A 42016-nucleotide genomic window follows, 5' to 3' on the forward strand; every position below is an offset into this window, starting at 1 on the left:
ACTGGATGCCCGCCTCGTCGGCCCACAGTCCCATCATGCCGCCCAGCGCGTCGATTTCCTTGACCATGTGCCCCTTGGCAAGCCCGCCGATGGCCGGGTTGCAGGACAGATGGCCGATGCGGTCGGCGTTGCTGGTCAGCAGCAGGGTGGGGTGGCCCAGGCGCGCGCTGGCCATGGCCGCCTCGCACCCGGCATGCCCGGCGCCGACCACGATGCAGTCGAAGATGGCGGGAAACGGGGCCTTGCGCGGCATGAGGGGTGCGGACATGTGCGGTACCGTGGTGTGGGGTGCGAAGGGTTGGCGCAGCCGGATACCCGGCTATTTCCCGCCCTCGAACAGCATGGTGGCGATGACCTTGGCGTCGCCGATGTTGCACGACACGCGCGTGGCCTCGTTGGGCACGTGGGCGTTGGGCACAAGCTTGGACCATACGGCGGCGGAAAGCCCCATGCGCCGCACGATGGCAGCCACGGTGCCCCCGCCGATGCCCGCGGGCCGCGCGGTGACGCCGTACACGTCCCTGATGGCCGCGCGCAGCCGGGTGACCACTTCCGCGTCGGGACTGGTGGGCGGTGCGGCCTGCTCGCGCAGGACCTGTGAAATGGCGATGGTCACGCCGTGCTCCCGTTCCACCTCGTCGGCCAGTTCGCGCAGCGCGGCCACCACGTCGTCCAGATCGTAGCGGGGCAGCACGCGGCAGTCCACGTAGAACACGTCCGATCCGGGCACGGTGTTCACGTTGGGCACGTTGGCTTCTTTCTTGGTGGGCACGAAGGTGGAGGTGGCCGGGTTGAACAGCGGATCCGCGTCGGGAAAGCGCTGGTTCAGGTGGCGGACGCGCAGGATGAGCGCGGCGGCACCCGAAAGGGAGTTCACCCCTTCGTCGGGGGTGGAGGCGTGGCACTGCTTGCCGGTGACGGCGATGCGCAGCCAGAGCATGCTCTTTTCCGCCACCTCGATCATGGTGCCGTCGCTGTCGCCGAAGTCGGGCACCACGATGAAGTCGTCGGGCCGGAACAGGTCGGGCCGCACGGCGGCCACGTGGGCCATGCCGCGCGCGTTGCCGGTTTCTTCGTCGGCCACGAAGGCCAGGCCCAGCGACAGGGGCGGGGTGACGCCCTGTTCCAGCAGTTCGCGGGCCACCAGCAGGCCGGAAACGATGGCCTGCTGGTTGTCCTCCACGCCACGGCCGAACAGCACGTCGCCGTCCACGCGCAGGGTCCACGGGTCGCCGTCCCACAGGGCCGGGTCGCCGGGGGGCACCACGTCCATGTGGGCCAGCACCCATACCGTGCGCGGCGAGGCGCCGGGCACACGGGCGATGATGTTGGGGCGGTGTCCGCAGGGCACGCGCGGGTCGGGGGCGTCGATGGTCTCGATGTCCGTCACCCCGATGGCGCGCAGATGGGCGAGCAGCCAGTCGGCCTTTTCGCGCTCTCCGTCGCCGCCGCTTTCCGGACCCAGGGCCGGGCGGCTGGTCAGTTCGCGTTGCAGTTCGATGACGGCGTCGCGGCGGGCGTCAAGGGCGGAAATGATGCGGTGCGGCATGCGGCAAACCCCGTGCGCGTGGCGCGTGGCGCCCGCAACCGCACGAAGCGGCCCGGCCGCCGAGTCAGAATGGCCCGCCACGCATGTCCGAAACCGGTTGCGCGGCGGAGAAAAAAAGAAAGGGCGAGGTTGCCCGCGCCCTTTCCCGTGCTGTCGGAATAGAGGCTAACGGCCCTTGGCGGCGCGCTTGGACGCCTTGAGGGGGTTGACCTTGGCGGCCGCGGCGGCCTGGGTCTTGATATGGGTGGCAAAGTTGCACTTGCCGCCCACCCACTTGCGTTCGGGCATGGGGTAGCTGCCGCAGAACTTTTCTTCCTCGAAAAGGCGAATGCGCTCACAGCCTTCGCACTGTTCGACGATGGGCTTGAGGGTGATGCCGTTCATCACCACGCCGTCGGCCGTCTTGGTGGCACCAGCAAGGACGTTGCTCGTTGCGCTCATCTCGAAATCCTCCGTCGCGCGCGAAGCGCGTTTGTTCTTTCAGAAAGCAGGTTCCAATTATACAGTTCGCCCCGATTGTCAACAGGAAATTCGTGGGGGCGTCAGTTGGCGGCGGGTTGGGCGGCAGGCGTTGCTGCGGCCCGTGCTTCCATCTGCTCTAGGGCTTCGTTGAAGCCGCGCAGGTACGTCTCGCGGGTTTCCATGCCGATGCGCGGCCAGTCGGCTTCGGGCAGGCTCAGGGGTTTCGTCGTTTTGTCGTCGCCGAACGAGCGCATCATCGCGCCCATGCCGTGCAGGTTTATCCAGCGGTGGTCATAGTCGTGGGGGGTCTTTTCTTCCCATTCCACCACCATGGGAATGAGTTTTTTCAGCTTGGGGATGTCCTGGAAGGCGTATTGATTGATGGGCGGGCCGTAGTTCTGGTTCAGCACGGCCACGGCCTGCCGGGCGCTGACGTCGGCGCAGCGGTTGGCATCGTAACGGGCGCGCAACTGCCCCGCATAGAACCAGAAGGCGGCATCGTCCTTTTCGCCTTTGGCGAACAGGGCTGCGGAAAGGGCGTACAGCACTGTGGGCATCACCGACTGGGGTTTTGCCAGCACTTCCCGGATGGCCGCGTCGCGTGTGCTCGCCGACGTGGAGTGCAGGCGTTTCATCAGCGCCATGGCCGGGGCCGTATTGATGGTGGCGTATTCGCCTGCGGGCGCGACGGTGGTGGTGCGCCCCCCCTGCTGGCCAACGCAGGCGGCAAGCGGCAACAGCAGCGTCAGGAGCAGCATCAGGGCGAAAATGGCCGAAAGCGAGCGAGTGGGCATGTGTGTCTCCTGTGAGGCAAGCGCCCGCCCTCCCCGGCGGGCGGCAGTGGCTACCTTCCCAGCTTGTCCAGCACCCAGCGGCGCACGTCGCGCATCTGGGCCACAAGGGCGGGGTAGTCGAAGCGGGTGAACCGGCCATCCTGGTACAGCACCTCGCCCGCCACCATGGTCAGGCGCACTTCGTGCCCGGTGGCGGCATACACCAGGTGCGAGGCCGGGTTGTACATGGGTTGCAGGTTGGGGGATGAAAGGTCCAGTGCGGTCAGGTCCGCCGGGCAGCCGGGGGCCAGTTGGCCAAGGCCCGGCCAGTGCAGGGCCGCCGCGCCGCCAAGGGTGGCCATGTCCAGCACGGACTGGGCCGGAGCGCAGGTGGGGTCCATGCCGCGCAGCTTGTGCAGCATGGCGCAGCTGGTCATTTCCGTGAACATGTTCAGGCTGTTGTTGCTGGCGGCACCGTCGGTTCCGATGCCCACGGCAATGCCGCGCGCCAGCATCTGCGGCACCGGGGCCGCGCCGGAGGCCAGCTTCATGTTGCTTTCCGGATTGTGGGCCACAGCCACGCCGCTGGCCGCCAGCAGGTCGATTTCCTTATCCGTCACGTCAACGGCGTGGGCCACGGTGGCGCGCGGGGTCAGCAGGCCAAGGCCGTGGCAGTATGGCACGGGGCGCTGGCCGAACATCTGCTGGCACTGGGCCGTTTCCGTCGTGGTTTCCGCCAGGTGGATATGCAGTGGCAGGTCCAGTTCCTCGGCCAGGGCCTGGCAGCGTTGCAGCAGTTCCGGCGAGGTGGTGTACACTGCGTGCGGGGTGACGCACTGGCGGATGCGCGGATGGGCTTTCCAGCGTTCGTGCAGCTGGCGCACCAGGGCCAGGCCCGCGTCGGCGTCCGGGTAGGCGGGCGAGGGAAAGCCGAAGATGCCCTCGCCGCCCAGGCAGCGCAGACCCGCCGTGTCCACGGCGCGGTAGGTGGCGTCCTGGATCAGGTACATGTCGTTGAAGGCGGTGGTGCCGGTGCGCAGCATTTCGGCGCAACCCAGCAGTGCCCCCGCCTCCACGATGTCGGGGGTAAGGTGCCTTTCGACGGGAAAGATGTGCTGCGTCAGCCAGTCCATCAGCGGCAGGTCGTCGGCCACGCCGCGCAGAAAGGTCATGGCCGCGTGGGTGTGCGCGTTGACAAGGCCGGGCATGACCAGCGCGTTGCCAAGGTCCAGCACCCGCGTCGGGGTGTGCGCGGCGGCCACGGCCTCGCGCGGGCCGACGGCCAGCACGGTCCCGTCGGCAACAGCCAGCGCGCCGTCCTCGACGACGGTGCGCATGGCGTCTTGTGTAACGATGCAGGCGGCCTGTATGAGGATGTCGCAGGGGCGGGGCATGGTGGCTCCTTGTGGTGTGCCGAGGGCGAGCGTGCGGGTGGGGCGGATATTGCGGTGCCTGCGGTCCCGGCAAGTGGCTTTTCCATTAATATAGGGCATGGCGTGTCGCAAGCGTGCGGCGCCCGTGTGGCAAGGTGCAGGGAGCATGAGGGAGCAGGAAATGCGCGTGGGATGTCTGCTGGTGCACGGATTTACCGGTGCGCCCTTTGAAATGGAACCGCTGGCCGGGCCGCTGCGCGAAATGGGCTGCATGGTGCGCAACATCCGTCTGCCGGGGCACGATACCTCGTTCGAGGATTTCCGGCGCACCGTGTTCGCCGACTGGGTGGCCCATGCGGAAGACGAATACCGCGCGCTGGAGCGCGAGGTGGACGCGGTGGTGCCCGTGGGCCTGTCCATGGGCGGAACCATCGCCCTGCACCTGGCCCAGGTGTTCCGACCCCTGGGCGTGGTGGCCCTGGCTGCGCCCATGTACGTGTACCGCATCATTCCGTGGCGCATGAAGGATTGGCGGCTGCCGCTGGTGGGGTTGCTGCGCCATGTGCGCCCGGTGTGGCCCGCCACACCGCGCAGCGAGGCCGCGCGCGCCGTGGCCCCGTGGCGCGGCTACGAGGACGCCACGGCCCTGCCGCAGTTGCACAGCCTTATCGTGGGTGCCGCAGGTGTGCGCCGGGGGCTGGGCCGGGTGACGGCGCCGCTGCTGGTCATGCAGGCGCGGGGCGATACCACGGTGCACTATTCCAACGCCCTGCACATCGCCGCCCACGTGGCCTCGCCCGACGTGACCCTGAAACTGTTCGACATCGCGGACAGGCGCGCCGGGCACCATGTCATCACCACCCATATGGAGTGCCGCGACCGGGTGAGCGGGGCGGTGCGCGACTTCGTGCGCGGGCTATTTTGATGATACAAAAATGTTATTTTATGCGTTTTTGGTCGTTTTTCCCAAAAGGCAGAATTTCACAAGCTAATATTCTGCAACAATTACACTGTTTCAGCTGTGCAGCTGGTCAATCCTGACTGGGTTAGATGATGGGATTGACGATTTTGCACGGAATCGTTAAATCTTGACCATGCCGGACGAACCGGGGGGAATGCGCAGCCGCATCCCCGGCCTTCTGTCGCATGATCCGCCATGGTGTGGTTTTCCCTGCTTTCGCCGGGCACACCGGACAGGTACGCGGAAACATGCTATGCAGGGGGCGAGCCGGTCCGCCGCTCACGGCAGTTTTTCCACAGGTTCGCCAAGCAGAGGTTACCAGCGTGCATGTGAAGCCCATCAGCCAGCATTTCAACGACTTCGTCATCGAGCGCGAGCGCGCCCGGTGCATCAACTGTGAAGTCTGCGTGCGCCAGTGTTCGTACGAGGCCCACTTCTGGGACGAGGCGCGCCAGTTCGTGGTGCACGACAGTGCCCGCTGCGTGGGCTGTCACCGTTGCGCGGCCATGTGCCCCACCAGTTGCCTGACCATCCGCAAGAAACCGTCGGATTTCCGCGACAACTCGCTGTGGACGTCCACGTACATCAAGCACATCTTCAAGCAGGCCGACACCGGTGGGGTGCTGCTGTCCGGCATGGGCAACCCGCAGCCCAAGCCCATCTACTGGGACAACATGCTGCTGGACGCCAGCCAGGTGACCAACCCCTCCATCGACCCGCTGCGCGAGCCCATGGAACTGCGCACCTTTCTGGGTGCCAAGCCCGACGCCGTGGACTTCATCCACACCCCGGAAGGCCCGCGCCTGAAGCAGCCCCTGCCGCCGCAGCTGCAACTGGAATACCCCATCATGTTCGCGGCCATGTCGTTCGGGGCCATTAACTTCAACCTGCACGTGGCCATGGCCCGCGCCGCCACGCAGCTCGGCATCTGCTACAACACCGGCGAAGGGGGCCTGCACCCGGACCTGTACCAGTACGGGGCCAACACCATCGTGCAGGTGGCTTCCGGCCGGTTCGGCGTGCACAAGGACTACCTGAATGCCGGGGCCGCCGTGGAAATCAAGGTGGGGCAGGGCGCCAAGCCGGGCATAGGCGGGCACCTGCCGGGCGAGAAGATCGACGAGGAAGTCTCGCGCACCCGCATGGTGCCGCAGGGGTCCGACGCCATCTCGCCCGCGCCGCACCACGACATCTACTCCATAGAAGACCTGCTCCAGCTCATCTACGCCATCAAGGAATCCACCCGCTACCGCGCGCCCGTGGCCGTGAAGATCGCCGCCGTGCACAACGCCCCGGCCATTGCCTCCGGCATCGTGCGCGCCGGGGCGGACATCGTGGTCATCGACGGGTTCCGGGGCGGCACGGGCGCTGCCCCCACCATGATCCGCGACAACGTGGGCATTCCCATCGAACTGGCCTTGGCCTCGGTGGACAACCGCCTGCGCGACGAAGGCATCCGCAACCATGCCTCGCTGGTGGTGGCCGGGGGCCTGCGGTGCAGTGCCGACGTGGTAAAGGCCATCGCCCTGGGGGCCGACGCCGTGTACATCGGCACCGCCGCGCTGGTGGCCGTGGGCTGCACCCTGTGTGGTCGCTGCTACACCGGCAAGTGCCCGTGGGGCATCGCCACCAATGCGGCGCAGCTCAAGAAGCGCCAGAATCCGGACGTGGCCGCGCAGCGCATGGTCAACCTGGTTCGGGCCTGGGGCCACGAGATTCAGGAAATGCTGGGCGGCATGGGGCTGAACTCCATCGAAAGCCTGCGCGGCAACCGCGACAAGCTGCGCGGCGTGGGGCTGAACGAGGTGGAGTTGAACGTTCTTGGCATCAAGCACGCCGGTCTTTGATTTTTGGCCAGCGGTCCGGTCTTTCGCCCTCCGGCTGCGTCGGACATCGCCGTGGTCCCCGGTCACGTACGAGAAGAGTACGCTCCCGTCGCCACGGCTCGTCCTCCTTGCCGGAGAACGAAATCCCTGTCCCTGGGTGGCGGTTGCTCCGGGCGGGTAAAGACAAAGATCTGACGCTGCCCCACGCTGCGCCCCGCCGGGGTTGTGCCGGGTGTGGCGTAGTGAAGAGTTAAAGAAAAGCTTCAAGTTGGCGTAACCCGGCAGCAAGATGGAATATGCACGCACCGGCCGCAGCGGCGGAATCACCGCCCGCAGGGCCGGACACCACGGAGAGAAGCCATGCAGGCTCCACGCGATTTCTGGCATTTCGAGAAGGATATTTCCGGCTGCGGCGTGTTCGGCGTCATCGACCGGGCGCGGCGGCTCATACCGGGGTCGGAGCCCATCGCGGCCATGTGCACCATGCACGACCGGGGCAACGGCCTTGGCGGCGGCTTTGCGGCCTACGGCATCTATCCGGACCGGGCGGACTGGTATGCCTTCCACCTGATGTGCGACGATCGCGACGCGCTGGAACGGGCCGAGGGCGTCATCAAGCAGTTCCACGACATCCGCCATTCCGAGCCCATCCCCACCCGCAAGGTGGCCAGCGTGAAGAATCCGCCCGTGGTCTGGCGCTACTTCGTCACGCCCAAGGCCAACCGGCCCGCCTGGGCCACCGGGGACGAGGCCGACTACATGGTGGGCACGGTGATGCACATCAACACCAAGGTGCCCGGCGTGTTCGTGTTTTCCAGCGGCAAGGACATGGGGGCCTTCAAGGGCGTGGGCTTTCCGGAGGACATCGCCGATTTCTTCCGGCTGGACGAATACCATGCCCACATGTGGACCGGGCACAACCGCTTTCCCACCAACACGCCCGGCTGGTGGGGTGGGGCGCACCCGTTCACCCTGCTGGACTGGGCCATCGTGCACAACGGCGAAATCTCGTCCTACGGCATCAACAAGCGCTATCTGTGCCAGCACGGCTACGAGTGCACCCTGATGACCGACACCGAGGTGGTGGCCTATCTGATCGATCTTTTGATCCGCAAGCACGGCCTGACCAAGCGCGAGGCCAGTTGGGTGTTCGCGCCGCCGTTCTGGGACGAGGTGGACCGCATGCCCGAGGCCGAGCGCGAGGCCTTCAAGGCCCTGCGCATGGTCTACGGCTCGGCCCTGCTCAACGGCCCCTTCGCCATCCTGGTGACGGATTCCAACGGCATGATGGGCCTCAACGACCGGGTCAAGCTGCGCCCGCTGGTGGTGGCCGAACAGGGCGACCGGGTGTTCATGTCCAGCGAGGAAAGCTCAATCCGCGAGGTGTGCCGCGACCTTGACCGGGTCTGGGCGCCCAAGGCGGGCCAGCCCGTGATCATCGACTACCTGCCGCAGGGGGGTGCCGCATGAGCGCCGACGTGATGTGCGACGAAAAGGGCTTCTGCGTGCAGCGCGAGGGCGAGCGGTGCGTCATCGACGCCACCGGGGTGTACTACCGCCAGCTCAATGAACGCATCCGCGCCGCGCTGGAGCATGGCGTTACCGACATAGAGGTGGTGCAGGTGCGCGGGCAGCGCTACATCGCCACCGCCGTGGAGGGCGACGTGCGCTTCACCGTGCGCGGCGTGCCGGGGCAGGACCTGGGCGCGTTCATGCGCGGGCCGGTCATCCACGTGTACGGCAACGCGCAGGACGGCGTGGGCAACACCATGGACGGCGGGCGCATCGTTATCCACGGCATGGCGGGCGACGTGCTGGGCTATGCCATGCGCGACGGGCGCATTCTGGTGCGCGGCGACGTGGGGTACCGCGTGGGCATTCACATGAAGGCCTACATGGATCGCGTGCCGGTCATCGTGGTGGGCGGCAAGGCGGGCGACTTTCTGGGCGAATACATGGCGGGCGGGGCCATCATCCTTTTGGGCATGCATTCCGGCATGGCCGATGCGCCCATCACCGGGCGCAATCTGGGCACCGGCATGCACGGCGGGGTCATCTACCTGCGCGGCAGGGTGCCGGAATACCAACTTGGGCCGGGCCTTTCCATGGAGCCGGTGGACGAGGCGGACCTGGACTTCCTGCGCGGCCACGTGGCGGACTTTGCGGCGGAATTCGCGGGCGAGTTCGGGGCCGGGGGCGCGGCAGGCGGAAGCGAAGCGGCAGGGCAAGCCGCCCCTGTTGACGCCGAGGCGCTGGCCGCAGCCATCCTGTCCGAGCCGTTCGTGAAGATACGCCCCTTCTCGCACAGGCCGTATGGCAACATGTACGTGGGGACCAATTAGCCCGCGTCGGCAACGCACCGGAATAGCAGCGTAACGGAATGCATGAAGGCTCCGGCTTGCAGATGTGCCGGGGCCTTTTTCGTTGCGGTTCCCCGCATCGGGCATGCCGAGGGTTGCGCGGCATGGCCGGAGTGCGCATACTCACACATTGGTCCGCAGCCTCACGTTTTCGGCGTCGCCCCATGCGCCGCGCCTGCACCCCGACCGGAGCCTTGCATGCCGCACAACATCGATCTCATCCTGACCCTGGCGGGCGGCCTTACCGCCGCGCTGGCCCTTGGTTTCATCACCCAGAAACTGCGCCTGTCGCCCATCGTGGGCTATCTGCTGGCGGGCATGGTGGTGGGGCCGTACTCGCCCGGTTTCGTGGCCGATGCGGACACGGCCACCCAGTTCGCCGAACTGGGCGTCATTCTGCTGATGTTCGGGGTGGGGCTGCATTTTCATCTCAAGGACCTGATGGCCGTGCGTTCCGTGGCCGTGCCGGGGGCCATCGTGCAGATTGCCGCCGCCACCGTGCTGGGCATGCTGGCCACGCACGTTTTCGACTGGTCGTGGACGGCTGGGGCCGTGTTCGGCATGGCCATTTCGGTGGCCAGTACCGTGGTGCTTACCCGCGTGCTGGCCGACAACCGGGCCATGCACACCCCCGTGGGGCACGTGGCCATCGGCTGGCTGGTGGTGGAGGACCTGTTCACCATTCTTGTACTGGTGCTGCTGCCCGCGCTGTTCCCGCCTGCTGCGGCGTCTGGCGGTGCCGGGGGCGCATCCGTTTCGGTATGGGCCACCCTGGGCACCACCACCCTGAAGTTGGCAGCCCTGGTGGTGTTCACCCTGGTGGCCGGTCAGCGGGTGATTCCGCTGCTGCTGTCCTACGTGGCCCGTACCGGCACGCGCGACCTGTTCACCCTGGCCGTGCTGGTGCTGGCGCTGGGCATTGCCGTGGGGGCGGCGGAGTTCTTCGGCGCGTCCATGGCGCTGGGGGCCTTTCTTGCGGGTATGGTGGTGGGGCAGTCCGAGTTCAGCGCCCGCGCGGCGGCAGAGGCGCTGCCCATGCGCGACGCCTTTGCGGTACTGTTTTTCGTGTCCGTGGGCATGCTGTTCGACCCTGCCTCGCTGGCCACCGGCTGGCCGCTGATGCTGGTCACCCTGGCCATCGTGCTGCTGGGCAAGCCGCTGGCGGCCCTGCTGGTGGTGCTGGTGCTGGGCCATCCCCTGCGCAAAGCCGTATCCGTGGCCGTGGCGCTGGCCCAGATCGGTGAATTTTCGTTCATTCTCGCATCGATGGGAACCGCGCTGGGCGTGCTGCCGCCAGAGGCGGGCAACGCCCTTGTGGTGGCGGCAGTTGTGTCCATCACCATCAACCCCTTGTTGTACAAGGGGATCGATCCCCTGATGAAGGCGCTGGCCCGCCGGGGCATCGGCGTGGCGCGCCCGGCTGCCGGGGGCGGGCCCGTGCCGGTGCCCGTGGATGATGCGCATCGCGTGGTGCTGGTCGGCTACGGGCCGGTGGGCCGGGCCATTGCCCGCATCCTGCGCGACAACGACATGGACGTGGTGGTGGTGGAGATGAACATCGACACGGTGCGCGAACTGCACGAGCAGGCCGCGCGCGAGGCGGCACACCTGGACGCCGGAACGGAAGGCGGCGTCAACGTGGCGGGTTCCGCCGGTGCCGATGGTTCCGCCAGCGCAGCCGGTGACACGTCCGACAAGGGCGTCGATCATCCCGAACTCCCCCTGCGGCCCGTGCACGGCGATGCCACCCAGGCCGAGATACTGCGCCATGCAGGGCTGGAAGAGGCCGAGGCGCTGATCATTTCTTCCGCGGCGGCCCCGGCGCGCGAGATCATCGAGGTGGCGCGCGGCGTGAACCCCGACGCGCGCATCCTCATCCACACCACCTACCTGCGCGAGGCAGAGGCCCTGCGGGCGGGCGGGGCGGAGGTGGTCTTTTCCGGCGAGGGGGCGGTGGCCCTGTCGTTGTCCACCTTCCTGCTGCGCGAACTGGGCGCCACCGACGAACAGGTGGAGGCAGAGCGCAGGCGCATCCGCCACGATTTCTGCTGAGGCACGCCCGGTCAGCCCCCCTCCGTCCCGTCGTTCTGCCTGTCCGGTCCGCCAAGCCAGCCGAGCCAACCGTTCAGGGCGGTCAGCTGTCCTGAGCGTGTGGGGGGAGGGCGCCGCGTCGTCCGCCGTCTCGTTTCGTCACGCCGGGGCGGAAGGCCCGTTGCCGCATTTGTTTCCCGGCTCCTGCGCCGCATGGGCCACGCGGTCCGGCGGCCAGAAAAGCGTTGAAAAAAAAGGCCACGGCAGGTAGGTAAGTCACGTTTTGCGACCATAACGCCCTCCTAGCGGGGGCGTAACCTTCAAGGAGGCATCATGCTCTGGACCAACGTGGCGCATGCCATGGGCGCGGGTCAGACGGTCGGCGGCGGGGCCAACCCCATCGCGTCTTTCGTGCCGCTGATTCTCATGTTCGCCATTTTCTATTTTCTCCTGATCCGTCCCCAGCAGAAGAAGGCCAAGGAACACAAGGCCATGCTGGAGTCCATCAAGAAGGGCGACAACGTCGTGACCGCCGGGGGCATCTACGCCCGCGTGTTCGAAGTGCAGGACGACGTGCTGGTGCTCGACCTTGGCGAAACCAAGGTCCGCGTGGGCCGTTCCTTCGTCAGCGCCGTCATCGACCCCAAGGCGAAGAAGGACGACAAGAAGCCTGCCGACAAGAAGGCTGGCAAGGACGCGGACAAGAAGGAAAACGGGAAGGACGGGCAGAAGTAGCCCCGTTTCCCTCGGCATGGGGCAAGCACGCGCGCCGTGGATACGGCTGGCGCCTGCTTGCCTTTTTGCCGTGAATGCGGCCGGGGGCCGCACCCGCGTGACATACCGCAACTCCAGGAGTCGCAATGAAAGAGGGTTTCCGCTGGAGACTCGCCGTGGTGCTGGCCGTGCTGCTGTTCGGCGCGGCCTACGTGCTGCCGAGCCTGCCCGGCATCAAGTCGTCGCCGTTGGGCCGGTTTCTGCCCGACAGCACCATCAGCCTCGGGCTAGACCTCATGGGCGGCATCCACCTGACGCTCGGCGTAGAGGTGGAAAAGGCCGTGGAAAATTCGCTGACCCAGATGGGCCAGGACATCCGCACCATGGCGCGCGACAAGGAAGTTTTCGTGCTGCGCCCGCGCGTGCTGCCCGGCGACCGCATAGAGTTCGTGCTGGCCAAGGCGGAGCAGCGCGAGGTGCTGGGCGAACTGCTGGCCAAGCAGTTCCCGCAGCTCAGCGTTGCCGCGCCGCAGACCACCGATGACGGGCAGCTGCGCTACGTGGCCACCATGAAGCCGGAATATCGCAAGACCATCAGCGATATGGCGCTGGAGCAGGCGGTCAAGACCATCCGCAACCGCATCGACCAGTTCGGCGTGGCCGAACCGGACATCCGCAAGCAGCAGGACAACCGCATCCAGATCCAGTTGCCCGGCCTGCACGACACCCAGCGCGCCATCCAGATCATCGGCCAGACGGCCCACCTGGAATTCCACATCGTGCGCGACGACGTGGACGCGGAAAAGGCCGCGCGCGGCATCCTGCCGCCCGGCACCGAGGTGCGTTCCATGATCCGGCGCGGGGCCGACGGCAGCCAGTCCGAAACCCCTCTGGTGGTGGACAAGGAAGCCGTGCTGACCGGCGAATACGTGGCCGATGCGCGCCCCGGCTTCGACAATTTCAACCAGGCCTACGTGATGCTGACCTTCAACAGCCGCGGCGCGGCCATGTTCGAACGCATCACCCAGGAAAACGTGCGCAAGCGCCTGGCCATCGTGCTGGACGGCAAGGTCTATTCCGCGCCGGTCATCCAGGAAAAGATCGGCGGGGGGCGCGCCAGCATCACCGGCAAGTTCTCCACGGCAGAGGCGCAGGACCTTGCCATCGTGCTGCGAGCGGGGTCCTTGCCCGCGCCGGTGACCGTGCTTGAAGAACGCACCGTCGGCCCTTCGCTGGGCCAGGAATCCATCGACAAGGGCGTGCTTGCCGCCGTTGTCGGCGGCGCGGCGGTGATGATCTTCATGGTGGTGTACTACGGCGTGTCCGGCCTTATCGCCGACGTCATGCTGTGCTTCACCGTGCTGCTTCTTCTGGCGGGCATGGCGGTCTTTGGCGCCACCCTGACCCTGCCGGGCCTTGCGGGCATCGTGCTGACCCTGGGCATGGCCGTGGACGCCAACGTGCTGATCTACGAACGCATCCGTGAGGAACTGCGCAAGGGGCACACGGTGCTTTCGGCCATCCACGAGGGCTTCGACCGCGCCACGCTGGCCATCACCGACTCGAACCTGACCACCATCATCGCGGCGGCCATCCTGTACCAGTTCGGCACCGGACCGGTACGCGGCTTTGCCGTCACGCTGTCGCTGGGCATCATCGCGTCCATGTTCACCGCCATCTTCGTCTCGCGCGTGGTCTTCCAGGCCTGGAAGGGCGGTTCGGGCGACAAACGCCTCAGCATATAGCGGAGGAGAGCCACAATGGGTTTCTCGTTCATCCGGCATGATACCAATGTCGATTTCGTGGGCATGCGCCACAAGGCGTACGTGCTTTCCATCGGGCTTGTTCTCGTGGGCCTTCTGTCCATGGCTTTCAAGGGCGGCCTGACGTACGGCATCGACTTCGCGGGCGGGGCCATCGTGCAGGTCAAGTTCGACCGGCCCGTGCATGACGACGACCTGAAGAAGAGCCTGGAGGGCACAAGCCTGCCCGGCCTTGCCGTGCAGCGCTTTGGCGAGGGCGAAACCGATTACCTCATCCGCATCTCGCATTCGGACGAATCGGCGGAGGCCATCCGCACGGCGGTCACCGAGGCGCTGAAGTCCAACATCAAGGACGCCAGTTTCGAGGTGCAGCGCCTGGAAATGGTCGGCCCCAAGGTGGGCGCGGACCTGAAGAGCAAGGCGGTTGAGGCGCTGTACTACGCAGTGCTGCTCATCGCCATCTACATCTCCGGCCGGTTCGAGCGGCGCTGGATGGCGTCTGCCGTCATGGCGGGCACCCTGGCGGGCGGCATGTACCTGCTGGGGCTCATCGGCGTGCCCAAGCTGTGGCTGGTGCCGTTCTCGCTGGTGCTCACCATCGTGCTGTGCTGGAAGCTGCGGCTCAATTTCGCCCTGGGGGCCATCGTGGCACTGGTGCACGACGTGCTGATCACCCTGGGCGTGCTGTCCTTGCTGGACAAGGAAGTGGACCTGAACATCGTGGCGGCCATCCTGACCCTGGTGGGCTATTCGCTGAACGACACCATCATCGTCTACGACCGCATCCGCGAAACGCTGCGCACCCACCGCAAGGAATGGACCTACGCGCGCATCATCAACACCAGCATCAACCAGACGCTCAGCCGCACCATCCTGACGGGCGGCACGACGCTGCTGGTCATCCTGGCGCTGTTCGTGCTGGGCGGCGGGGTCATCCACGACTTCGCGCTGACCATGCTGGTGGGCGTGTTCGTGGGCATCCTGTCCTCCATCTTCGTGGCAAGCCCGGTGCTGCTGCACTTCGGCATGCCCGAGGAGGAAAAGGAACCCGCGCCGCGCGTGGGGCAGGAAGGGGCCGTGTAGACGGTCTTTTCCGGCACGCATTGCAAGACGAACGGGCGGCACGCGAGTGTCGCCCGTTTTTACATGTTATCATCCTCAATATCCGCCAATTGCGTAAGAATTGCGTAAAGATTGCGCAAACAATGCGGCACAAGATGCGCCGTGGGTCTGGCAAGGGCGCGGGCATGCGGCCAATGCGCGAAGGCGGTTGCTTTTTTTGGTCATCAGGCGTTATCCTACAGGTACTTGGAATCGTTTTTGCCCTGTGGAGGTGACATGAAGGCAATCGTGATGGGTGCGGTTCTCGGCACACTGCTGGCCTGCACGGCGTGGGCTCCGGTGACCGTACGCACTGTGCTGGCCGCCGACGGTGCGACGCTGTATACCCAGTGCGCGGGCTGTCATGGCGAGGATGGCGGCAAGGCGGCCCTGGGGGCCGCGCGCCCCGTGAAGGGCCAGACGGCCGATGCCCTGTACGGCAAGCTCAAGGGCTATGCCGAGGGAAGCTATGGTGGCTCGAAAAAGGCCGTCATGGTGGGTATAGCCAAAAAACTTTCGGACGGGGACATGCGCGCTTTGGCCGCGCACATGGCCTCCTTCTAGCCCGGTACGGGCGGGTATCCCGCCGTTATCCGGAACAACCCGGCATCATCAGAACAGGAGACATCGCATGAAACGCATCCTTGTGGTCATGAGCATCTGTGCCGCCCTTGCCTTTGGCATTTCCGCCGCCGTGGCCGCCGACGGCGCCGCCCTGTACAAGTCGTGCGTGGGTTGCCACGGTGCCGACGGCTCCAAGCAGGCCATGGGCGTGGGCCATGCCGTGAAGGGCCAGAAGGCCGACGAACTGTTCAAGAAACTGAAGGGCTACGCCGACGGCAGCTACGGCGGCGAGAAAAAGGCCGTCATGACCAACCTCGTCAAGCGCTATTCCGACGAGGAAATGAAGGCCATGGCCGATTACATGTCCAAGCTGTAGGAGCAGGGTGATGCGCGTGCGCCATCATTTCCAGACGATTGTCGGCGTGCGCGCGCTCGTCGCCGCAGTCTTGCTGTTTGGTCTGTCCGTCATGTCCGCCACGGGGGGCAGGGCGGCGGTTTCGACCGTCGCTCCGTCCCCCGTTCCTTCCCTGGTCCTGCTTGCTGCCGCCGATGCCGTCCCCCCCGCTCCGGCAGGCGCGGGCGACGCGGCCCATGCCGGGCACGACGCTGCCCCGGCCAGTCCGGCCAGTTCGGACAGTTCGGACAGTCATGCCGGGCATGCCGGGCATGCCGCAACTGAAGCCGGGGCCATGCCTGCCGACCATGGGGGCCATGCCATGCCCACTGCGGCGGCGAACGCCTCCGGCGAGTCCGCAGGCCATCAGGGACATGGTTCCGACGCTGCCGCACAGGCCCCGGCGGAGCACGTGCACCCGGTGCCCCCGCCCACCACGGGCAAACTGGGCCAGCCCGGCCAGGCTACGGCGACAGACCCGTCCTCCCAGACGCCCCTTGCAGGAGTTGACGAGCGCCTCGGCGACATCATCCCCGAGGGCATCCTGCTGCGCGACGAGACGGGAAAGCCCATCGACCCGCGCAGCCTGATGGATGTGCCGGTGATCATCGCGCCCATCTATTATTCCTGCCCCACCGTGTGCAACATGCTGCAAAGCTCGCTGGCGCGGGTGCTGCCGCAGGTGTCGCTGCAACCGGGCAAGGACTACCGGGTGCTGTCCGTGAGCTTTGACGAGACGGACACCCCGCAACTGGCTTCACGCAAGAAGCAGAACTATTTCGCGGCAATGAATTTTGCCTATCCGGAGGATGGCTGGCGCTTCCTGTCCGGCGATCTTGCGTCCGTCAACAGGTTCATGGATGCCATCGGCTTCCGGTTCACCCGGCAGGGGCGCGATTTCATCCACCCCGTGGTGCTGGTGGTCACCGCACCGGGGGGCAAGGTGGTGCGCTACCTGTACGGCCAGAATTTCATGCCCTTCGACCTGACCATGGCCCTCACGGAAGCCTCGCACGGCACCATCGGCCTGTCGGTGAAGCGCGTGCTGTCGTACTGCTTCACCTACGACCCGGAAGGACGGCGCTACGTGTTCGACTTCATGCGCATCGCCGGGCTGATCATCCTGTTCGGCGCGGCGGTTCTGCTGTTCGTGCTGGTGCGGGGCGGCCCGCGCAGGAAGGAAGGGAAGGGCGCGGACGGGGCTGGCCCCAAGGGCACCCCCCCGGCAGGCAGCCCGCCTTCAGGTACGCCGCCGGGCTAGGCCGACGTTCCTGCATTTGTTCTCCGGCTTGGCCTGCCGGTTCGTCGTTCCGATGGCTGGGCATCACGCCCGGCCTCGCCCCGGCCCGACTTGGTCCGACTTGGTCCGGCTTGGTCCGGCTTCGTCCCTCTTGGTCCCGCTTCGTCCGGCTTCGTCCCTCTTGGTCCCGCTTCGTCCGGTTTTGCCCAGCTTTGCCAGTCCGTCCGGTCCGCATCAGACACAGGAGACCATCGCATGAGCGCAGACGCGCACGATCACCCGAACTTCTTCCAGCCGCAGCCCGGCACGAAGGGCGGGATTGCCTCGTGGATTTTCAGCACCGACCACAAGCGCATCGGCATGTTGTACCTCTACTGCATCGTCGCCATGTTTCTGGTGGGGCTGACGCTGGGCTTTCTGATCCGGCTGGAACTCATCGCGCCGGGCCGCACCATCATGGGGCCGCAGACCTACAACGCGCTGTTCACCCTGCACGGGGTGGTGATGATCTTCCTGGTGGTCATCCCCAGCATTCCCGCCGCGTTCGGCAACATCTTCCTGCCCATCCAGATCGGGGCTGAGGACGTGTCCTTCCCCCGGCTGAACATCTTTTCGTGGTGGTTGTACGTTACCGGCGCGGTGCTAGCCGTTGTCTCGCTGGTCACCGGCAAGGGCGCGCCCGACACCGGCTGGACCTTCTACGTGCCCTTCAGCGCGGTAACCACCACCAACGTGGACGTGGCCGTCATTGCCGTGTTCATCCTGGGTTTTTCGTCCATTCTCACCGGCCTGAACTTCATCACCACCCTGCACCGGCTGCGTGCCCCCGGCATGACCTGGACGCGCCTGCCGCTGTTCTGCTGGTCGCTGTACGCCACCGGATGGATTCAGGTGCTGGCCACGCCGGTGCTGGGCATCACCGTGTTGCTCATCTTTGCCGAGCGGGTGCTGGGGGTCGGGCTGTTCGACCCCGCGCGCGGGGGCGACCCCATCCTCTACCAGCACCTCTTCTGGATCTATTCGCACCCGGCCGTGTACATCATGATCCTGCCCGCCATGGGCGTGATCTCGGAAATCCTGCCGGTGTTCGCGCGCAAGCCCATCTTCGGTTACAAGATGATCGCCTTTTCCAGCCTTGCCATCGCCTTTGCCGGGTCGCTGGTGTGGGCGCACCACATGTTCGTCAGCGGCATGAGCGACACGGCGGTGATGGTCTTCTCGTTCCTGACCTTCGTGGTGGCCATTCCTTCGGCCATCAAGGTCTTCAACTGGGTGTCCACGCTGTACAAGGGGTCCATCCGGGTGGAACCGCCCCTGTGGTACGCGCTGGCGTTCATCTTCCTGTTCTCCATCGGCGGGTTGACGGGCCTTGTGCTGGGCGCTGCCGGTACCGACGTGCACGTGCACGACACCTACTTCGTGGTGGCGCACTTCCACTACGTGATCTTCGGCGGGCTGGGCTTCGGGCTGTTCGGGGCCATGCACTACTGGTTTCCCAAGATTTACGGGCGCATGTACGACAAGCGCATCGCCAACATCTCGTGCCTCATCGCCTTCGTGGGCTTCAACATCCTGTATTTTCCCATGTTCATCATCGGGTTGCAGGGCATGCCGCGCCGCTACTACGACTACCTGCCCAAGTACGCCGAGGGGCATTTTCTCTCCACCATGGGGTCGTGGGTGCTGGCGGCAGGGCTGCTGCTGATGTTCTGGAACCTGTGGCGGGGCATCCGCCGCGGCAAGCCCGTGGGCCGCAACCCATGGGGAGCGGCCACCCTGGAATGGATGGTGCCTTCGCCGCCGCCGCACCACAACTTTGATGCCGAGCCCGTGGTCACCCATGGCCCCTACGACTACACGGGGGTGAAGCCCGATGCATGAGCACCGCGACTATGAAGGCGCCAAGATCGGCATGTGGCTGTTCCTGTTCACGGAAGTGCTGCTGTTCGGCGGGCTGTTCCTGCTCTATGCCGTGTACCTGCACCGCTACCCTGCGGAATTTCACGCGGCGGGCAAGGACCTGAGCCGCATCTTCGGCACGGCCAACACCGTCGTGCTCATCACCAGTTCGTTGTGCATGGCGCTGGCCATCAGTGCGCTGCAACGCGGCAAGGTGGTGCTTTCGCAGCGGCTGGTGCTGCTGACCGTGGCCATGGCCGGGGTGTTCCTGGTGAACAAGTTCTTCGAGTGGAGCGCCAAGATCGGCCACGGCATCTACCCCAACAGTCCCGGCCTGCTCAAGCTGCCGCCCGGCGAGATGGTGTTCTTCAACCTGTATTACCTGATGACCGGGCTGCACGGCATCCACGTGATCATCGGCGGTGCCGTCCTGATGTACGGCTGGCATCTGATGCGCGTGGGCCGGGTGACCCCGGAGCACTTCGTGTTCCTGGAAAACGGCGGTCTGTACTGGCACCTGGTGGACCTGGTGTGGATATACCTGTTTCCGCTCTTCTACCTTGTGGTCTAGGGGGCCAGCATGACCGGACACGATACAGAACACCATGCCGTACCCGTGCGCATCAACATGCTGGTGTGGGCGGCGCTGATGCTGCTGACCGCCACCACCGTGGGCGTCACCGCCTACGATTTCGGCTTCCTGAACGTGGTGGTGGCGCTGACCGTGGCCACCACCAAGGCGGGGCTGGTCATCCTGTGGTTCATGCACCTGCGCTACGAGGGCGCGGTCATTCGGCTGATGGTGTTCACTGCTTTCGTCATTCTTGCCATCGCCATCGGGTTCACCTTCTTCGACGTAGCGTACAGGTAGGTTCCCATGTATCCGCAATCGTTGACGCCCGTGCAGCAGGTGGACCTTGCATTCTACATCATTTTCGGGTTTTCGGTGTTCGTGCTGCTGGTCATCACCGCAGCCATGCTGTGGTTCGTGTGGCGCTACCACGAATCGCGCCACCCCGTGCCCGCGCAGATATCCGGCAACGTACCCGCCGAAATCGCCTGGACGGTGATTCCGTCCATCATCGTCATGGGGCTGTTCTACTACGGGTGGGAGGGCTACAAGGCCCTGCGCACCGTGCCCGAGGGCGCCATGGAGGTGAAGGTGACCGCCCGCATGTGGTCGTGGGTGTTCGAATACCCGGGCGGCAAGCGGAACAGCGTGCTGGTGGTGCCGGTGGACACCCCGGTGAAGCTGCGCATGACCAGCGTGGACGTGCTGCACAGCCTGTACGTGCCCGCCTTCCGCATCAAGATGGACACCGTGCCCGGCATGGAAACCTACGCCTGGTTCAAGGCCGACCGCCCCGGAGAGTACGACCTGTTGTGCGCCGAATACTGCGGCCTGAAGCACGCCAACATGATCACCACGGTGAAGGTGGTGGACCAGGCCGCCTTCGACGCCTGGCTGGCCAGCACCGAAGCGCCCGGCGGAAAGGGCAGGGCGCTGATGGAAACCCACGGCTGCATTTCGTGCCATTCGCTGGACGGAACGCCCGGCGTCGGCCCCAGCTTCAAGGACCTGTACGGGGCAGAGCGCGAGCTGGCCCTGCCGGACGGCAGCAAGCGCAAGGTGTTCGCCGACGAAGGGTATCTGCGCCGCGCCTTCACCGACCCCAACGGCGAACTGGTGGTGGGCTACGACCCCATCATGCCGTCCACGGAAGGCATGGTGCCGAACGAGGACATGGAACAGATGCTGGCCTGGCTGATGCACGGCAACGAGGTGGGCCGCGAGGAAGGCAGGCGGCTGATGGAGGCCGAAGGCTGCATCTCGTGCCATTCCACCGACGGGTCCATCATCGCGGGGCCGTCCCTGAAGGGACTGTGGAACGCGCCCACAACCGTGCTGCGTGACGGCAAGGAACAGCAGGTCACCGCCGACGATGCGTACCTGCGCGCCAAGATCGCCAATGCGCCGTCACTGGGCACGGTGAAGGGCTACGACCCCATGATGCCGCCGTACGAGCACCTGACGCCGGAGCAGTTGGGGGCCATGGTGGAGTATATCAAGTCCCTTGGCGAACACGCACATTGATGCATATGGCCCGTATGCCCCGCCTGCATGACCTGCGCCTGCTGCTGCGTCTGAACGTGACCCTGATGGTGGGGGCGGCCACGGCGTTCGGCTTTCTGCTGGCCGTGCCGCTGCCCCTTGCCTGGGACGCCGGACAGGGCGGGCTGCCTGGGCAGGGCATGGTCAACCCTGCGGTCGCGCTGGCCTGGGTGGTGTCCGGCGCCATGTTGCTGGCCGCTGCCTGCTCGGCGTGGAATCAGGTGCAGGAGCGGGACATCGATGCGCTGCTGCCCCGCACGGCGGGGCGTCCCCTGCCGACTGGGCGTATGGGGCGCATGGGGCCGTGGGCGGCCACGGGCATTGGCGCGCTGCTGTTCGTGGCGGCGCTGGGATGTCTGCACGCAGCCGGAGAACTGGCCGCAGTGCTGGCGTATGGGCAGACCCCGGGTTTTGCGCACGCGGTATCGCCCCGTGCCGGTTCGCCGCTGTCCGGAGTGTCGCTGTCCGGAGTGTCGGTGTCTGGGGTGCCGGTGTCTGGGGTGTTGCTGCTTCTGGTGGGCGTGGGCATCGCCGTGGTCTACAACGGGGTGTACACCCCGCTGAAGCGCGTCACGTCATTCGCCTTGCTGCCGGGCGCGCTGGTGGGGGCCATGCCCCCCCTGCTGGGCTGGATGGCCGCTGGCGGCGACCCGCGCGACCCCGTGGCCATCCTGTTGTACGGGGTATACGTGCTGTGGCAGGTGCCCCATTTCTGGTTGCGCGCCCAGCGTGAACGCATCCACTACGCCCGGGCCGGGCTGCCCGTGCCGCCCGCGCAGTTTGCCGCCGGGCGCTACGCCCGGCTGCTGCGGGTGTGGTACAACGCCTATGCCGTGGCCGTACTGATGCTGCCGGTATTCCCCCTGCTGCACGCCCCGCTGGTCCGTGCCGCAGTGGTTCTGCTGGGCGTGGCCCTGCTGGCGGTGTCGGCACTGCTGGAGGTATCGGCCCTGGCGCGGACGGCAGGAATTGCAGGGGACGTTGCGGCGGGAAGGGGCGCGGAACCGGGGGCGGCGGGCACCGGAATGCCCGAGCGCGGGGGCATCGCGCTGCGCGCCGCAGACGCGGCCCTGCCCGCACTCATGCTGCTGTTGCTGCTGGACCGGATGCTGCCTTTATTCTAAGCATAAGCATCATACCTCGCCCCTCCACATCCGCATCGGGAGTCGCCCATGGTCTGGATTCACCCCGTCCTGCAATTCGTCGCCACGCTCATCGGTCTGTATGTCATGTATTTCGGCTGGATACGCTTTCAGGCTTTGCACATGGGGCGCAAGGTGGTCTTTCCGTGGAAGCCGCACGTCAAATGGGGCACCGTGGCCCTTGGCATATGGGCGGCGGGTTCGCTGCTGGGGCTGGCCGTGGCCCGGCTGGCGTGGTCCAACATGTTCCTGACAGGCGCGCACGCCTGGGTGGGCCTGTTGATGGTGCCGCTGTGCGCTGCGGGCTACCTGACCGGCCAGCGCATGGACGTGGTGAAGAAGCGCCGCAAGCTGCTGCCGCTGGTGCACGGCGTCAACAACCTGCTGCTGGTGCTGCTGGCCCTGTGGCAGTTGTGGACCGGCATCATCGTGGTGCGCGATTATCTGCTGTAGCCCGCAATCCTTCCGCCCGCGCTCAGGCCCGGCGAATGGCAGTGCCGCCCACTGCCCCGCCGGGTTTTTTGATGCGGTGCGCGAGGCGGCGGGACTGTACAGACCGGGCCAGATCGGGCCAGATCGGGGCAGACCAGGCCAGATCGGGGCGGGATCGTGCTGATCGGGGCGGGACCGTACGGATCGGGGCATCCGGCCCGGGGCTTCGGGCAGGGCCCAGGGCAGGGGCCTTGGGCCAGCTCCGGTCATTGCCTCGCACCCCCGCTCATTCCTCCGCAAAACCGCCCGCGTGGCTGGGGCTGATGCCGAAGTAGCGGCGAAATTCCCGGCTGAATTGCGAAACGCTTTCATAGCCCACCATGCGCGCCGCCTCGTTGGCGCGTACGCCGTTCTCGCGCAGCAGGCTGTGCGCCTTGTTCAGGCGCACCCGCTTCAGGTACTGGATGGGAGAGAACGAGGTTACGTCCTTGAAGGCCCGGTGGAAGGTGGACGGACTCATGTTCACGAATCCGGCCAGCTGGTCCACGTTGAACGGCTCGGAGAAGTTGCCGTGGATCTGCTTCAGGGCCTTTTCGATGCGTGACATGTTGGTGTTCTTGGTGACCAGCGCGTGCAGTGCCGCCGCGTTTTCGCCGCACAGCACCCGGAACAGCAGTTCGCGCACCAGCCCAGGTCCCAGCACCTGTGTTTCCAGCGGGCAGGACAACGCCATCAGCAGGCGCTGCACCGTGTTCTTGAACACCGCATCGGCCTTGGCCAGAAACAGCCCCTGATGGGTGCACCCTTGCGTCAGCGACCGGTAGTCGATACGGTCTTCTATCTGAGATATGAGTTGATTGAGCACGCCGAGGTCGATGTCCACGACCAGTGACAGCAGGGGGCTCTCCGGCGTGGCCACGGCCTCGCATTCGGCGGCAATGGGCACGCTGAGGGCCAGGTAGTGGTCCTGATCGTACTGGTAGACCCGCCCGCCGAAGTGCACCAGCTTTGCCCCCTGCCCGAGGATGATCAGCCCCTGCTGGTACAGCAGTGGTGTCCGATGGATGGAACCGGAGGTTTTGTACAGCCCCACGCCGGGCAGGCCGGTTTCCGTCTTGCCTTCGTGGGCGGCAAGCCTGCCCATCAAATCTGCTATTTCAGACATGTAGCCTCCATTCCGGAGCAAAGGTGCAGCCGACCACCGTTTTTTGGACAGTAACCGTTTTGACGCGTTTCTGCCACCGGTTGCAGGATCAGGCAAGAGATTGGCAGGAATGTGCCTTCCAGTCCGGGTATGGTCCGTTTATTCACGGAGCATCGAACATCCCCCGCGTTCTTCCGGTGTACCGGATGGAACGCGGAACGGATGGCGGCAGCGGCGGTCCTTTCCGCAAGAGTGCGCAGGGGCCGCGAGCAGCCGCGAAACCGCGAACGGGCGCACCGCGCCCGGCACCGAAGGAGCGAGACGTGCTGTACAGAACCATGCCCAAGAACGGTGACAAACTGTCTGCGCTGGGCTTCGGCTGCATGCGCCTGCCCATGCAGGACGGCAAGGTGGACGAGGCCCGCGCCATCGCGCAGATCCGCAGCGCCATCGACGGCGGGGTCAACTACCTGGACACGGCGTGGCCGTACCACCACGGCGAGAGCGAGATCGTGCTCGGCAAGGCCCTGCGTGACGGCTACCGTGAGAAGGTCAAGGTGGCCACCAAGCTGCCCTCGTGGCTGCTGAAGGACCGCGCCGACATGGACCGCTACCTGAACGCGCAGTTGGAGCGCCTTGGCGTCGATTGCATCGACTACTATCTGGTGCATGCGCTGGACGGCACCTTGTGGGATACCGTGCATGGCCTCGGCGTGCTGGAATTTCTGGAAACAGCCAAGGCCGACGGGCGCATCGCCAACATCGGGTTTTCGTTCCACGGACTGGCGGAAGACTTCAAGCGCATCATCGATGCCTATCCCTGGGTGTTCTGCCAGATCCAGTACAACTACCTGGACGAGACCTACCAGGCAGGCACCGAAGGGCTGCGCTACGCGGCGGGCAAGGGCATCGGGGTTGTCATCATGGAGCCGCTGCGTGGCGGCAACCTGGGGCTGATCACCGCGCCGCCTGCCGTGCAGGCCATCTGGGACGAGTCGCCCGTGCGGCGCACCCCGGTGGAATGGGCGCTGCGCTGGGTGTGGAACCATCCGGAGGTGACACTGGTGCTCTCCGGCATGAACGAGGAAGCGCACATCGTCGAAAACCTGGCCATTGCCGGTTCCGCCGAGGCCGGAGCCATGACCCCGCAGGAACTGGAACTGGTGGCCCGCGCCAGCGCCAAATACCGCGAACTGATGAAGGTGCGCTGCACCGGCTGCGGCTACTGCATGCCGTGCCCCATGAACGTGTCCATTCCCATGTGCTTCGAGACCTACAACAAGATGCACATGTTCGGAAACATTCAGGAAGGCAAGTTCCTGTACGCCCTGCGCATGAGCGGCGAGATCGGCGGCGAGGGCCCTGGCTACGCCTCGCAGTGCGTGGCCTGCGGCCAATGCATGGAAAACTGTCCGCAGCACATCGCCATTCCGGACGTGCTGGCAGAACTGGCCGCCGAACTGGAAGGGCCGGACTTTGCCCAGTTGCAGGAGGCGGGGCGGCAATTTCTGCGCCGCACGGCATAAGGGCAGAGCGGATCGAACTGGATGAATGAAGGCGACAGGCCGGGGTGGACCATTCGCCCCGGCCCCGGATATGTTTTTGCCGGATATGTTCTTGATGGACCCCGGACAGGTTTCAGGTCCGGATGTTGATGCGCAACACGTTCTCACCGCCCGCTCCGTGTGGGCAGCGATGGCCTACGCCACCAGAGGGATACCCGGCGTGAAGATACTGTTCTACGATTGCTTCGCGGGCATGAGCGGCGACATGCACCTTGCCGCGCTGCTGTCCCTTGGCGTGGAGCCCGACTACCTGCGGGCCGAACTTTCAAAGCTGGGGCTGGACCACGAGTTCGAACTGCGGGTGACGCCCGGCATGCGCAAGGGCATTGCGGGCCTGCGCGTGGACGTGGTGTTGGCACACGAAGGCCCTGCTGCCGGACAGGACTGCGGGCAGGGTGGTGGGCACGCACACGAACATGATCATGACCACGCGCACGAGCACGACCGGCATGGTGAGCATGACCATGGGCACGGACATCACCACGCGCACCACGGGCATAGGGACCACCATCATGGACGCCACCATGGGCACGATCACGCCCACCCGCACGACGCGGCGCATCATGCCGGGCACGATAATGGTGATGACCGTGCACATGCCCCCGAGCATGGTCATGCACATGCGCACCCGCACCCCCACGGGCATCATCACCCGCCGCACCGCAACCTGCCGGACATAGAGGCCATCATCACCGCCAGTACGTTGCCGGAACAGGTGCAGCGCACCAGCCTGGCGATCTTTCGCAGGCTGGCCGAGGCCGAGGCCAGGGTGCACGGCAAGCCGGTGGATGAGGTGCATTTTCACGAGGTGGGGGCCACCGATTCCATCGTGGACATCGTGGGTGCGGCCATTTGCTATCACCGTCTTGGCGTGGATGCGGCCTGGGCCTCGCCCGTGGAGCTTGGCGGCGGCTTCGTGCGCTGCGCCCACGGGCTGATGCCCGTGCCCGCCCCGGCCACGGCGGAACTGTTGTCGGGTATTCCCACCACGCGCGGGGCCACCCCGCACGAAACCACCACCCCCACGGGTGCGGCCATTCTGGCCACGCTGGTGAGCCGGTTCACCGCCGCGCCGCGCATGGCCGTGCAGGGTACCGGCTACGGCATCGGACACCGCGATACCGAACTGCCCAACCTGCTGCGGGTGCACCTGGCAGAGGTGGATGCGGCACACGTGGGTCTGGCGGCTGGGGGGGCGTCCTCTGCGGTGTCTTTCGCCACATCCGGTACCGCAGCTGGAGCCGTAGCCCCGCTGCCCACCGAATCCGCGCGCCTGTTGCAATGCAACATCGACGACATGACCGCCGAGCAACTGGCCGTGGCCATGGAACTGCTGATGGAAGCAGGCGCCATGGACGTGCATTTCACGCCCATCATGATGAAGAAGGGGCGGCCCGCCACCTGCGTTTCGCTGCTCTGCGCCCAGAACGAGCAGGAGCGCTTCGCGCGGCTGCTGTTCCGGCACACCACCACGCTGGGCATCAAGAGCGTGCCCATCGACAAACTGGTGCTGGAAACGCGCTTCGAACGGCTGGAAACCCCGCTGGGGCCGGTGACCATGAAGCTGGCCCTGCTGGACGGCGAGGTGCTGCGCGCCAAGCCGGAACTGGAAGACTGCAAGGCGCTGGCGCGCCAGCACGGCATTCCTCTGGCCGACGTGTATCTGGCCATCGGGAAAGCTCGCACATAGCACGACATGGTTTTTGACAACGATACCGGCAGCGCCCGCGCGGCGCGCCGTAATGACGGACGACGACATGGACAGGACAGACGCCCTGCGGGACCTTTTGGAAGGCATCCGCGCGGGCACCATTGATGTGGACAAGGGCATGTCGCAACTGCGTGACCTGCCGTACCTGGAAATGGGGCACACCCGCTTCGACATGCACCGCAAGCTGCGCAACGGCTTTCCGGAGGTGGTCTACGGCGCGGGCAAGACGCCCGAACAGGTGGCGGAGATATTCACCCGGCTGCGCGGCCTGAGCCACGTGCTGGCTACCCGCGTCTCGCCGGAAATGGCCGAACACGTGCTGGTCGCCTGCCCGGAGGCCAGCTACAACCCCCTTGGCCGCACCCTGACCATGCTGCACGGCGAGCTGGTCTTCAAGCCCGGCGAAATCGGCATCATCACCGCAGGCACCTCGGACCTGCCCGTGGCCGAAGAGGCCCGCGTGACCTGCGAGATGCTGGGCAGCAAGGCGTGGGTCATTTCCGACGTGGGCGTGGCGGGCGTGCATCGGTTGTTCGACCGGCTGGACGAACTGCGCAAGGCCCGCGTGCTCATCGTGGTGGCGGGCATGGAAGGCGCGCTTACCAGCGTGGTGGGGGGGCTTGTGTCGCAGCCGCTCATCGCCGTACCCACCTCGGTAGGCTATGGGGCCAACTTCGCCGGGCTGTCTGCGCTGCTGGGCATGCTTACCTCGTGCGCCAGCGGCATCACCGTGGTCAACATCGACAACGGGTTCGGTGCTGCCTGCGCGGCGTGCCGCATCAATAATCTGTTTGCGGAGTAGGCGAGGGGGAGAAGCTTTTTGTAAGCCTCCGGCGGGCAGGGACGGCAGCCGTTACACGCATCTTCGAGTGTTACGGATGGCGATCGCAGCGCGCTGTCCCCCCCTGCACCCCTTTTCAACGCGAAGAACCGCCCTTTGGGCGGTTCTTCGCGTTTGCACTTGATAGCGGATTGCCGCCGATGAGGACGCAGTTCCGTTAGTTGATGGGAAAACAGTTACCCAGTACGGGGGTGCAGGGGGCATCGCCCCCTGCCCGCCGGAGGCGTACAAAAAACCGCTCCCTAATCCACCCGGTAGTGGCACCCCAGGCTCTGCTTGTTTCTCAAGGCCGCCATGGTCACCATGTACGCGGTCTGGCAACCGTGGAACAGGTCCACGAGCGGCTTGGAGAGCGGGGTGCGCTTGTAGAAGTCGTGCAGGTGGCGCGACAGGTCGCGCAGGTCTTCGAAGGCGCGTTGCAGGCGGCTGCGGGTGCGGGTGATGCCCACGTAGTTCCACATGGTGTGGCGGATGGTGGCCCAGTCCTGTGCGATGAGGGCCGGGTCGTCGTTGCGTTCGTCGCCGGAGGACTGCCAGTCGGGGATGGAGTCGCGCAGGCGCTTGCCAAGGCCACGCAGCGCGCCGGAACGCTTGGCGATGTCCTCTGCGGCGGCGCGGCCCCACAGCAGCGCTTCGAGCAGTGATGTGGATGCCAGGCGGTTGGCGCCGTGCACGCCGGTGCAACTGCATTCGCCCACGCTGTACAGCCGTTCCAGGGTGGTGCGGCCCGTCAGGTCGGTAAGGATGCCCCCGCAGAAGTAGTGCGCGGCGGGCACCACGGGGATCAGGTCGCGCCGGATGTCGATACCCAGTTCCATGCACCGGGCGAAGATGGTGGGGAAGCGCTCCGAGGGGTCCTGCTCCATGTGGCGGGCGTCCAGATACACGCATTCCTCGCCGTTGCGCAGCATTTCCTCCACGATGGACCGGGCCACGATGTCGCGCGGGGCAAGGTCGGCGCGGGGGTCGTAGCGTTCCATGAAATGTTCGCCGCTGCCGTTCACCAGCCGCCCGCCTTCGCCACGCATGGCCTCTGTGACCAGGAACCGGCGCGAGCTGCGGTGCAGCAGGGCGGTGGGGTGGAATTGCACGTATTCCAGGTTCTCGGTGCGCACGAAGGCACGGCTGGCCATGGCCACGCCAGACCCGATGCAGGCTGGGCTGTTGGTGGTGTGCAGGTACACCTGTCCGATGCCGCCGGTGGCCAGTACGGTGATGTCCGCAAGGATGGTTTCCACCCGGCGCAACTGCTCGTTGAAGACGTAGGCGCCCACGCACTGGTTGTTGAGTTGGTAGCGGAATTCGTTGTTGCGGGCGTGGTGGTGGCTGGTCAGCAGGTCGACGGCGGTGCGTTCCGACAGCACGCGGATGTTGGGGGCCGCGTTCACCGCTGCCATCAGCCCGTCCATGATGGCCCGCCCGGTGTAGTCGGCGCAGTGCAGGATGCGATGCGCGCCGTGGCCGCCTTCCATGGTCAGGTCCCATTCGCATTCGGGGGTGCGGCCCTTGGCGAAGGGAATGTGCAGCCGGTCCACAAGGATGTCCTGCACGGCCTTTGGGCCGCTGCGGGCGATGTGGCGCACGGCGCGCAGATGGTTGTGGCGGTGCCCGGCGATGAGGATGTCTGTTTCGAGTTGGCGGGGGTCGCCGTCGCCCGCGCGGAACACGATGCCGCCCTGGGCCAGGGCGGAATTGCCGCTGTCCAGTTGCTGGCCGCTGTTGATGAGCGTCACTTCCATGCCCTGGTCGGCCAGGGTGAGGGCGGTGGTGCACCCGGCGATGCCCGAGCCGATGACCAGTACCGGAGTGTGCAGGCGGTAGGTGGAATTGTTCATGGCGCGTCCCTTGCGAAGTGGCGGGCGTGGGGGGATGTGGTGCGGTGCTCGTGCGTCGGGCCTTGCGGCTGCCGGGGGACACCCCGGTGCGAAAGGTGCGGCTGGCGCGGGCAGGGAAAAATAGTGCCTTGTCCGATCATCTGGCCGATTCTGGCCAATCCTGCCCGGTCATATCGGTCATATCCGATCAGAACCGATCAGGATGGGCAGGCCAGTCAGGCCGGACGTAGGATGCTTGTCGGCCCGCGCGGTGCCCGTGTATCGGCGGGCAACGCGCGGGCCGCTGTACATCTCTACGCCCGCTCAGGCGCAGGCGTCCAGCATGCGTTGCAGGGCGGCCTTGGCGGGTTCGTGCAGGTCCATGGGCACTGTGACCGGGGCCTCCGTGCCCGCCGCCACGCCCTCAAGGGTGCGCAGCAGCTTGGGTTCGGTCACGCGGGCCATGTGCGAACAGGCGCTTTCCAGCAGGGGCAGCACGGTCAGCCGCCCGGCATGCTGGCGGGCCAGCCGCCGCACGAGGTTGATTTCCGTGCCCACGATAACGGTGGAACCATCCGGGGCATTTTCCGCAAAGCGGATGATGGTGGTGGTGGACCCGGCGGCGTCGGCGGCGTTGACCACCTCTGGCGAACATTCCGGGTGCACCACGATGCGACAGCCGGGGTGCGCGGCGCGGGCCGTTTCCATCTGGCGCAGGTTGAACCGGGCGTGGATGGCGCAGCAGCCGGGCCAGATCAGCAGTTCGGCCCGGCGGGCCGAGTCGGTCAGCACGTCTGCGCCGAAATTGGCGGCCCGCACGTCCAGCATGTGCCGTTTGTCGTCGGGAATGCCCAGCAGGTTCGCGGTGTTGCGGGCCAGGTTCTTGTCCGGCAGAAACAGCACGGCATCGCCCTGCTTCCGCGTCCATTCCAGCATGGTGCGCGCGTTGGCGGATGTGCACACCGCGCCGCCGTGCCGCCCCACCACGGCCTTTACCGCCAGCGAGGTGTTCACGTAGGCCAGCGGCACCACCTTGCGGCCGTCTGCCGAAAGGGCGCGCAGCACCGCGTCCACCCGTTCGGCCGGGGCCATCTGGGCCATGACGCAGTTGGCGGAATGTTCCGGCAGGTACACCTTCTGGCCGGGCCGCGCCAGCAGGGCGGCGGATTCGGCCATGAAGTACACCCCGCAGAACACGATGGCGGCGGCGTCCGTGTCGGCCACGCGGCGGGCCAGTTCCAGCGAATCGCCACGCAGGTCGGTGTGCCGGATGACCGATTCGTGCTGGTAGTGGTGGCCCATGATGGTCAGGTTGGGGCCGAGCGCGGCGCGCAGCGCGGCGATGCGCTCTTTCTGGGAGGGTTGTGCTGTCATGTCATGCCTTGCGTATGCGCATGCTGAAGTCCGCCACCGGGGCGGAGTGGGTAAGCCTGCCCACGGAGGCGAAATCCGGCCCGTGGGGGGATGCCTCGGCCAGTTGCCGCAGCGTCTCCAGGGTAACGCCGCCGCTGGCCTCTGTTTCGATGCCGGGGGGCACCAATGTAAGCGACTCGCGCAGGAGCGCAAGGTCCATGTTGTCCAGCATGATGCGGTCCACCTTGCTGGCCACGGCCTCGCGCACCTCGTCCAGGGTGCGGCATTCCACCTCGATGGGCGGGCAGGGCGCGTAGGCCGCGCGCAGCGCCGCCACGGCTGCGGTGATGGATCCGGCGGCGTCGATGTGGTTGTCCTTGAGCATCAGCATTTCGGCCAGGGTGCGGCGGTGGTTTTGCCCGCCGCCCACCAGCACCGCGTACTTTTCAGGAAAGCGCAGCCCCGGCAGGGTTTTGCGCGTATCCAGCAGGCGCGTGGCCGTGCCGTCCAGTTCGCGCGTGTACAGGCGGGTGAGGTTGGCGATGCCGGACAGGTGGCAGATGAAGTTCAGGATGACCCGTTCCGCCTTCAGCACCAGGCGGGCCGGGCCTTCGATGTCGGCGGCGATGAAGCCGGGGGGCAGTTCGTCGCCGTCGGCGGTGTGCGGGGTCCACGTCCAGCCGCCAACCACCGGGCTTTCCAGCAGGGCGGCGCAACGCTCCATCACCAGCGGGGCAATGGACAGCCCGGCCACCAGAGTCTGCTGCTTGGCCACGATCTGGGCGGCCAGCCGGTCCACGGGACCGAATACGGCGTCGCTGGTCAGGTCGGGGCCGTCTTCCAGCAGGGCCAGATCGATGGCGGCCAGCAGGTGTTCGCGGGGCTGACCCGCGAAGAAGGTGTCGAAATCCGGTACGGTATGCGATGACATGGATTGTGCCGTCACGGGCTAGATGGTACACGCAGGGTGCCCTGCGCAGCGCCTTGCCGCGCGCAGGTTTTCCGGCGCCGTATGGTGTGCTACGGGCTGCGCCGCTCGAGCCACCTCGGACGGGGCGCATGCCGTGTAGTAGGAGGCTGCCCCGCTTTCGTCAAGCCGACGACGCCGTGCCGCCACACGGAACGGGCATGTGGGGGGGCATGCCTGCGAATGCCGCCGGGAAAGGCCGGGGGTTGCCATCGTGTCGGCCCATTCTGGCAGTTCGGCCCATTCTGGCAGTTCGGCCCACTTCCGCCAGTTGCGGCAATTTGCATGATTCACGCCGTTCACGGTTTCACAGGGTAAAGGGCAGGGGGATTTCATGACCGGGCAGGAACACGGCCACGACCGCAAGCACGACCGCCACTGCGTGGACGGCGCACCCCGCGACGACGGGGACGCCTGCCGAACCATCGTGCTGCCCGAGGAATGCCGCGACCCTGCCACGCCGGGCGAGGACGCCGAATTCGCCCACCCTGCCGACGTTGCCGACCATCTGGAGAATCTTTCGCTGGAACGTCAGGTGTGCATGCTGCGCCACCTGCCCGCAGAGGACGCCGCCGACGCCCTGGCCGAGCTTGACGAGCACGTGCGCGTCGACCTGCTGGAAAACCTCGATGCCGACGTGGCCGCCCAGATCCTGTCCGAAATGTCGCCCGACGACGCGGCGGACGTGCTGGACGAACTGGACGAGGACCACCGCGACGTTCTTTTGAGCAGCCTCGAAACCGAGGACGCCGAGGAAATCCGCCACCTCATGGCCTTCGACCCGGATACCGCGGGCGGGGTCATGAACACCGAGGTGATCATCCTCGACCACGGCCTGACCGCCGACCAGGCCATCCTGCAGATTCGCGCCGAGATCGAAGACAAGGAGATTCCCTATTACGCCTACGTCGTGGACGAACAGGACCGGCTGGTGGGCGTGCTTTCGCTGCGCGACATCATGCTCTGCAAGCCCGGCAACAAGCTGCGGGACGAGGTGCGCGGACAGGGCCTGATTTCCGTGCTGTTCGACCAGGACAAGGAAGAGGTGGCGCACCTGCTGGGCCACTACAACTTCATGGCCATGCCCGTGGTGGACTACGAGGGCCGCCTGCTGGGCGTGGTCACCCACGACGACATCATCGACATCATCCACGACGAAGCGTCCGAGGACATGCTGGGCATGGTGGGCGCGGGCACGGACGAAAGCGTGGACACGCCGTGGCACGAATCGGTGCTGAAGCGGCTGCCGTGGCTGGTCATCAACATGCTGAACTCTGCGGTGTCGGCGTCGGTGGTGTACATGTTCGAAGGGTCCATCGCCCAGATGGCGGTGCTGGCCGTGCTGATGCCCATGGTGGCCAACCAGGCGGGCAACACCGGGCAGCAGGCGCTGGCGGTGATGATCCGGCAGTTGGCGGTGGAGCGGTTCGACCGGCGCAAGGCGTGGTGGGCCGTGCTGCGCGAGGCCAAGATAGGCCTGTCCAGCGGGGTCATTGTCGCATTGCTGGTGCTGGTCACGGTGTGGGTGCTGGCCGGATCGTGGAAGCTGGCCTCGGTCATGTCGCTGGCGCTGCTCCTGGACATGCTGCTGGGCGCGCTGGCCGGGGCGTCCATTCCGCTCATCCTGCGCGCGCTGGGGCGCGACCCGGCGCAGGCCTCCAGCATCTTCCTGACGGCCATCACCGACGGCGCGGGATTTTTCATCTTTTTGGGGCTTGCGACGGTTGTCCTGTTCTAGGGGGCGTGTGGCGTGGCCACGTGCAGGCGACGCAGGTAAAACGCGCAGGGAAGCTCGACTGCAAACAAGAAGGGCCGGTCCCCCATGGTGGGACCGGCCCTTGGCCGTTCGGTGCGGCAGCCCGCCGTCGCGCGGGCTACAGGGTGAGCACCGAGGCGTCTATGATCTCGCGGCGCATCTCCAGAAAGTGCTTGCCCGTCAGGTCACGCGGGCGGGGCAGGTCCACTGTGTAGGTGCGCTGCACCCGACCGGGCAGCTTGCCTTCGATGGTGACGATCCGGTCGGCCAGAAACAGCGCCTCGTCGGTGTTGTTGGTCACGAAGAGGACGGTGCGCTTGTCGGTCTGCCAGATGCGTTCGGTTTCCTGCTCCATGAAGATGCGCGTCTGGGCGTCCAACTGGCCGAAGGGTTCATCCAGCAGCATCACCCTGGGCTTGTTGGCGTAGGCGCGGGCAATGCCTACGCGTTGCTTCATGCCGCCGGAAAGCTGGTGCGGGTAGTGCTTTTCAAAACCGTTCAGCCCCACAAGGTCGATATAGTGCATGGCGATGTCGCGGGCTTCGTCACTGGGCAGGCCGCACAGTTTCGGTCCCATTTCCACGTTGCCGAGCACCGTCTTCCACGGAAAGAGCATGTACCCCTGGAACACCAGCCCCCGGTCGGCCCCTGGCCCGGTCACGGGTTCGCCATCCAGGGTAACGGTGCCGGTGGTGGGTGTTTCCAGCCCGGCGATGATGCGCAGCAGCGTGCTCTTGCCGCTCTGGCCGGGGCCCAGGATGACCACGAATTCGTTGGCCTGCACGTCGAGGCTTACGTCCTCTAGCACTGGCACTTCCTGTGTGCCCTTCTGGATGAAGGTCTTGCTCACGTTGCGGCATTCGATCACGGCGTCGTCCCTTCCTTGCGGATGTGCGGTTGCTGCGGGCTGCGGAAGTAGGGCAGGGGCTGTCCGAGTGAACCGGACGGACAGGGACGGGCTACAGCCCGGCGATCTTGCGCTTCCACGGGCACAGTTTGCGTTCCAGCGCGGTGACCAGCAGCGTGGTGCCCCACGCCGCCGCCGCGATGACCGCCATGCCGCCGATGACCATGGCCGGTTGCGACAGGTTCATGCCCTGCACGATGATGTACCCGAGGCCCGAACGGGCGCTGACCAGTTCCGCCGCCAGCACGCAGGTCCAGGCGATGCTGAGCGATATCTGCAACCCCGCGAATATGGCCGGGAACGAGGCGGGAAAACAGACGTGCAGTATTTCGTCGCGGCGCTTGCCGCCCAGCATGCGCACCACGTCGTACAGTTCCGGTTCCACAAGGCGCACGCCGTTGTAGGCGTTGAGCAGACAGGGCACGAAGGTGCCCAGCACGATGATGAACACCTTGGACGTCTCGCCGATGCCGAACCACAGGATGGAAATGGATATCCATGAAATGGGCGGCATGGGCTTCAGCAGGTCGAACAAGGGCTTGACGACGGCGTTGACGTAGCGGTTCAGTGCCATGAACAGCCCCAGCGGCACGGCTATGGCGGCGGCGATGGAAAAGCCCACCACCACGCGCTGGGTGCTGGCCCACACGTGACCCCACAGGGTCAGTTCCGCCAGTTCCTCGCGGGTCAGTACCACCAGTTGTTCCAGCACCTCGTGCGGGCGGGCCAGGGCGCTGCTGCCCCCGCCCAGCACGTCGGAGCGTGCCAGCAAGTCCCACAGTGAAAAGAAGGCCACGATGGACACGGTGTGCAGGAACCAGCGGTTGGTAAGGATGCGACCGAGGTTCAGCGGGCCGCGGTCCACCACCTGTCCCACGGTCTCGTTGGCGATGGAGGAGCTTGCGGCGTTGCACGTGGCTTCCTGCGACATGGTCTACCTCCTGATCCCGGCCAGCAGCCGCTTTTCCACCCTGTCGATGATCACGCCGATGAAGGCGCCGGTCAGCCCCACCATGAACATGCCCAGCACCACCATTTCGGGCATGGCCAGCCGCCTGCCCATGGTGATCATGAACCCCAGGCCCGCGTCGGCGGCCAGCAGCTCTGCCGCCACCAGGTTGGTCCAGCAGCAGGCCAGCGCGATCTGCAACGCGCCAAAGACCATGGGCAGGGCCGAGGGGATGCACAGCTGCTTGAAAATCTGCCAGTCGCTGGCCCCGTAGGTGCGGGCCATCTGGATGAGCGTGGGGTTGGTCATCTTGACCCCCACGTAGGCGTTGATGACGCATGGAACCAGCCCCCCCAGCCAGATGATGAATATCTTGCCGGGCAGCCCGATGCCGAACCAGAAGATGGTCAGGGGTATCCACGCCACGGGGGGAATGGGCCGGATGATCTCGAAGATGGGCCGGGCAAGCCCTTCGGCCACGTTGAACCAGCCCATGGCAAGGCCCAGCGGCAGGCCCACGGCCAGGGCCAGGAAATAGCCGCCGAAGGCCTCCTGGATGCTGACCCAGGCGTGTTGGTGCAGCAGGGCGCCGTCGGGGTCCATGTTGGTGAACTTGTCGAACAGCAGTTGCGTCACGGTGGTGGGCGCGGCCAGCATGGTGTCCGGCACGACCCCGGTGCGCACGACGATTTCCCATGCGATGAAGAACGTGGCCACGCTGAGGATGGGCAGCAGCTTCAGCGCCAGCGGCGTTCTTACGACAACCTCGCGATATGCGGTCATGCGGGCCTCCGGTGTCGGCGGGTGGAAAAGGGGCGCCCGCCCCGCGCGGACGGGCGCCGTACGGAAACGGTTACTTCACGGTGGGCACCAGCTTCAGGAACTTGTCGGTGATGTAGTAGCCGGTCAGCAGCTTTTCGCCTTCGGCGGGCTTCAGCTTGCCGAGTTCGGTAAAGAACTTCACCAGGTCCTTCTGCCATGCCTGCACCTGGCTTTCACCGGCGGAGGCGTCGAACATCTTCAGCTGTTCCTGCAAGGTGAACACCGGGTGCAGTTCCAGGTCCATCTTTGCTTCTTCTTCGCTCATGTTCAGCCCGGCCCACTTGAGGAAGCGGGCGTATTCGGGGGCCAGCTTCACGCCTTCGGAACGCAGCGCGTCGATGCCCTGGAAGTACACCTTGAGGAAGCGCGCCACTTCTTCAGGGTTCTTGTCGCAGTATTCCTTGTCGCCGATGAGCACGATGGGCACGAAGCCGCCCGCCGTCTTGACGTCGGAGGCAACCTTCCAGCCCTTCTTGAGGCCGTTGTACATCTGCGGCGCCCACAGGACCACGGCGTCGCCGATGCCCTTTTCGAACGCGGCCACGCACTGGGCGGGGTCCATGTTCTTGATGGTCACGTCCTTGTCGGTCAGGCCCAGGGCCTTCAGCCACAGGCTCATGGCGTAGTGGCCGGACGATATGGTGGTGGCCAGGATGGTCTTGCCCTTGACGCTTTCAGGCGTGCCGAACACATCGGGATGCTTGGGATTGAAGCCCTTGGTCTTCAGGATGGGGCTGTCCGGGCGCACCAACACCGCGTTGGTCACCGATTCGTCGTTGGCGATGGCGATGAGGTAGGCGTTCTGGCGCAGCGCGCCGAACATCATGGGCACGCCGCCCGTGCCGCCCACAACCCACTGTTTGGCGGGCAGGGCCTCGATCTGGGCCATGCCCGAATCGAACATGTGCATCTTGAAATCGAAACCGGCGGCCTTGTCCCAGCCTTGCTGCTTGGCATACCAGGGCACGAAGGTTTCGTGCTCTGCCTGCCAGGTGGTGTTCAGGGGCTTCACCTCGGCGGCAAGGGCCGTCACCGCCATGGCAAGAAGAGCCATCACGGCAGCCGCAAATCCAACCCAACGTTTCATCTGGAGCATGGTCAGACCTCCTTGAAGCAGGTTACGGTAGACTGTCTGGGCGTATGTTCTTGCCATTGAGTGTCCCCTTGCGGGGTTACCACCATCTGATGAGATCCGTGACGTGCTCGCGGATGCGCACGAATTCCGGGTCCATGAAGTCGCGCGGGCGGGGCAGGTCCACCTTCACCTCCGCCTTGATGCGGGTAGGCTTGTTGGACAGCACCAGAATGCGCTCGGAAACGTAGACCGCTTCCTCGATGTTGTGGGTGATGAACAGCACCGTGCTTTGCAGCTTGCGCCACAGGCTGACCAGTTCGTCTTCCAGGTAGAACCGCAGCTTCACGTCCAGCTGGCCATACGGCTCGTCCATCAGCAGCAGGTCGGGGTCCACGGCGAACGCGCGCGAAACCGCGATGCGCTGCTGCATGCTGGCGGATATCTGGTTGGGGTACAGGCTCGCGCACTGGGTCAGCCCCACCATGTCCAGGATGTGGTCGAGCCGCTCGTCGATCTCCTTCCGGGGGCGCCCCTTGACCTCCATGCCGTAGGCCACGTTTTCGCGCACGGTGCGCCAGGGCAGGCAGGTGGGTTCCTGGAAGACGTAGGAGATGTTGTGGCGCTTGGGATTGGCGGGGGTGCCGTCGATGAGTATCTGCCCGCTCGATGCAGGCAGCAGGCAGGACAGGGTGTTGAGGAAGGTGGTCTTGCCGCAGCCCGTGGGGCCGACGATGGCCACGAACTCGCCCTCGGCCACCGAGAAGGATATGTCGTCGAGAACCAGCAGTTCACCGAACCGCTTGGTGAGATTGCATACTTCGATCTTGGTTCGTGGTCTGGCGGCGTCTTGCACGGGTACGCTCCATCGGCGGGGTGGCCGCCTCCTGCTGCCCGGCCCCGGGGAAGAAGGGGGGGGCGGGCGCGCAGGAAACGGGCTGCCGCGTTGACAGGGGCGGCGGATTCCGCGTCGTCGTCATGCTTCCGGGGGGCGGGCGTACCTGACCAGCCCCCGCGCGGGGACCGGCCATGCCCGGACTGCCCCGACTACAACACCTCTTCGACCGGCGCGTGCGGCAGCCCGAAGGCTTCGGCAACGGCCGGGTAGGTTATCTTGCCGTCCACCACGTTCAGCCCCTTGCGGATGTCCGCGTGCTGGCGGCAGGCTTCCTTCCACCCCAGGTCCGCGATGGTCAGGGCGTAGGGCAGGGTGGCGTTGGTCAGCGCGGCGGTAGAGGTCATGGCCACCGCGCCGGGTATGTTGGCCACGCAGTAGTGGCTCACGCCGTCCACCACATACACCGGGTCGGCATGGGTGGTGGGGCGAGAGGTTTCGAAGCAGCCGCCCTGGTCGATGGCCACGTCCACCAGGATGGAGCCCTTGCGCATCAGTTTCAGGTCTTCGCGGGTGACCAGGTGAGGCGCCTTGGCGCCGGGCACCAGCACTGCGCCGATGACCACGTCCGCCTGCGGCAGCAACTTGCGGATGGCGTAGGGGCCGGACATCATGGTGATGCAGTTGGGGGGCATCACGTCGCTGAGGTAGCGCAGCCGGTCCAGGTTCTTGTCCAGCAGGTACACGGTGGCGCCCAGGCCGCAGGCCATCTTGGCCGCATTGATGCCCACGGTGCCCCCGCCGATGACCACCACCACGGCGGGTTCCACGCCGGGCACGCCGCCCATCAGCTTGCCCATGCCTCCGGTGGGTATTTCCAGGTACTTGGCGGCCTGCTGAATGGCCATGCGGCCCGCCACCTCGGACATGGGGGTAAGCAGCGGCAGCGAGCCGTCCGCCTTCTGGATGGTTTCGTAGGCGATGTTCACGTTGCGCGCGGCCACCAGGGCGTGGGTCTGCTCCTCGTCGGCGGCCAGGTGCAGGTAGGTGAACAGTATCTGGTCCTTGCGCAGCATGCCGTATTCCGAGGGCTGCGGCTCCTTGACGTGCATGACCATGCCGCATTCGGCAAAGATGGTCCGCGCATCGGATATGACCGCGCCTGCTGCCACGTATTCGTCATCGCCAAAGCCCGCGCCTTCGCCCGCACCGGTCTGCACCAGCACCGAATGCCCGTGCGACCGCATGGCCACCACGCCCGCTGGCGTCATGGCCACGCGGTTCTCCAGCACTTTGATCTCTTTAAGAATGCCGACCTGCATGGGATGCTCCTTTCACGGTTGGAGTATCAGCCGAGCACCTTGACGAGGGCCGCACGCAGGGTGCGGAGGATGACGTCGATGTTGTCCCTGGTGACCACGTAGGCCGGGGCGATGTTGATGATGTTGTTGAAGCCCGGCAGGCTTCGGTTGGTGCGGCCCACCAGCACGCCATTGGCCGCCATTTCGCCCACCACCTGAATGACCTTGCCTTCGGCCATGGGCTTCTTGCCCGCCTTGTCCTGCACCAGTTCGATGCCGCACAGCAGGCCCTTGCCGCGCACGTCGCCCACATAGGGCAGATCGCCCAGTTCCTTCAGGCCCGCCAGCAGGTAGTCGCCCATGGCCCTGACGTTATCGAGCAGCTTTTCCTCCTCGATGATGGCCATGTTCTCCAGGGCGGCGCTGCACCCGGCGGCGCACCCGCCGTAGGTACTGATGTCGCGGAAGTAGGCCATCTTGTCGGTCGGGTCGTTCAGGAAGGCCTTGAACACGTCTTCGGTGGTGGCGGTGACCGAGATGGGCATGTAGGCGCTGGCCACGCCCTTGGCCATGGTCACGATGTCCGGGGTGACCCCGTAGTGCTGGTAGCCGAACATGGTGCCGGTGCGGCCCATGCCGCAGACCACTTCGTCCATGATCAGCAGCACGCCGTGGCGGCGGCAGATGTCGGCAAGCACGGTGTAGTACTCGGCCACCGGCGGAATGACCCCGCCGCCCGCCGTGATGGGCTCGACGATGAGGCCGCCAACGGTTTCCGGCCCTTCCTGCTCGATGATCCGCTCCACCGCCCTGGCACAGTCGATGTCGCAGCCGGGGTAGGTCTTGTTGAACGCGCAGCGGTAGCAGCAGGCGTGGGGGAATTCCACGAAGCCGGGCACCAGCGGGCCGAACCATTCCTTGCGTTCCGCCTGGCCGGTGGAACTGAGGGCCCCCAGCGTGGTGCCGTGGTAGTCGCGGGCGCGGAACAGGATCTTCTTTTTGGCGGTATTGCCGGAAAGATGCGCCAGCGAGCGCACCATCTTGTACGCCTTTTCGTTGGCCTCGGACCCGCTGTTGGAAAGGTAGGCGCGGGTCAGACCCGGCATGTGGGCAAGCAGCTTCTGCGCAAATTCGATGTACGGGATGTTGCCTGCGGTGGCCGCGTAGTAGGGCATGGCCTTCATCTGTTCGTACACGGCGCGGGCGATGCGTTCGCGCCCGTAGCCCACGTTCACGCACCATACGCCGCCAGAGGTGGCGTCCAGGTATTCCTTGCCGTTGATGTCCCGCAGCATAAGTCCTTCGCCTTCGACCACGATCATGGGGCCTTTTCCGGCGAGGGCCTGATGCTGGACGAGGTGATGCCATACGTGGGCCAGGTCGGCCGCCGCGTATGCCGCTGGGTCATGCTTCTGACTGGGGCTCATGTCCTGCTCCTTGGGGTTGTCAGGAAAAAACGATGGCACCTGTACTTGCGGACCGCGGGGAGCAACCTCCGGGCGGGAATGAAACGATATGGTCAATGAATGGGCAAGGTTCCGGGCGGTCCTCCAAGGCGTGGGGCGAAAATTCCCGAAGGCTGGGCGCCTTCTTTTTTCGCTTTGTCTAGACATAGCGATGGGACTTTGCTATTTTTTTGTCAAGCGTTTTTTACGACGGGCGGGAACCTGCCGTGAAAGAACATCAACACCGCGCTTTGTCTGGAAAGACAGCGCGGTACGACCCCCCTTGAGGAGGCTTCGACATGCCCAAGATGACCCCCAGTGAAGCAATGGCGGAAGTGCTGGTGCAGGAAGGCGTCACCCATGTCAGCGGCATTCTCGGCTCCGCTTTCATGGATTTGCTGGACCTGTTTCCGGCGGCGGGCATCGATTTCATTTCGGTGCGTCACGAACAGACGGCGGGCCACATGGAGGACGCCTTTACCAGAATGACTGGCAGGGCAGGTGTTTGCATCGGCCAGAACGGCCCCGGCATCACCAACTACGCCACGGCGGTGGCCACGGCCAACATGGCCCACACACCCATGGTGCTCATTTCGCCCAGTGCGGGCAGCATTTCGGTGGGTTGGGACGGCTTTCAGGAATGTGACACCTGGAACATGTTCAAGCCGATCACGAAAGCGTCACTTCGCGTGCCGCATCCCAAGCGCGCCGCCGACATCCTGCGCACCGCCTTCCGCATCGCCTACGCCGAACGCGGCCCGGTGCTGGTGGATATCCCGCGTGACTTCTTCTACGGCGAACTGGACGAGGACATCCTGGCCCCGTCGCAGTACCGCG

General features: G+C 65.7%; 38 protein-coding genes (1 of these 38 only partly in view). 22 read left to right on the forward strand and 16 right to left on the reverse strand.

The window, feature by feature from the left end:
* The 5 genes from mnmG to ABWO17_RS10190 all read right to left on the reverse strand — a co-directional run.
* Positions 1-253, reverse strand: the beginning of a protein-coding gene (gene mnmG / locus ABWO17_RS10170) for a tRNA uridine-5-carboxymethylaminomethyl(34) synthesis enzyme MnmG (protein WP_353118236.1). Its footprint begins 1649 nt before the window's first position; 253 of the gene's 1902 nt are visible here — the first part of the coding sequence; its start codon is at positions 251-253; the stop codon falls past the left edge of the window.
* A gap of 66 nt (positions 254-319) precedes the next feature.
* Complete coding sequence (locus ABWO17_RS10175; RefSeq protein WP_353118149.1) at positions 320-1549, reverse strand: M20 family metallo-hydrolase; 1230 nt, start codon at positions 1547-1549, stop codon at positions 320-322.
* Between the two features lie 165 nt (positions 1550-1714).
* Positions 1715-1990 (reverse strand): PxxKW family cysteine-rich protein, encoded by a 276-nt coding sequence (locus ABWO17_RS10180; RefSeq protein WP_353118151.1) that lies wholly within the window; start codon positions 1988-1990, stop codon positions 1715-1717.
* Between the two features lie 101 nt (positions 1991-2091).
* Complete coding sequence (locus ABWO17_RS10185; protein WP_353118152.1) at positions 2092-2805, reverse strand: hypothetical protein; 714 nt, start codon at positions 2803-2805, stop codon at positions 2092-2094.
* 50 nt (positions 2806-2855) lie between these two features.
* Positions 2856-4178 carry an amidohydrolase family protein gene (locus ABWO17_RS10190; protein ID WP_353118154.1) on the reverse strand — a complete coding sequence of 441 codons (1323 nt, stop codon included), beginning with the start codon at positions 4176-4178 and terminating at the stop codon, positions 2856-2858.
* A 145-nt stretch (positions 4179-4323) separates the two neighbouring features.
* Between ABWO17_RS10190 and ABWO17_RS10195 the strand changes: the two genes are divergently transcribed.
* The 17 genes from ABWO17_RS10195 (at position 4324) to ABWO17_RS10275 (ending at position 22718) form a co-directional block, all read left to right on the forward strand.
* Positions 4324-5082, forward strand: a complete 759-nt coding sequence (locus ABWO17_RS10195) for an alpha/beta hydrolase (protein ID WP_353118155.1) — start codon at positions 4324-4326, stop codon at positions 5080-5082.
* A 359-nt stretch (positions 5083-5441) separates the two neighbouring features.
* Positions 5442-6965, forward strand: coding sequence for a glutamate synthase-related protein (locus ABWO17_RS10200; protein WP_353118157.1), 1524 nt, complete (start codon positions 5442-5444; stop codon positions 6963-6965).
* A gap of 339 nt (positions 6966-7304) precedes the next feature.
* Positions 7305-8414 carry a class II glutamine amidotransferase gene (locus ABWO17_RS10205; RefSeq protein ID WP_353118159.1) on the forward strand — a complete coding sequence of 370 codons (1110 nt, stop codon included), beginning with the start codon at positions 7305-7307 and terminating at the stop codon, positions 8412-8414.
* Positions 8411-9286, forward strand: a complete 876-nt coding sequence (locus ABWO17_RS10210; RefSeq protein WP_353118161.1) for a GltB/FmdC/FwdC-like GXGXG domain-containing protein — start codon at positions 8411-8413, stop codon at positions 9284-9286. The genes ABWO17_RS10205 and ABWO17_RS10210 overlap by 4 nt, the downstream gene beginning before the upstream one ends.
* Positions 9287-9502: 216 nt before the next feature.
* Positions 9503-11356, forward strand: coding sequence for a cation:proton antiporter (locus tag ABWO17_RS10215; protein ID WP_353118163.1), 1854 nt, complete (start codon positions 9503-9505; stop codon positions 11354-11356).
* Between the two features lie 312 nt (positions 11357-11668).
* Complete coding sequence (gene yajC, locus ABWO17_RS10220) at positions 11669-12070, forward strand: preprotein translocase subunit YajC (RefSeq protein WP_353118165.1); 402 nt, start codon at positions 11669-11671, stop codon at positions 12068-12070.
* A gap of 125 nt (positions 12071-12195) precedes the next feature.
* The gene (gene secD, locus ABWO17_RS10225; RefSeq protein ID WP_353118166.1) at positions 12196-13794 is read left to right on the forward strand and encodes a protein translocase subunit SecD; all 1599 of its coding nucleotides are present in this window, start codon (positions 12196-12198) and stop codon (positions 13792-13794) included.
* Positions 13795-13809: 15 nt separating this feature from the next.
* On the forward strand, positions 13810-14895 hold the full coding sequence (secF, locus tag ABWO17_RS10230) for a protein translocase subunit SecF (RefSeq protein WP_353118168.1): 1086 nt from the start codon (positions 13810-13812) through the stop codon (positions 14893-14895).
* A gap of 255 nt (positions 14896-15150) precedes the next feature.
* Positions 15151-15477 (forward strand): c-type cytochrome, encoded by a 327-nt coding sequence (locus ABWO17_RS10235; protein ID WP_502914904.1) that lies wholly within the window; start codon positions 15151-15153, stop codon positions 15475-15477.
* A gap of 67 nt (positions 15478-15544) precedes the next feature.
* A complete protein-coding gene (locus ABWO17_RS10240; RefSeq protein WP_353118170.1) occupies positions 15545-15853 on the forward strand; it encodes a c-type cytochrome in 309 nt (102 codons plus the stop codon).
* A 10-nt stretch (positions 15854-15863) separates the two neighbouring features.
* Complete coding sequence (locus ABWO17_RS10245; RefSeq protein WP_353118172.1) at positions 15864-17132, forward strand: SCO family protein; 1269 nt, start codon at positions 15864-15866, stop codon at positions 17130-17132.
* A 234-nt stretch (positions 17133-17366) separates the two neighbouring features.
* On the forward strand, positions 17367-18992 hold the full coding sequence (gene ctaD, locus ABWO17_RS10250) for a cytochrome c oxidase subunit I (protein ID WP_353118174.1): 1626 nt from the start codon (positions 17367-17369) through the stop codon (positions 18990-18992).
* The gene (locus ABWO17_RS10255) at positions 18985-19581 is read left to right on the forward strand and encodes a cytochrome c oxidase subunit 3 family protein (RefSeq protein ID WP_353118176.1); all 597 of its coding nucleotides are present in this window, start codon (positions 18985-18987) and stop codon (positions 19579-19581) included. Before ctaD ends, ABWO17_RS10255 begins: the two co-directional genes overlap by 8 nt.
* A 9-nt stretch (positions 19582-19590) precedes the next feature.
* Positions 19591-19881, forward strand: a complete 291-nt coding sequence (locus ABWO17_RS10260; RefSeq protein WP_353118178.1) for a cytochrome C oxidase subunit IV family protein — start codon at positions 19591-19593, stop codon at positions 19879-19881.
* 6 nt (positions 19882-19887) lie between these two features.
* Positions 19888-21105: a cytochrome c oxidase subunit II gene (gene coxB, locus ABWO17_RS10265; protein ID WP_353118180.1), complete on the forward strand. Its 1218-nt coding sequence runs from the start codon at positions 19888-19890 to the stop codon at positions 21103-21105.
* Between the two features lie 14 nt (positions 21106-21119).
* Positions 21120-22247: a UbiA family prenyltransferase gene (locus ABWO17_RS10270; RefSeq protein WP_353118182.1), complete on the forward strand. Its 1128-nt coding sequence runs from the start codon at positions 21120-21122 to the stop codon at positions 22245-22247.
* Between the two features lie 48 nt (positions 22248-22295).
* Positions 22296-22718: a DUF4079 family protein gene (locus tag ABWO17_RS10275; RefSeq protein ID WP_353118184.1), complete on the forward strand. Its 423-nt coding sequence runs from the start codon at positions 22296-22298 to the stop codon at positions 22716-22718.
* A 265-nt stretch (positions 22719-22983) separates the two neighbouring features.
* Here the strand turns inward: ABWO17_RS10275 and ABWO17_RS10280 are convergent, their stop codons facing one another.
* Complete coding sequence (locus ABWO17_RS10280) at positions 22984-23862, reverse strand: AraC family transcriptional regulator (protein ID WP_353118186.1); 879 nt, start codon at positions 23860-23862, stop codon at positions 22984-22986.
* Between the two features lie 302 nt (positions 23863-24164).
* On the opposite strand from ABWO17_RS10280, the gene ABWO17_RS10285 reads away from it, so the two are divergent.
* The 3 genes from ABWO17_RS10285 (at position 24165) to larB (ending at position 27919) form a co-directional block, all read left to right on the forward strand.
* The gene (locus tag ABWO17_RS10285) at positions 24165-25367 is read left to right on the forward strand and encodes an aldo/keto reductase (protein WP_353118188.1); all 1203 of its coding nucleotides are present in this window, start codon (positions 24165-24167) and stop codon (positions 25365-25367) included.
* A 199-nt stretch (positions 25368-25566) separates the two neighbouring features.
* Entirely contained in the window at positions 25567-27096 is a 1530-nt protein-coding gene (gene larC, locus ABWO17_RS10290; RefSeq protein ID WP_353118190.1) for a nickel pincer cofactor biosynthesis protein LarC, read from the forward strand.
* A 67-nt stretch (positions 27097-27163) separates the two neighbouring features.
* Positions 27164-27919: a nickel pincer cofactor biosynthesis protein LarB gene (gene larB / locus ABWO17_RS10295; protein WP_353118240.1), complete on the forward strand. Its 756-nt coding sequence runs from the start codon at positions 27164-27166 to the stop codon at positions 27917-27919.
* Between the two features lie 281 nt (positions 27920-28200).
* Here larB and nadB read toward each other — a convergent pair whose 3' ends face one another.
* From nadB to nadC, 3 genes are all read right to left on the reverse strand, one after another.
* Positions 28201-29793 carry an L-aspartate oxidase gene (nadB, locus tag ABWO17_RS10300; RefSeq protein ID WP_353118192.1) on the reverse strand — a complete coding sequence of 531 codons (1593 nt, stop codon included), beginning with the start codon at positions 29791-29793 and terminating at the stop codon, positions 28201-28203.
* A 303-nt stretch (positions 29794-30096) separates the two neighbouring features.
* A complete protein-coding gene (locus ABWO17_RS10305) occupies positions 30097-31146 on the reverse strand; it encodes a quinolinate synthase (protein ID WP_353118194.1) in 1050 nt (349 codons plus the stop codon).
* 1 nt (position 31147) lies between these two features.
* Positions 31148-32056 carry a carboxylating nicotinate-nucleotide diphosphorylase gene (gene nadC, locus ABWO17_RS10310; protein ID WP_353118196.1) on the reverse strand — a complete coding sequence of 303 codons (909 nt, stop codon included), beginning with the start codon at positions 32054-32056 and terminating at the stop codon, positions 31148-31150.
* Between the two features lie 370 nt (positions 32057-32426).
* On the opposite strand from nadC, the gene mgtE reads away from it, so the two are divergent.
* A complete protein-coding gene (gene mgtE, locus ABWO17_RS10315) occupies positions 32427-33830 on the forward strand; it encodes a magnesium transporter (RefSeq protein ID WP_353118198.1) in 1404 nt (467 codons plus the stop codon).
* A 136-nt stretch (positions 33831-33966) separates the two neighbouring features.
* On the opposite strand, the gene ABWO17_RS10320 is transcribed toward mgtE, so the two are convergent.
* The 7 genes from ABWO17_RS10320 to ABWO17_RS10350 form a co-directional block, all read right to left on the reverse strand.
* The gene (locus tag ABWO17_RS10320; protein ID WP_353118200.1) at positions 33967-34716 is read right to left on the reverse strand and encodes an ABC transporter ATP-binding protein; all 750 of its coding nucleotides are present in this window, start codon (positions 34714-34716) and stop codon (positions 33967-33969) included.
* Positions 34717-34807: 91 nt separating this feature from the next.
* Positions 34808-35686: an ABC transporter permease gene (locus ABWO17_RS10325; RefSeq protein WP_353118202.1), complete on the reverse strand. Its 879-nt coding sequence runs from the start codon at positions 35684-35686 to the stop codon at positions 34808-34810.
* Between the two features lie 3 nt (positions 35687-35689).
* On the reverse strand, positions 35690-36487 hold the full coding sequence (locus ABWO17_RS10330) for an ABC transporter permease (RefSeq protein WP_353118204.1): 798 nt from the start codon (positions 36485-36487) through the stop codon (positions 35690-35692).
* A gap of 70 nt (positions 36488-36557) precedes the next feature.
* On the reverse strand, positions 36558-37622 hold the full coding sequence (locus ABWO17_RS10335; RefSeq protein ID WP_309542004.1) for an ABC transporter substrate-binding protein: 1065 nt from the start codon (positions 37620-37622) through the stop codon (positions 36558-36560).
* Positions 37623-37698: 76 nt separating this feature from the next.
* Positions 37699-38454 carry an ABC transporter ATP-binding protein gene (locus ABWO17_RS10340; protein WP_353118206.1) on the reverse strand — a complete coding sequence of 252 codons (756 nt, stop codon included), beginning with the start codon at positions 38452-38454 and terminating at the stop codon, positions 37699-37701.
* A gap of 191 nt (positions 38455-38645) precedes the next feature.
* Entirely contained in the window at positions 38646-39755 is a 1110-nt protein-coding gene (gene ald / locus ABWO17_RS10345) for an alanine dehydrogenase (RefSeq protein WP_353118208.1), read from the reverse strand.
* A gap of 26 nt (positions 39756-39781) precedes the next feature.
* A complete protein-coding gene (locus ABWO17_RS10350) occupies positions 39782-41161 on the reverse strand; it encodes an aminotransferase family protein (protein WP_353118210.1) in 1380 nt (459 codons plus the stop codon).
* A 317-nt stretch (positions 41162-41478) separates the two neighbouring features.
* Here ABWO17_RS10350 and ABWO17_RS10355 point away from each other — a divergent pair.
* On the forward strand, positions 41479-42016 hold a 538-nt coding region (locus ABWO17_RS10355), incomplete at its 3' end, for a thiamine pyrophosphate-binding protein (protein ID WP_353118212.1).

Origin of the sequence: Nitratidesulfovibrio sp. (genome assembly GCF_040373385.1) — a bacterium.
Taxonomy (GTDB): Bacteria; Desulfobacterota; Desulfovibrionia; order Desulfovibrionales; family Desulfovibrionaceae; genus Cupidesulfovibrio.

What these genes read in the sequence shown, in the direction of transcription:
- ABWO17_RS10175 (WP_353118149.1), bottom strand. Translation starts at nt 1,549, where the DNA reads ATGCCGCACCGCATCATTTCCGCCCTTGACGCCCGCCGCGACGCCGTC.
- ABWO17_RS10180 (WP_353118151.1), bottom strand. Translation starts at nt 1,990, where the DNA reads ATGAGCGCAACGAGCAACGTCCTTGCTGGTGCCACCAAGACGGCCGAC.
- ABWO17_RS10185 (WP_353118152.1), bottom strand. Translation starts at nt 2,805, where the DNA reads ATGCCCACTCGCTCGCTTTCGGCCATTTTCGCCCTGATGCTGCTCCTG.
- ABWO17_RS10190 (WP_353118154.1), bottom strand. Translation starts at nt 4,178, where the DNA reads ATGCCCCGCCCCTGCGACATCCTCATACAGGCCGCCTGCATCGTTACA.
- ABWO17_RS10195 (WP_353118155.1), top strand. Translation starts at nt 4,324, where the DNA reads ATGAGGGAGCAGGAAATGCGCGTGGGATGTCTGCTGGTGCACGGATTT.
- ABWO17_RS10205 (WP_353118159.1), top strand. Translation starts at nt 7,305, where the DNA reads ATGCAGGCTCCACGCGATTTCTGGCATTTCGAGAAGGATATTTCCGGC.
- ABWO17_RS10210 (WP_353118161.1), top strand. Translation starts at nt 8,411, where the DNA reads ATGAGCGCCGACGTGATGTGCGACGAAAAGGGCTTCTGCGTGCAGCGC.
- ABWO17_RS10215 (WP_353118163.1), top strand. Translation starts at nt 9,503, where the DNA reads ATGCCGCACAACATCGATCTCATCCTGACCCTGGCGGGCGGCCTTACC.
- yajC (WP_353118165.1), top strand. Translation starts at nt 11,669, where the DNA reads ATGCTCTGGACCAACGTGGCGCATGCCATGGGCGCGGGTCAGACGGTC.
- secD (WP_353118166.1), top strand. Translation starts at nt 12,196, where the DNA reads ATGAAAGAGGGTTTCCGCTGGAGACTCGCCGTGGTGCTGGCCGTGCTG.
- secF (WP_353118168.1), top strand. Translation starts at nt 13,810, where the DNA reads ATGGGTTTCTCGTTCATCCGGCATGATACCAATGTCGATTTCGTGGGC.
- ABWO17_RS10235 (WP_502914904.1), top strand. Translation starts at nt 15,151, where the DNA reads ATGAAGGCAATCGTGATGGGTGCGGTTCTCGGCACACTGCTGGCCTGC.
- ABWO17_RS10240 (WP_353118170.1), top strand. Translation starts at nt 15,545, where the DNA reads ATGAAACGCATCCTTGTGGTCATGAGCATCTGTGCCGCCCTTGCCTTT.
- ABWO17_RS10245 (WP_353118172.1), top strand. Translation starts at nt 15,864, where the DNA reads ATGCGCGTGCGCCATCATTTCCAGACGATTGTCGGCGTGCGCGCGCTC.
- ctaD (WP_353118174.1), top strand. Translation starts at nt 17,367, where the DNA reads ATGAGCGCAGACGCGCACGATCACCCGAACTTCTTCCAGCCGCAGCCC.
- ABWO17_RS10255 (WP_353118176.1), top strand. Translation starts at nt 18,985, where the DNA reads ATGCATGAGCACCGCGACTATGAAGGCGCCAAGATCGGCATGTGGCTG.
- ABWO17_RS10260 (WP_353118178.1), top strand. Translation starts at nt 19,591, where the DNA reads ATGACCGGACACGATACAGAACACCATGCCGTACCCGTGCGCATCAAC.
- coxB (WP_353118180.1), top strand. Translation starts at nt 19,888, where the DNA reads ATGTATCCGCAATCGTTGACGCCCGTGCAGCAGGTGGACCTTGCATTC.
- ABWO17_RS10270 (WP_353118182.1), top strand. Translation starts at nt 21,120, where the DNA reads ATGCCCCGCCTGCATGACCTGCGCCTGCTGCTGCGTCTGAACGTGACC.
- ABWO17_RS10275 (WP_353118184.1), top strand. Translation starts at nt 22,296, where the DNA reads ATGGTCTGGATTCACCCCGTCCTGCAATTCGTCGCCACGCTCATCGGT.
- ABWO17_RS10280 (WP_353118186.1), bottom strand. Translation starts at nt 23,862, where the DNA reads ATGTCTGAAATAGCAGATTTGATGGGCAGGCTTGCCGCCCACGAAGGC.
- larB (WP_353118240.1), top strand. Translation starts at nt 27,164, where the DNA reads ATGGACAGGACAGACGCCCTGCGGGACCTTTTGGAAGGCATCCGCGCG.
- nadB (WP_353118192.1), bottom strand. Translation starts at nt 29,793, where the DNA reads ATGAACAATTCCACCTACCGCCTGCACACTCCGGTACTGGTCATCGGC.
- ABWO17_RS10305 (WP_353118194.1), bottom strand. Translation starts at nt 31,146, where the DNA reads ATGACAGCACAACCCTCCCAGAAAGAGCGCATCGCCGCGCTGCGCGCC.
- nadC (WP_353118196.1), bottom strand. Translation starts at nt 32,056, where the DNA reads ATGTCATCGCATACCGTACCGGATTTCGACACCTTCTTCGCGGGTCAG.
- mgtE (WP_353118198.1), top strand. Translation starts at nt 32,427, where the DNA reads ATGACCGGGCAGGAACACGGCCACGACCGCAAGCACGACCGCCACTGC.
- ABWO17_RS10325 (WP_353118202.1), bottom strand. Translation starts at nt 35,686, where the DNA reads ATGTCGCAGGAAGCCACGTGCAACGCCGCAAGCTCCTCCATCGCCAAC.
- ABWO17_RS10330 (WP_353118204.1), bottom strand. Translation starts at nt 36,487, where the DNA reads ATGACCGCATATCGCGAGGTTGTCGTAAGAACGCCGCTGGCGCTGAAG.
- ABWO17_RS10335 (WP_309542004.1), bottom strand. Translation starts at nt 37,622, where the DNA reads ATGCTCCAGATGAAACGTTGGGTTGGATTTGCGGCTGCCGTGATGGCT.
- ald (WP_353118208.1), bottom strand. Translation starts at nt 39,755, where the DNA reads ATGCAGGTCGGCATTCTTAAAGAGATCAAAGTGCTGGAGAACCGCGTG.
- ABWO17_RS10350 (WP_353118210.1), bottom strand. Translation starts at nt 41,161, where the DNA reads ATGAGCCCCAGTCAGAAGCATGACCCAGCGGCATACGCGGCGGCCGAC.